Origin of the sequence: Methylobacterium sp. J-088, from assembly GCF_022829295.1 — a bacterium.
GTDB lineage: Bacteria > Pseudomonadota > Alphaproteobacteria > Rhizobiales > Beijerinckiaceae > Methylobacterium.
Map to the genome: position 1 here is coordinate 1 of NZ_JAKSYH010000129.1, position 43,009 is coordinate 43,009.

At 67.6% G+C, this 43,009-nt stretch carries 35 protein-coding genes and 2 pseudogenes; 23 read left to right on the forward strand and 14 right to left on the reverse strand.

Annotated elements, in window-relative coordinates; translation table 11 throughout:
* Positions 1-140, forward strand: a pseudogene (locus MKK63_RS13450) (IS481 family transposase); the annotation flags it as partial.
* Here the strand turns inward: MKK63_RS13450 and MKK63_RS31975 are convergent.
* Positions 102-965, reverse strand: a complete 864-nt coding sequence (locus MKK63_RS31975) for a CHASE3 domain-containing protein (protein WP_313901769.1) — start codon at positions 963-965, stop codon at positions 102-104. The pseudogene MKK63_RS13450 and the gene MKK63_RS31975 overlap by 39 nt on opposite strands.
* A gap of 455 nt (positions 966-1,420) precedes the next feature.
* Complete coding sequence (locus MKK63_RS13465) at positions 1,421-2,368, reverse strand: LysR family transcriptional regulator (protein ID WP_244002476.1); 948 nt, start codon at positions 2,366-2,368, stop codon at positions 1,421-1,423.
* A 143-nt stretch (positions 2,369-2,511) separates the two neighbouring features.
* Between MKK63_RS13465 and dctA the strand changes: the two genes are divergently transcribed.
* Positions 2,512-3,843, forward strand: a complete 1,332-nt coding sequence (dctA, locus tag MKK63_RS13470; RefSeq protein ID WP_244002478.1) for a C4-dicarboxylate transporter DctA — start codon at positions 2,512-2,514, stop codon at positions 3,841-3,843.
* 56 nt (positions 3,844-3,899) lie between these two features.
* Positions 3,900-5,063 (forward strand): mandelate racemase/muconate lactonizing enzyme family protein, encoded by a 1,164-nt coding sequence (locus MKK63_RS13475; protein WP_244002480.1) that lies wholly within the window; start codon positions 3,900-3,902, stop codon positions 5,061-5,063.
* Positions 5,064-5,550: 487 nt separating this feature from the next.
* On the opposite strand, the gene MKK63_RS13480 is transcribed toward MKK63_RS13475, so the two are convergent.
* Together MKK63_RS13480 and MKK63_RS13485 are read right to left on the reverse strand one after the other, a co-directional pair.
* Positions 5,551-7,485: a PAS domain-containing sensor histidine kinase gene (locus MKK63_RS13480; RefSeq protein WP_244002482.1), complete on the reverse strand. Its 1,935-nt coding sequence runs from the start codon at positions 7,483-7,485 to the stop codon at positions 5,551-5,553.
* 157 nt (positions 7,486-7,642) lie between these two features.
* Complete coding sequence (locus tag MKK63_RS13485; RefSeq protein ID WP_244002485.1) at positions 7,643-7,840, reverse strand: type II toxin-antitoxin system ParD family antitoxin; 198 nt, start codon at positions 7,838-7,840, stop codon at positions 7,643-7,645.
* A 557-nt stretch (positions 7,841-8,397) separates the two neighbouring features.
* Between MKK63_RS13485 and MKK63_RS13490 the strand changes: the two genes are divergently transcribed.
* The 4 genes from MKK63_RS13490 to MKK63_RS13505 are packed head-to-tail and all read left to right on the forward strand — an operon-like array spanning position 8,398 to position 12,189.
* Positions 8,398-9,108 carry a TIGR04282 family arsenosugar biosynthesis glycosyltransferase gene (locus tag MKK63_RS13490; RefSeq protein ID WP_244002488.1) on the forward strand — a complete coding sequence of 237 codons (711 nt, stop codon included), beginning with the start codon at positions 8,398-8,400 and terminating at the stop codon, positions 9,106-9,108.
* Positions 9,105-10,400 (forward strand): glycosyltransferase 87 family protein, encoded by a 1,296-nt coding sequence (locus tag MKK63_RS13495; protein WP_244002490.1) that lies wholly within the window; start codon positions 9,105-9,107, stop codon positions 10,398-10,400. The genes MKK63_RS13490 and MKK63_RS13495 overlap by 4 nt, the downstream gene beginning before the upstream one ends.
* Positions 10,397-11,470 carry a radical SAM protein gene (locus tag MKK63_RS13500; protein WP_244002493.1) on the forward strand — a complete coding sequence of 358 codons (1,074 nt, stop codon included), beginning with the start codon at positions 10,397-10,399 and terminating at the stop codon, positions 11,468-11,470. The genes MKK63_RS13495 and MKK63_RS13500 overlap by 4 nt, the downstream gene beginning before the upstream one ends.
* Entirely contained in the window at positions 11,467-12,189 is a 723-nt protein-coding gene (locus tag MKK63_RS13505; RefSeq protein ID WP_244002494.1) for a glycosyltransferase family 2 protein, read from the forward strand. The genes MKK63_RS13500 and MKK63_RS13505 overlap by 4 nt, the downstream gene beginning before the upstream one ends.
* An 11-nt stretch (positions 12,190-12,200) precedes the next feature.
* Here MKK63_RS13505 and MKK63_RS13510 read toward each other — a convergent pair whose 3' ends face one another.
* From MKK63_RS13510 to MKK63_RS13525, 4 genes are read right to left on the reverse strand one after another with little or no spacing between them, the layout of a single operon-like run.
* Entirely contained in the window at positions 12,201-12,863 is a 663-nt protein-coding gene (locus MKK63_RS13510; protein WP_244002496.1) for a DoxX family protein, read from the reverse strand.
* Positions 12,864-12,893: 30 nt separating this feature from the next.
* Entirely contained in the window at positions 12,894-14,453 is a 1,560-nt protein-coding gene (locus MKK63_RS13515) for a PhnE/PtxC family ABC transporter permease (protein WP_244002498.1), read from the reverse strand.
* A complete protein-coding gene (locus MKK63_RS13520) occupies positions 14,450-15,130 on the reverse strand; it encodes an ATP-binding cassette domain-containing protein (RefSeq protein ID WP_244002499.1) in 681 nt (226 codons plus the stop codon). Before MKK63_RS13520 ends, MKK63_RS13515 begins: the two co-directional genes overlap by 4 nt.
* 13 nt (positions 15,131-15,143) lie before the next feature.
* Positions 15,144-16,031: a putative selenate ABC transporter substrate-binding protein gene (locus tag MKK63_RS13525; protein ID WP_244002501.1), complete on the reverse strand. Its 888-nt coding sequence runs from the start codon at positions 16,029-16,031 to the stop codon at positions 15,144-15,146.
* A 387-nt stretch (positions 16,032-16,418) separates the two neighbouring features.
* Between MKK63_RS13525 and MKK63_RS13530 the strand changes: the two genes are divergently transcribed.
* Genes MKK63_RS13530 through MKK63_RS13545 form a run of 4 tightly spaced genes read left to right on the forward strand, consistent with a single transcriptional unit; the run spans position 16,419 to position 20,183 of the window.
* On the forward strand, positions 16,419-17,483 hold the full coding sequence (locus MKK63_RS13530) for a radical SAM/SPASM domain-containing protein (RefSeq protein ID WP_244002503.1): 1,065 nt from the start codon (positions 16,419-16,421) through the stop codon (positions 17,481-17,483).
* Positions 17,476-18,273: a TIGR01459 family HAD-type hydrolase gene (locus MKK63_RS13535; protein ID WP_244002505.1), complete on the forward strand. Its 798-nt coding sequence runs from the start codon at positions 17,476-17,478 to the stop codon at positions 18,271-18,273. The genes MKK63_RS13530 and MKK63_RS13535 overlap by 8 nt, the downstream gene beginning before the upstream one ends.
* A gap of 51 nt (positions 18,274-18,324) precedes the next feature.
* The gene (selD, locus tag MKK63_RS13540; RefSeq protein ID WP_244002507.1) at positions 18,325-19,374 is read left to right on the forward strand and encodes a selenide, water dikinase SelD; all 1,050 of its coding nucleotides are present in this window, start codon (positions 18,325-18,327) and stop codon (positions 19,372-19,374) included.
* Positions 19,375-19,382: 8 nt separating this feature from the next.
* Positions 19,383-20,183, forward strand: coding sequence for a nucleoside phosphorylase (locus MKK63_RS13545; RefSeq protein WP_244002509.1), 801 nt, complete (start codon positions 19,383-19,385; stop codon positions 20,181-20,183).
* Here the strand turns inward: MKK63_RS13545 and senA are convergent.
* Positions 20,180-21,484, reverse strand: coding sequence for a selenoneine synthase SenA (gene senA, locus MKK63_RS13550; protein WP_244002511.1), 1,305 nt, complete (start codon positions 21,482-21,484; stop codon positions 20,180-20,182). The genes MKK63_RS13545 and senA overlap by 4 nt on opposite strands.
* 27 nt (positions 21,485-21,511) lie before the next feature.
* Between senA and senB the strand changes: the two genes are divergently transcribed.
* The gene (gene senB, locus MKK63_RS13555; protein WP_244002513.1) at positions 21,512-22,483 is read left to right on the forward strand and encodes a selenoneine biosynthesis selenosugar synthase SenB; all 972 of its coding nucleotides are present in this window, start codon (positions 21,512-21,514) and stop codon (positions 22,481-22,483) included.
* Positions 22,484-22,683: 200 nt separating this feature from the next.
* Here senB and MKK63_RS13560 read toward each other — a convergent pair whose 3' ends face one another.
* The 4 genes and pseudogenes from MKK63_RS13560 to MKK63_RS13570 all read right to left on the reverse strand — a co-directional run bounded on the left by MKK63_RS13560 (position 22,684) and on the right by MKK63_RS13570 (position 26,675).
* The gene (locus MKK63_RS13560; protein ID WP_244002515.1) at positions 22,684-22,905 is read right to left on the reverse strand and encodes a hypothetical protein; all 222 of its coding nucleotides are present in this window, start codon (positions 22,903-22,905) and stop codon (positions 22,684-22,686) included.
* A gap of 101 nt (positions 22,906-23,006) precedes the next feature.
* Positions 23,007-23,183: pseudogene (locus tag MKK63_RS32230) on the reverse strand (NADPH-dependent oxidoreductase); the annotation flags it as partial.
* 1,083 nt (positions 23,184-24,266) lie between these two features.
* The gene (locus tag MKK63_RS13565) at positions 24,267-25,412 is read right to left on the reverse strand and encodes an MFS transporter (protein WP_244002517.1); all 1,146 of its coding nucleotides are present in this window, start codon (positions 25,410-25,412) and stop codon (positions 24,267-24,269) included.
* A gap of 57 nt (positions 25,413-25,469) precedes the next feature.
* Positions 25,470-26,675, reverse strand: coding sequence for an MFS transporter (locus MKK63_RS13570; RefSeq protein ID WP_244002519.1), 1,206 nt, complete (start codon positions 26,673-26,675; stop codon positions 25,470-25,472).
* Between the two features lie 164 nt (positions 26,676-26,839).
* On the opposite strand from MKK63_RS13570, the gene MKK63_RS13575 reads away from it, so the two are divergent.
* The 5 genes from MKK63_RS13575 to MKK63_RS13595 all read left to right on the forward strand — a co-directional run bounded on the left by MKK63_RS13575 (position 26,840) and on the right by MKK63_RS13595 (position 32,459).
* Complete coding sequence (locus MKK63_RS13575) at positions 26,840-28,003, forward strand: glycosyltransferase (protein ID WP_244002521.1); 1,164 nt, start codon at positions 26,840-26,842, stop codon at positions 28,001-28,003.
* Positions 27,996-28,499 carry a DNA polymerase ligase N-terminal domain-containing protein gene (locus MKK63_RS13580; protein WP_244002523.1) on the forward strand — a complete coding sequence of 168 codons (504 nt, stop codon included), beginning with the start codon at positions 27,996-27,998 and terminating at the stop codon, positions 28,497-28,499. Before MKK63_RS13575 ends, MKK63_RS13580 begins: the two co-directional genes overlap by 8 nt.
* 14 nt (positions 28,500-28,513) lie before the next feature.
* Entirely contained in the window at positions 28,514-29,656 is a 1,143-nt protein-coding gene (locus tag MKK63_RS13585; protein WP_244002525.1) for an acyl-CoA dehydrogenase family protein, read from the forward strand.
* Positions 29,653-30,249, forward strand: a complete 597-nt coding sequence (locus MKK63_RS13590; RefSeq protein ID WP_244002527.1) for a class I SAM-dependent DNA methyltransferase — start codon at positions 29,653-29,655, stop codon at positions 30,247-30,249. The genes MKK63_RS13585 and MKK63_RS13590 overlap by 4 nt, the downstream gene beginning before the upstream one ends.
* Positions 30,250-30,815: 566 nt before the next feature.
* Positions 30,816-32,459 carry an ISL3 family transposase gene (locus tag MKK63_RS13595; RefSeq protein ID WP_244002529.1) on the forward strand — a complete coding sequence of 548 codons (1,644 nt, stop codon included), beginning with the start codon at positions 30,816-30,818 and terminating at the stop codon, positions 32,457-32,459.
* Between the two features lie 339 nt (positions 32,460-32,798).
* Here the strand turns inward: MKK63_RS13595 and MKK63_RS13600 are convergent, their stop codons facing one another.
* Entirely contained in the window at positions 32,799-33,359 is a 561-nt protein-coding gene (locus tag MKK63_RS13600) for a L,D-transpeptidase (RefSeq protein WP_244002531.1), read from the reverse strand.
* Between the two features lie 169 nt (positions 33,360-33,528).
* On the opposite strand from MKK63_RS13600, the gene MKK63_RS13605 reads away from it, so the two are divergent.
* The 6 genes from MKK63_RS13605 to MKK63_RS13630 all read left to right on the forward strand — a co-directional run bounded on the left by MKK63_RS13605 (position 33,529) and on the right by MKK63_RS13630 (position 42,959).
* A complete protein-coding gene (locus MKK63_RS13605) occupies positions 33,529-33,978 on the forward strand; it encodes a hypothetical protein (RefSeq protein ID WP_244002534.1) in 450 nt (149 codons plus the stop codon).
* Positions 33,979-34,132: 154 nt separating this feature from the next.
* A complete protein-coding gene (locus MKK63_RS13610; protein ID WP_244002536.1) occupies positions 34,133-35,401 on the forward strand; it encodes an efflux RND transporter periplasmic adaptor subunit in 1,269 nt (422 codons plus the stop codon).
* A gap of 18 nt (positions 35,402-35,419) precedes the next feature.
* Entirely contained in the window at positions 35,420-38,572 is a 3,153-nt protein-coding gene (locus tag MKK63_RS13615) for a multidrug efflux RND transporter permease subunit (protein ID WP_244002538.1), read from the forward strand.
* A 435-nt stretch (positions 38,573-39,007) separates the two neighbouring features.
* A complete protein-coding gene (locus MKK63_RS13620; RefSeq protein ID WP_244002540.1) occupies positions 39,008-40,621 on the forward strand; it encodes an ABC transporter substrate-binding protein in 1,614 nt (537 codons plus the stop codon).
* Positions 40,622-40,630: 9 nt separating this feature from the next.
* Positions 40,631-41,611: an ABC transporter permease gene (locus tag MKK63_RS13625; protein ID WP_244002542.1), complete on the forward strand. Its 981-nt coding sequence runs from the start codon at positions 40,631-40,633 to the stop codon at positions 41,609-41,611.
* Positions 41,612-41,987: 376 nt separating this feature from the next.
* Positions 41,988-42,959, forward strand: coding sequence for an ABC transporter permease (locus tag MKK63_RS13630; protein ID WP_244002544.1), 972 nt, complete (start codon positions 41,988-41,990; stop codon positions 42,957-42,959).
* The last annotated feature ends 50 nt before the right edge of the window (positions 42,960-43,009 follow it).

Sequence of the window (43,009 nt, forward strand, 5' to 3'; positions counted from 1 at the left end):
TCAGCGCCTACAACTTCGCACGCCGCCTGAAGACCCTGCGGGGTCTCACGCCCTACGAGGCCATCTGCAAAGCATGGTCCGCAGAGCCCGGACGCTTCAGATCAAACCCGCTCCACCAAATGCCGGGACCAAACATCTAGCAGTGCTGCGCCCGCCGTGCGGATACGCTCGGCATGTTGTCGCGCCCGGGGAGCGAGGTTCGGCTCCTCGCAGAGTAAGTCAGCGTAGCCGATCACCCCGTTGAGGGGTGTCCGGATCTCGTGGCTCATCGAGGCCAGGAACTCGGTTTTGGCTGCGCTGGCTTGCTCCGCCCTCTCGCGAGCCACTTGTTCGCGCAACCGTGCAAGCAAAAATACCCCAAGCAGCGTACAGCCAAGCGCGAGGGCCCCCGTAAGAGCCGCGATAATAGTCGCGGCCTTGATCTGCGCCCCATCAGCGGCCCACAAGCCATTAAGCGCCGCGGTGCTGCGCTCAGTGATCGCACGGGCTACAGCCTCGATCTCCTCCATGAGGATCTGGCCGGAGCCATTACGCACGATGCGAAGGGCCTCAGTTCCATTGTCATCCGCCATCATCACGGTCTGAGAAAGCTCTACAAGCTTAGAATCTATAAGCTTGTGCAGCTTCTCGACGAGTACACGGCCATCTGCGCCTCGAACCAAGTCGTCAAGCAGATAGAGGTTGCTCCGGGCTCGAGGGAGGCCGCGTTTGTAAGTGGCGAGGTAGCGCTCTTGCCCGGTCAAGAGATAACCGCGCTGGCCTGTCTCAGCAGCACGCACGCTCTCCAGCGTATCGGAAGTAGCGCGCAGCACGCCCGTCAAACGCGCAACCTCGGTCCGGCTATCCGCGAGATTGGCAACGTTCAGTGCGAGCGTTGCCGCACTTGCGAGGGTCAGTAGTAGTGCGGCCAGCAGCGCGCTGGCCCCGACCCCAGCTGCACCAAGTCTATGAATGCGTAAAAGCAATTAGAACACTCGGCTATCCAGGGGTCCCTGAGGCTCATGGCGTTGTGCCCCCCCCCTTAAGTCCAAAAGGTTACGCTAATTCTTCAAGCCTTAGCCGGCAGCCCCTTATCGGATCCTCCCCCCGGCCAATCGGACGACGCGACGCAGCCGGGGCGATCAGTTCGGTGGTGCGAAGCCCCCCGCTGGATCGGGCGGTGGCGAGGAGGCCGCACCAAAGGATTCGGAGCTACCGTTCGTGGGTATGTCCGCTTCGAGGCATTCGCTGTCCAAAAGCGGACCAGCGGCAATCCACCCTTCCCGGATATTCTGGGATGGGTCCAAGCGTCAGTTCGACCACTGGCGCGCACGATCAATGCGTTTCGACACGGTCTCGGTCGAAGACGGAACGTCGGCTTCGGGGCAAACGCCCGATTGGTCGCGAAATCGATGGTTTGGAGGGGCCGAGGAACGCTCGATCAGGCACCTGAGGCCCGTAAGCCGGCATCCGCTCGATGAATGTCAGATCGGGAACCCCGCTCGAGCAAGTGATCCCACAGCCTGTCGGCGGCCTCGTTCCGGCATTCCAGGGACCGGAACAGCCTGATCTCGATGGTTATGTCGAACCGTTCGGGCCCGGCGCGGACGAGAAGCCCGCGGGCCAGGTCTTCGGCCGCGAGGGTTTGCGGCAGCCACGCGATGCCGTCCCCGTTTCGCGCCATGGTCATGAGCGCCGCCGCGAGGTGGGAGGTGACCGCGGTGGACGTGTGGCTGTGCTGCCGGTCCCGACAGGCCGCGAGGATGCGTCCGAGGCCCGACGCTTGGCTGTAACCCAGATGGGGGACCGGCGCCGCCGCCGTTCCGGGAAGCGACCATGACGGACCGTCGTCGGGCCCCGGCACACAGAGCGGCACCAGGACGTCGTCTCCGACGGGAAGGCTCGGGAATCGGTCGGCCTCGAACCGCGTCCGTGCGTCCGAATGGTAGTGGCAGAGGAGGAAATGTACCTCGCCTGAGAGCAGGATGCCCTCGCAGGCCTCCATGCTGTCCGAGATCAGGTTGAGGGTGCCGAGCGCTTGCCGCTGCATCACCCCCCGGATCCAGTTCGGGAAGAACGTGAACGACAGGGCGTGGGTCGCCGCAATCGACAGCGTCGCCGTATCGCGCAGGTCCACTGCCTGCGCGTCGCGCCGGGCGCGTTCCAGGTCCCGCAACAGCGCGTGGGCCGCCGGCTGGAACTCGGCGCCTGCCGGCGTCAGGGAAGTCCCATGGGCGCCGCGGACGAACAGGGCGGTGCCGACCCAATCCTCCAGGGCGCGGACGCGCCGGCTGAAGGCGGGCTGGGACACGTGCCGAACCTCGGCCGCGCGCGAGAACGACCTCTGTTCCGCCAAGGCCAGGAAGTCCTTGAGCCAATCCAGGTCCATGCCCAATACCATCCACGCATAGCGTATTCCGAACATGGCATTGGCCCCGCGAGGGTGTCCAGGCTTATGCATCCCCCAAAGCCCCCGCCAGAGGGGCTTCGTATTCCGTCGAGCGACCGGCGGCGAAGGGGAGGAGACACGCCATGAAATCATGGTTCGGCCGTCTTTATATCCAGGTCTTCATCGCCATCGTCTTCGGCGCCCTGGTCGGTTATTTCCTGCCGGACGTCGGCATTACGCTGCAGCCCCTCGCCGACGGCTTCATCAAGCTGATCAAGATGCTGCTCGCGCCGGTGATCTTCGGCACCATCGTCGTCGGCATCGCCAAGATGGGCAGCATGAAAGAGGTCGGTCGCATCGGCGTGCGGGCGCTCCTCTACTTCGAGGTCGTCTCGACCCTGGCGCTGGTCATCGGCCTCGTCGTCGTGAACGTGATGCGGCCCGGCGTCGGCATGAACATCGACGCCTCGCACATCAACGGCAGCGCCATCGCGGGCTACGCCAAGACGGCTGAGGCCCAGCCCGGCCTCGTCGGCTTCCTGATGGATATCATCCCGACGACGATGGTGGATGCGTTCGCCAAGGGGGCGATGCTGCAGATCATCCTGGTCTCGGTGCTGCTGGGCCTCGCCCTGGTGCAGGCGGGCGAGCGCGGCAAGCCCGTGGTCGTCGTCGTCGACAGCTTGCTCGACGCCTTGTTCCGCATCGTCGCGATGGTCATGCGGCTCGCACCCGTCGGGGCCGGAGCCGGCGTCGCCTTCACCATAGGCAAGTATGGCCTCGCCACCGTCTGGTCGCTCGCCTACCTCATGCTCGGGGTCTACGTGACCTCGATCCTGTTCATCGGCCTCGTGCTCGGCTCGGTCTGCGCCTGGAACGGGTTCCCGCTCATCAAGGTCCTTGGCTACTTCAAAGACGAGATCCTCATCACCTTTGGCTCCTGCTCCACCGAAGCCGTGTTGCCGCGCATGCTGGCCAAGCTGGAGCGCCTCGGCTGCGAGAAGTCGGTGGTCGGGTTGGTGCTTCCGACCGGCTACACCTTCAACGCCGACGGCACCTGCATTTACCTGACCATGGCGGCGATCTTCGTCGCCCAGGCCACCAACACCCCGCTCGGGATCGGCGACCAGCTCGTGGTGCTCGGCGTGCTGTTGCTGACCTCGAAGGGGTCGGCCGGCGTGGCCGGCGCCGGGTTCGTCACGCTCGCCGCGACGCTGTCGAGCATCCACACCGTCCCGGTCGCCGGCCTCGTCCTCCTGCTCGGCGTCGACCGCTTCATGAACGAGGCGCGGGCGGTGACCAACCTGATCGGCAACGCGGTGGCGACCATCGTCGTCGCGAAGTGGGAGGGTGCCTTCGACTTGGCCAAGGCCGAGGACGCCTATCGCAACCGGGCGGAGGTCGCCGCCGAGGGCCCCGTTCCCGAGACCGAAGCCGGACCCGCCCTGCCCATCCCCGTGCCGGAGGCGTCGTAAGCCCCGGCCGTCCCGAACCCCTTTTTTAACCCGCCCCGAACTTGAGGAGAGCACCCATGCGCATCGTCGACGTCTGCGAGGTCACCAAGCCGATCTCGTCCCCCATCCGCAACGCCTACATCGACTTCACGAAGATGACAGCGAGCCTCGTGGCCGTGGTCACCGACGTCGAGCGAGAGGGGCGCCGGGTGGTCGGCTACGGCTTCAACTCGAACGGTCGCTACGGCCAGGGCGGCCTGATCCGCGAGCGGTTCAAGAACCGCATCCTGGAGGCCGACCCGAAGAGTGTCCTCAATGAGGTCGGCGACAACCTCGACCCGCACAAGCTGTGGGCCGCGATGATGACCAACGAGAAGCCCGGCGGCCACGGCGAGCGCTCGGTGGCGGTGGGCACCCTCGACATGGCGATCTGGGACGCGACCGCGAAGATCGCAGGCAAGCCGCTGTTCCGAATGCTCGCCGAGCAGAAGGGCATCGAGGCCAATCCGCGTGTGTTCGTCTACGCGGCCGGCGGTTACTACTACCCGGGCAAGGATTACGGTGCCCTACGGGCCGAGATGCGCGGCTATCTGGACCGCGGCTACAACGTCGTGAAGATGAAGATCGGCGGCGCGCCCATCGACGAGGACCAGCGCCGCATCGAGGCGGTGCTGAAGGAGATCGAGGGGCAGGCGCAACTCGCGGTGGACGTGAACGGTCGGTTCGACCTGGAGACCGCCATTGCCTACGCCAAGATGCTGCGGGAGTACCCGCTGTTCTGGTACGAGGAGGTCGGGGACCCGCTCGACTATGCCCTGCAGGCGGCGCTGTCGGAGTTCTATCCGGGCCCGATGGCGACCGGCGAGAACCTGTTCTCGCACCAGGACGCCCGCAACCTCCTGCGCTACGGCGGCCTGCGGCCGGATCGCGACTGGCTGCAGTTCGACTGCGCCCTGTCCTACGGTCTCGTCGAGTACCTACGCACCCTCGACGTGCTGCACCAGTTCGGCTGGTCGCCGTCCCGCTGCATTCCGCACGGCGGACACCAGATGTCGCTCAATATCGCGGCGGGTCTCGGGCTCGGCGGCAATGAGAGCTACCCGGACCTGTTCCAGCCCTACGGCGGCTTCCCGGACGGGGTGAAGGTCGAGGACGGGCACATCGTCATGCCCGAGCTTCCCGGCATCGGCTTCGAGGGCAAGTCCGACCTGATCAAGGTCATGCGCGAGCTCGCGGAGTAGGCACTGCAGGCCGGGACGTGTCGAAGGGAGCGGCTCGGCTTGCCGGACGCCAGTGACCAGCGCCATCCCGGCTGACGAGGGCCGAGACGGCGCCCAGCCGCTATCCCAGCACGGACGACGCATCCCTGACGACCTCGACGCGTCCATCCCGGTCATGGCCGCCCACGAGCGACCAGAGGTGCTCCGCGCCCAGGATTTGCCGGGCCCGCGGTAGGTAGAGGCATATCTCGACCGGGATGTCGCCGTTAGGACGGGCGACACGCACCAACCGGCCACTGGCCGCTTCGGAGGCGCCTCACCGGGAAAGCGGACGGTCCGATAACGACCCAACCCAGCCACCCGGACCACCGCCGGCTCTCCTCCAAAGCGGCCGTGCGTCAGACTTCCGGCAACTTCGGCTCGGGGTGGCAACCGGACCCTGACCGTTCGGCCAGAAGCGGACGTTTCGCCCCCGGTCTGACGGGACCACGGTCGACAGCTGATACTACTACTGACCGATGATCCGCTTGCGGCGCTGCCAAGTCGAGACCTTACGCAGAAGGCGCGAAAGCTGCTCGACCGAGTAGGGCTTGTGCAGCAGCTCGAAACCGAAGGTGCCATTCTGCGCCAGGACGTGACTGTATCCTGAGGCGAGGAGGACTGGCAGGTCATGATAAAGGCGACGGATCTCCTGCCCCAGCTCGATGCCATTCATGCCCGGCATCATCACGTCCGAGAACACTACATCGAAGCGATCGGCGTCCTTTGCCAACTCGGCCAACGCCTCCTCAGAGTTGCCTGCCAGCACAGGTACATAGCCGAGATCGCTGAGTGTTTGGACCGCGAAGGTGCCGACCGCAGCATTGTCCTCGACCACCAGGACGCAGGTACCGTGACCATCTACCAGAGCAGGCGGCTCGTGGTCGGTCATAGTTGAGGCAGGGGCGGCCACACGGGGCAAATAGAGCGTGAACGTGGTGCCGTGACCGACCTTGCTATCGACGGTGATCTCGCCGCCTGATTGCTTGGCGAAGCCGAACACCTGGCTCAGGCCGAGCCCCGTGCCCTGCCCGACAGCCTTGGTGGTGAAGAACGGCTCGAAGATCTGCTCCAGATGTTCGGCGGTAATGCCGCAGTCGGTGTCGGTGACCGTGATCGCGACGAAATCGCCATCGACGGCTGCGTGCTGATGAGCCGCTGGCATCCGCTGAACTGCACCAACGCGGATAGTCAACCGACCCTCGCCGCTCATGGCGTCGCGAGCGTTCACGACCATGTTGACCAGTGCGGTATCAAATTGGCTCGGATCGGCATCGACGAAGCAGCTTTGCTCTGGCAACTCGGTCACGATTGCAATCCGTGCTCCAGTAAGCGTCCCCATCATGTCGGAGAGTGCACGCACGCTATCACAGGCGGCGAAAACCTCGGGCTTGAGCGCCTGCCGCCTCGCGAATGCGAGCAGTTGCCCGGTTAGCTTGGCGGCGCGGTCCACGGTGTCGGAGATTGCCGCAACGTACCGTTGCCGGCGAGTATCCGCCAGGTCGGGCCGTTTCAGCAGGTCAGTGGACGATTTGATAACGGTGAGCAGGTTGTTGAAGTCATGGGCGACGCCGCCCGTGAGCTGGCCGATAGCCTCAAGCTTCTGAGACTGACGCAGAGCCTCCTGCGTGGTCGCAAGCGCCTCCTGTGCCCGCACGCGCTCCGACACATCACGGGCGACGTGGAACGCGCCGAAGATCGTCCCCTCCTCATCAATGAGCGGCGAGTAGGTGATCTCCCACGTCGGCTGCTCGTGGTCCGGATCACCGAACACCTCGATCACGGAGAAACTTTCTCCAGCCAGCGCCCGCTCCATGAGCGCCCGCAGGGTCTGCGCCTGATCAGGAGGGAAGAAGTCGGGCAGGAGGTCACCGGATCGCTGGTGCCGCCCCATGACGCGCTGAAAGGCCGTATCATGGGCCTTGTTGAACCCAATCACCCGCAGGTGGTGGTCGTAGGCCAGGATCGGTGCGCGATCGGACTGGACGATGTTGCCGAATAGGCGCAGCGCCTGCGTGCGGTCTTGGACCAACTTTTCAAGCGTTTCGTTTGCCTCACGCAAACGCCGTTCGGTCAGGACCTGAGTGGTGGTTTCCGTGCAAGCGACGAGCACGCCGCCGATGTCGTTGACGGCTCCCTCGGCATCGATCGGGCTGTAGCTGTAGGTCCAGTAGACGTCTTCGTGCCGGCCATCGCGAGTGATTGGGATGAGATGGTTCTCGTTCCAGGTCGCTCCATGCCCGGCCGTGACCTGCTCGATCTGAGGCCCGATGATGTCCCAAATCTCGGCCCACACCTCCCTTGCTGGGCAACCGAGTGATGAGGGATGCCGCTCGTTCCCGATCGATGCTCGGTAGGCATCATTGTAGAAGCACAGGCTGTCCTCCCCCCAGAACACGTACATCGGGTGTCCCGTGTTGAGGATGAGGCGAAGTGCGGTTCGGAGGGCTTGAGGCCACGAGGCGACAGGTCCCAAAGACGTCGATAACCAATCGTGGGCACGGATCAGCGCGCCCATCTCCCCGCCGCCTGCGAGGAATGCGACTTCCCGACCTACCGCTTCAACCACGGTCTGCCTCGCGATGCGCGGTCGTGTTCCTAATTACGGCGAGAGTTGCTGCTTCATCGCGCTCCAGCAGGCGGAGTGCGGAGCGCAAAACCTCACTGATGCTTCGGTAGCGACCGGAAGCCAGGAAGGCGCGCAGCAGCACGTCTTGTTCCGGGGTGATCGAGACGGTGACGGTTCTGCGCACGGACATAAGCGCGCTTTGCCTCTTAAGATTTTTCCTTACAAGCGCATCGTGGTCACAGCAGGGGATTTGATCGCCGTCGAGATCATTGATCGATCTGCCACCCAGAATGGGGGCTCATCACCCATTCCCGCCGTATGTCTCTGCTCATCTGGCTGCTTGCAAGCAGACGTTCCGAGGGTCTGTGAAGGGTCGTGTGCGGGCGCGGTGGTGATGTCCGCTCTTATGCATGGCCGCCCGAAAGCGGACTGGCGGAAATCCACCCAACACAGACGTCCAGGGGCACCGATGAGCGAGACCGGAAGCGGCTTGTCCGCTTCCATGTGTGGCCATGGCAAGAGCGGACGGCCCTTCTCCCGAAGACTCACGCAACAGCATGCTTTCGGTCTGTATGGGATTTGAATGGCCCGATGCAGGCAGCTCGCGGAGCCTCATCAGCAGCGTGAGCCAGATCCGACCTCGTTTTGTGATTTGGCTTTCCAGCAAGGATTTGCTCTGCCTTTGCCGCGGACGCAACGTCCCATCACAGCTTCAGGCACGCGGCGCTGCGCCGACATGGGGGACGCATGACGGCAGCGCTCGGGATCATGTGCAAGGCCCCGCGTCCCGGCCTGACCAAGACGCGCCTTGCCGCACGCCTTGGTCCAGAAAAGGCCGCCCGTCTCTCCGCCTGTTTCCTTGAGGATGTCGCTGCTGTCGTGCTCGCGGTCCCAGAGGCGCTGGGCAGGCAGGGATACGGCATCTATGCACCCGCAGGATCAGAGGCGGAGCTCGCCGCGATCCTGCCGCCCGCCTTTCGCCTGCTGCTGCAGGAGGGATCCGATTTCGGGGTCATCCTCGCAACGGCCGTGCGCCGTCTTTTGACCGAACAGGCGCACGACTGTGTCATGCTGATCAACGCCGACTCGCCGACCCTGCCCGCCGCGCTGCTCACGAAGACAATCGTCTCCCTGCGGCGCCCCGGGGACCGCGTGGTGCTCGGGCCCGCCATCGACGGCGGCTACACGCATATCGGGCTGAAGGCCGACCATCCCGAACTGTTCGTCGGCATCCCGTGGAGCACGGACGCGGTGCTGGCCCGTACGCTGGAGCGGGCTGCCGGCATCAGCTTGGAGGCCGAGGTGCTTCCCCCCTGGTACGACATCGACGATGCGGCGACGTTTCGCCTCCTCCTGGACGAGATCGCGGGCATTCCGCCCGCTTTCGCCGCGGACGGCATCGTCGGGGGTCAGGCGCCCGCGACGCGCGCGCTGCTGACCCAATGGCGGGACGCGTGAGCCCTGTCCGTCGCCTGACGGCCCTCGGGATCGCCGGAACCGTGCTGATCGGGCTCGGCATGCCGCTCCTTCGGGGCTTCGGCGACGATGCGTTCCTGGCGCTCGCCTGCGCCGGCGGCGTGATCGCCGCTTTGGCGGCCGGCACGCAGGACACCGCGGGATCTCGGGCGCTGGCCGTCATCGTCGGGGCCGGCCTCGCCATGCGCCTCCTTGCGCTGTCCGCACCGCCGATCCTGTCGACCGACATCTTCCGCTACGTCTGGGACGGGATGGTGCAGGGCGCCGGGATCAATCCCTACCGCTATGTGCCGGCCGATCCGAGTTTGGCGTTCCTGCGCGATGCGCAGGTCTACCCGTTCATCAACCGCGCCGATTACGCGGTGACCATCTACCCCCCGGTCGCGCAGGCCTTCTTCTTCCTCGTCACCCGCTTCTCGGCGAGCCCGCTCGCGATCAAGGTCGCCCTCGTGGCGTGCGAGGGCGTGACGATCTGCGCCCTGATCGGTCTGCTGCGCCTCACGGGACAGCCGGAAACCCGAGTGGCGGCCTACGCTTGGCATCCACTCCCGGTCTGGGAGATTGCGGGCGAGGGCCATGTCGACGGTTTGATGATCGCCCTGATGATGCTCGGCCTGTGGCTGGCGCTGGCCGTCGGCCGGCGCTACGCGGGTGCGGCCTCCGTCGTGCTGGCGGCGCTGGCCAAGCCGTTCGCCCTGATCGCGCTGCCCGGCCTGTGGCGGCCCTGGGACTGGCGGATGGTCGCCCTCGTGCCGGTCGTCATGGCGCTCGCCTATCTGCCCTACCTGTCCGTCGGAAGCGGCGTGCTTGGCTTCCTCGCCACGGGCTACGCCGACGAGCAGGGCCTGTCGTCGGGCTCGGGTTTCACGCTGCTGCGGCTCTGGCGGCAGTCGGTCGGCGAGTGGCCGCACGACACCCAGGTCTACCTCGCCGTCTGCCTCGTGATCCTGACGGTGCTGGCGCTGCGGACCGGGTTTCGAAGAAGCCGGACGCCGGAGCGGAGCCTGTGCGACATCAATGGTTCGATTGTGATGTTACTCTTCCTGCTCTCGCCCGAATTTCCATGGTATCTCCTGATGGCTGTACCATTTTTAAGTCTTGCCGCCACGCTTCCGGGTTGGGTCCTCACGGTGGGAGGCTTCATGCTCTACGACGTCGTTCCTGGCGATCCGCAGCTCTCCTATGACGCCCGCTCGGCGATCCTCGCTGCCCTGGTGGCGGCTGCGGCGCTGGTGCAGGTCCGAATCCGCCGCCGCCCCGGGCTCACTCGATGACCACGGCCACCCACCCCGTCACGCCGGCCGTCGACCCGCGACGCTACCACGAAGCGGCGCCGCGGACGGTCGAGACCTCCGTCGAGCGCATGCCCGTCTGCCTCTATCTGGAGGTAACGAACCGCTGCAACCTGCTCTGCACCACCTGTCCGCGCACCTATGTCGAGCTCGAGCCGCCGGCCGACATGAGCTGGGACCTGTTCACGCGCATCGTCGATCAGGTGCCGGATCTCAGCCGCGCCGTGCTCCACGGGGTCGGCGAACCGATGCTGGTCAAGGATTTGCCCCGCATGGTCCGCTACCTCAAAGATCGCGGAACCTACGTCCTGTTCAACACCAACGGCACGGTCCTGTCGGAGAAGAACGGGCGGGCCCTGATCGAGGCTGGCCTGGACGAATTGCGCGTCTCGCTCGACGCCTCCACCCGCGCCTCCTACATCGCGGTGCGCGGCAAGGACTATTTCGAGCGGATCCTGAAGAACGTCCGGGCCTTCCGGGCGCTGCAGGAGCGCGAGGGCTATGCGAAGCCACGGGTCTCGGCTTGGCTCACGGGCCTCAAAGAGACCCTGCCGGAGCTGCCCGCCTTCGTGCGGGTTGCGGCCGAGGCCGGCGTGAAGGAGGTCTACCTCCAGCGGTTGGTCTACTTCGCGGACGACGCCCTCGGCATGGCGCGACCGGATCAGGCCCTCTACGAGCGCATGGCGGCGGACGAGTCCCATTACCTCGCCGAGGCAGAGGCGGTCGCGCGCGCCCTCGGGCTCACCTTCTCGGCCTCGGGGGCGGCGAGCGAGCCAGGGATGAGCCTGCGCCGCAACACCGACGGCTCGCCCTGGTCGCTATGCCGCCGGCCCTGGAACGTCATGTACGTCACCGCCAACGGCCGGGCGCTGCCGTGCTGCATCGCGCCGTTCTCGCAGCGCGGCTACGAGAACTACACCCTCGGCGACGCCACGCAGGACACCCTGCGGGCGATCTGGAACGGCCCGGCCTACACGGATTTCCGGGCCGCCCTGCTCTCTGACACGCCGCCGCAGGCCTGCGGCAATTGCGGGCTTCGCTGGAGCCTGTGACCGCAGCAGCCTTCGTCACGGCCGTCGTGCCCTGCCTCGACGAGGAAACCGCGATCGGCGGCGTTGTCGCGGGGCTTCTGGCGAACGGTGCCGACGCGGTCCTCGTCGTCGATGGCGGCTCGCGGGACGCCACCCAGGCGCGGGCGGCCGCAGCGGGCGGGCGCGTGATCCTGGAGCGCCGCCGCGGTTACGGAAGGGCGATCCAGACCGGGATCGCCGCGTTGCCGCCGGAGACCCGCATCATCCTATTCGTCGATGGCGACGGCAGCGACCGGCTCGATCGCGTCCCGGCCCTCCTCGATCCGATCCGCGCGGGCCGGGCGGAATTCGTGCACGGCTCCCGGATCCTTGGTGATCGCGAGCCGGGCGCCATGAGCCCCCAGCAGATCGTCGCCGGCCATCTCGCGGGCTGGCTGCTGCGGCTCACCTACGGCGCGCGCTTCACCGACATGTCCCCCTTCCGAGCGATCCGCCGCGACGCGCTGGAGCGCCTCGGCATGCGGGACGAGACCTACGGCTGGAACTTGGAGATGCTGATGCGCGCCGCCGCGGCGGGCCTGCGCTGCGAGGAGGTCGCCGTCGGGCAGCGCCCGCGGCAGGGCGGCGCCTCGAAGGTTTCGGGGGACTGGCGGGTGGGGATGCGCGCCGCCTGGTCCATCGGCACGACCTTCCTGCGCCTCGCCCGGGCTCTGTCCCGCGAGGGGCGCCGATCCGTCTGACTCGCCGCCCCTCAGGTTGCGACGCGGACGAGGCCGGCGGCCCATCCGAATGTGAGGCCGGGGGGGTACCGGCGGCGCAGCGCGGCGTCGAGGCCCAGGCTCCGGCCCGCCGCGAAGACGCTGAACAGGGCCATAAGACCGCCGAGGAAGACGTAGGTCCACGGCCATTCCTGCGGGTGCAGGTACAGGCCGAGCCACAGCTGGGCGACGAACGCGACACCGATCGCTCCGACGATCCGGACGCCGAGCCCGAGCAGCAGCGACACCGCGAAGGTCAGTTCCGTGAAGAACACCAGCACGTCCAGGACGTAGAAGTTCGGCGTCGGCAGCAGCACAACCTTCACGAATTCCCGGTGGATCGCGAAGGCGGCGTTCGTCACCTCCTCGCCGGTCCAGTAGTACAGCCCGTTCTCGGTGGAGAAGAGCGGCAGCTTCCAGAGCATGCCCTGGAACCACATGCCGCCGATCAGGACGCGCAGCACCCACAGGGTGACGTCGCGGCCGGTCCGCTGGGCCGGGTCCTCGATCCACTCGCGGATCGCAATGACGATGCTGGCCAGGATCAGCAGCGCGAGACCGGCGGCGACCAGCCAGCGCCCCCAACCGAGGGCGACTTCGTCGCTCTGCTGCCCGATCAGGAACAGCCACGTGTCGGTGAAGGGGTCCGTCCGCATCGCATCGATCCTCTCAAGGGCTACGCGCCATCAGGTACAGGCGGCCCGCAGTGGCGGGTCGGCCACGGACCCGGGCAGGGGCTTGGACAGGCGTGTCGGCAGGTCGCTGAGGCGCAACGACCGGCGCAGGGCGCGGGACAGGGCATCGACCAGCGCGGTCAGGAGTGCCGTGGCGACGATCAGCAGCACGGCCACGTCCAGGCGCAGCTCGGAGATCGCGGCGTCGACGTAGAAGCCCAGCGTCGCGACCCCGAGGATGCCGAAGATCGCACTCTCGCGCAGGATCAGCTCCCAGCGATAGAGCAGGTAGGCCAGGAACTGCCCGTAGAGCCGGGGCAGCGTCTCGTAGGCGTAGAGGTTCAGGCCGGTCGGCGCATCGGGGCGGTAGGCGAGATCGTCGGCATGTCGCCCCATCAGGTAGCCGACGATGCCGGCATTGTGGATCGTCAGCGCCAGGATCGCCGGCAGCATCGAGGGCCCGAGCAGCTGCAGCAGCACGTAGGCCAGCATGTATTCCGGGGTCGAGCGCACCACCACCAGCAGGACGCGCCCGAGGGGCTGCCCGATCGGCCCGGCGAAGCGGCGCGAGGCGAGGGGGAACAGGATCAGCGCGCCGAGGCCGGTCGCCACCAGGGCGATCTGCGCCAGCACCAGAGTCTGAAAGGCGCCCGGCAGGATCTGCTCCGTGACGATCGGCCGGAGCCAGAGCCCGAACCGGCTCCAGGTCGCCGGGTCGAGGAGAGCGCCGGACCGGAGCGGGCTCGGGACGATGTCGTGGCCGAGGAAGCGGCCGAGGCTGGTCAGCCAGTCGGTCGTCCCGATGGTCTTGGGCAGGGCGAGAACGCTGCCCACGAGCAGGATCGGCAGGGTCGAAAGCCGCATCCAGAGGCGGCGGGAGCCGATCAGCGCATAGAAGATCAGCAGCAGGGCCCCGGCCTCGGCGTAGCGGCCCTGGCGGAAGGCGGATTCGAGGTAGAAGCCCATGGTGGGCAGGCCGATGAAGCCGAGCACCAGGGTCGAGCGCATGGCGCATTCGAACCGGTAGAGCGTGTAGTGCCGGAACGCCGCGGCGACCTCGGGCAGGTGGGCGTACAGGAAGGCCGAGAGGGCGCCGGTCCCCGCCGGCAGGACCCGTAGGGCGGACAGATCCGCCTCCTCGATGATCTCCGAATAGACTTTGGCGCAGATGCCCGCGTAGGGCAGCGCGATCGCCAGGATGCCGGTGGTCGTCGACAACCCGAACACCTGTGTCAGCAGCAGCGCCCAGAACAGTTCGTGGACCGAGCGCAGGCCGGCACAGGCCAGCCGCACGCTCCGGGATCGGGCGAACGGGATGGCGAGGACGAAGCCGGCCCCGGCCCCGAGCGTCACCCCGAGGATCGCGAAGGCGACGGTGTAGACGACGCTCCAGATCTCCACTGCCGGGAAGTCCGGGTGGATCAGGCCGGCGAGCAGGCGCTGGAGGTCGGCCCAGGGATGGAGGCTGGTGACGGCGAGGTCGGCCAGGAGGAGCGCCGCCGCCGCGCCGCCGACGAACCAGCGGGTCGCCGTGGCGTAGCCCGCGCCGGGCATCAAACGCGCGGCCTTCATGCGGCCTGCCCGTAGAACGGGACGAGGGCCGCCTCGTCCAGGTCGCAGGCGGGCGCGTCGAGGACGATCCGGCCTGCATCGAGGACGACGATCCGGTCCGTGTGCGCCAGCGCCAGCGCGATGTCGTGGAGCGCCAGAACGAGGGTCTGGTGGCGGGAGGCCATCCGCTCCAAGATCAGGCCGCCCTGCCTGCGGTCCAAGGCCGAGACCGGCTCGTCGCCGATCAGGATCGGACGCCCGTTGTAGAGCGCCCGCGCTACCGAGACGCGCTGCTGCTGGCCGCCCGACAGCGCCCCGGCCTTCGCCCGGACCGCGTCGGCGAGCCCGACCTCCCCGAGGATCCCGCTTACCTCCGCGAGATCGGCGGGGGCCGGGAACGCCAGGGTGCGCAGGTTGTGCAGGGTCGAGCGCCGGTCGAGACGGCCCATGTAGACGTTGTGGAAGACCGAGAGCGTCCGCACCAGGGCGGCCGCCTGCGGGATCAGCGCTACGCGGGCGCGCGCTTGGGCGTGGACCAGACCGAGCAGGGTGGATTTCCCCGCCCCCGAGCGCCCCATCAGCGCGACGCGCTCGCCGACCCGGATTGTGAGGTCCACGCCGAACAGGACGGGCTTGCCGTCATAAGCCGCCGTCGCGCCGGATAGGACGACTTCGGCTTCGCCTTGGGACGGGCTCACGGCGGCGCGCCATTCAATCCAGCAGGCCCGTGGATTTCGCCACACGCTCCACCGGCTCGTAGGCGGCATTGCTCACCGGGATGAACTTGGAGCGCGCGAAGGGCGCGAGGATCGCCGGATCGCTGATGTCGATCAGCGCCGCCTTCAACCGATCCGTGAACCCGGCACCGTAGATCGCGTCGACATCGCCGCGCACGGTCCACTGATAATCCGGGAAGGGCGGGCTCTCCCAGATGATGCCGACTTCCTTCTGGTCGATCTTGCCGGCCTTGTTGTCGAGATCCCAGACCGAATAGTCCACCGCCCCGACCTCGAAGGCCCCGGACTGGACGAGCTGGATCGTGCGGCTGTGATCGCCGGAGAAACCGACGCGGGAAAACACCTCCTCGGGCGTCCTGCCCGGGAAAGCCTCGCGGATGAAGTATTCCGGCATCAGCCGGCCCGAGGTCGAGGCGCGGGAGCCGAAGGTGAAGGTCTTGCCGGCTATGGCCTTCGGGAAGTCGGTCGTGCGCGTCAGGCCCGTCTTGGTGTTGGCGATGAGGTAGGTCTTGAATGCCGCGTCCTCGGCGCCCTGCGCGATTGCCTGCGCCCCGGGCACAGCCTTACGCGCCTGCACGCCGGTGAAGCCGCCGAACCATGCGAGCTGGACCTGCCCGTTCGTGAAGGCCGTGACCGCCGCCGGGTAGTTCTTCACCGGGAGGTACTTCACCGGCACGCCGAGCTTGCCCTCGAGGTAGGCGGCGACCTTGCCGAAGCGCTCGACGAGGCGGCTCTCGTCCTGATCGGGAATGCCCGTGAACACGAAGGTCGGCTTGGCGCCGCCCTGCGCGCCGGCGGCCTGGGGCAGCACGAGGCAAGCCAACGCGCCCAGCAACGCCCGGCCCAGTGTCCGTCTCTGCATCGCGTGCTCCTGTTCGGATTCCATCTACGAACGACGCCATGCCGGCATCAATGTCCAATCAACTGACAGCTAGCCCATGTCTAGCGGAGCACCCGTTAAAGCCTGCCGATGGCCCTTCTTCGTGGCTCCGCGCCGTGCGGTTACCAATCGCAGAGCCCCGTCGCTGCGGCAATCGGCCCATCTGGCGCGGTCACGGCCGCGTCCCGTTCGTTTCCAGCCTTGGCGGCTGTTCCGGAGTAGAGGGTATAGTTTGGCCGCGGTGATCAATCTTGCTGAAGATGTGATGTTACCGATGCGGCTTGCCGTGCGAAGGAAGCTGCGACGCCCGAAATCGGGCGCCGGTCGCCCGATGGTGCCTGTCGAGATCAGGCGAGAGGATTTACAGCCATGGACGCCGGGACGCTGCACCCTCCGGAGCCGGACACCGTCGCCCCGACGCCGTCATTCGCCCTGGGTGTCGGGCTCACCAACGAGTGCAATCTCGCCTGTTCCTTCTGCTACCGCGATCCCGATCGCCTCGACCGGCTCGGACCGGAACAGCTGCGGATGGTGCTCGACAGCCTGCCGGTGCGCTCCGTCAATCTGGGGACCGGCGAGAACGGCATGCACCCCCAGTTCCCGCAGCTTCTCGATCTGCTCCGGGCCGAGCCGATCAAACTCACGATCACGTCGAACGGGCACTCGATCGCCGTGATGGATAACGCGGCGGTGCAGGCCTTCGCCGACGTGGAGTTCTCGATCGACTATCCCACCCGGGAGGAGCAGGACGCGCAGCGCGGCGCCGGCAACTGGGACCTTGTGATGGCGCAGGCGGCCCGCTGCCGGGCGCTGGGCGTCGGCGTCACCTTCATCGCCGTGATGATGCGGACCAATTTCGACCGGCTGCACGAGATCGCCGCCCTGGCCCGCGGCTTCGATGCGCCGCTGCGCATCAACGTCTACCAGGCGGTGCGTACGGACGCCTTCGCGCTCACCTACGAGGAATACTGGGGCGGGTTCGCGCGCCTCTTCGCCGAGACCGACGTGATCGCCATCGGCGAGCCGCTCGTCCGGGCTATGGCGGGCCTCCCGGCGCGCCGGGGCGGATGCGGGGTCGGCACGGTGCGCGTCACGCCCCGCGCGACGGTGCAACCCTGCGTGTACTGGGGCGGCACGGGCCAGAGCCTCGAAACCCTACGTCAGGCCGGCAGCCAGATCGTCGCCACGGCCCCCTTCACGGCGGTCCGAGCCCTGCCGGAACCCTGCCGCGGCTGCGCTTACGAGGAATCCTGCCACGGCGGCTGCGCCGGGCGGCGGCGGCTGATGGAGCGGCTCGATCAGGTCGACCCGTACTGCCCGATCGTGCGCGGCGAAGCCCGCCCCCTGTCGATCGTCATGGCGCCGGCCCGCGAGCTGCCGAAGCTCGAGAGCGCCTGCACGACGATCGTCCAGGCGCGGCCCGCCTGTGGCTGATGCGCCCGCGGCGCTCGCCGGTCTGAGCCGGCTCGCGGAGGCCTACGCGGTCATCCTGTGCGACGTCTTCGGCGTGCTCCACGACGCGACGCGGGTGTTCCCCGCCGCCGCCGCCGCGCTGGCCGCCTTCCGGGCCGGCGGCGGCACGGTCGTCTTGATCTCGAACGCAGCTGAGCCCGGGGCGCGTCTATCAGAGTCCCTTCGGGCCCGCGGGATTCGCGATACCTACGACGACCTCGTGACCGCGGCCGACGTCGCCCGGAGCCTCCTCGTCGGAGCCTCTTTCCGGCGCGTCCATCATATCGGGGCAGCGCGCGACCGGGTCCTGTTCGCTGACCTCCCGGTCACACCGGTCCCGGTGGACACCGCCGAGCAGATCGTCTGCACAGGCTATCCGGATTGCGACGACGACCTCGACGCGACACTGGCTGCCGCCGCCCAACGCGGTCTGCATCTGCTCTGCACCAACCCGGATACGTGCCTGACGGTGGGCGCGACGCACCTGCGCTTCGCTGGTCTCGTGGCCGCGCGCTACCGCGCCTTCGGGGGCCACGTCGTTGAGACCGGCAAGCCCGGCGCTCTGATCTATCGCCGTGCCCTGGACAAGGCTGAGCGGTCGCGCGGCCAGCCCGTCGACCCCACCCGGATCCTTGGGATCGGCGACACCGTCGCCCTCGACGTGGTGGGGGCGCTGGGAAACGGCTTCGGAGCGCTCCACATCGGCACTGCGCAGCCCCCGCCGGCGGACGCGTCCACCCGGCTGTATCGGATGCCCGCGCTTGTCTGGTGACAAGGTACCCGGCACGGTCCGCCCCGGATCACGACACGAGAGGATTGATCGATGGATACGCCCCCGGTTCGTCTCACCAGCCTCGCCCATGGCGGCGGGTGCGGCTGCAAGCTCGATCCCGCGGTGCTGCGCACGCTGCTGGCCGACCAACCGGTCGCCGGTCCCTTCGAGCGCCTGCTGGTCGGCAACGAGACCGCCGACGACGCGGCGGTCTGGGCCCTCGATGACGGGACCTGCCTGATCGCCACCACGGACTTCTTCACGCCGATGGTGGACGACCCCCACGATTTCGGCCGGATTGCCGCCACCAACGCCATCTCCGACGTCTACGCGATGGGTGGCAAGCCGATGCTGGCGCTGGCCATCCTAGGCATGCCGGTCGGCAAGATCGCCCCCGCGATCGTCGCCGAGATCCTGAAGGGCGGTGCGGCCACCTGCGCCGAGGCGGGCATCCCCATTGCCGGCGGCCACTCGATCGACACGCCAGAGCCGATCTACGGCCTGGCGGTGATCGGCTCGTGCGACCGTGCGCATCTCCGGCGCAACGCTGACGCCCGCGCCGGTGACGTCGCCATCCTGACCAAGCCGCTCGGCGTCGGGATTTACTCGGCGGCCATCAAGCGGGAGGCCCTCGACGCTTCCGGTTACACGGATTTCGTCGCCACAACGACACGCCTCAACAAGGTCGGGGCGGATCTGGCGCGCGATCCGGAGGTCCACGCCATCACCGACATCACCGGCTTCGGCCTGCTGGGCCATGGCCTCGAACTTGCGCGTGGCGCCGGCCTGACCTTCGTGGTCGCCGGTGACGGCATCCCGCTCCTGCCCCGGGCCGAGGCCCTGGCGCGGGAGGGCTTCGTCACCGGAGCCTCGCACCGGAACTGGGCAAGCTTCGGGGGACAGGTGGTGCTGCCCGAGGGCCTGCCGGACTGGCGTCGGCACATCCTTACCGATCCCCAGACCTCCGGGGGCCTGCTCGTGACCTGCACCCCCGCCCGGGCGGAGGCGATCCTCGCCCAGTGCCGCGCTGCGGGCTTCGCGCAGGCGGCCGTGGTCGGGCGGTTCGAGGCCGGCCCGGCGGCGATCCGCGTCGAGGCCTGAGCGCACTGATGCCGCCCCGCCCGCCGGCGACCGCCCCGATCCTGCACGACAAGGCGCACGGAGAGGTCTCGACATTCACGCCGGAGAACCTGCTCCGCGAGGCGCGCCGGCAACGCGGTCTCGGCGCCGGCCGCGTGCCGGCTCTGTGCGTCCTCGATCCGGACGGCGACATCGTCCGCCACCTCTGCGCGACCGGGCGGGCCCGGCCCGATCCCGACTGGGCCTGCTACCACAGCACCCTACATTGGTTTGAGGAATCCGGGCACGCGATCTGCATCGTCGGTTGCGCGGTCGGCGCACCCTTCGCGGTGCTGGTGGCCGAGCAGCTGTTTGCCTCCGGGTGCGAACTCCTGATCAGCATCACCTCGTCCGGACAGATCACGGTCCTGCGGGCGCCGCCCTACTTCATCCTCATCGAGGCGGCCCTCCGCGACGAGGGCACGAGCTACCATTACCTGCCGCCGGGCGAGTTCGTTGAAGCGCCGCGCGCCCTGGTGGCGTCCGTGGCGCCTGCGCTGACGGGGATCGGTGAGTCCGTCGAACGGGGCGCCACCTGGACGACCGACGCCCCGTACCGCGAAACCGAACGGGCGATCGCGGCGGCCCGGGGGCGGGGCATCCTCGCGGTCGAGATGGAGGCTGCGGCCCTCTACGCGTTCGCGGAGGCGCGCGGCAAGGCCGTCCTGTGCTTCGCCCACGTGACCAACCAGATGGGTCAGGCCGGCGATTTCGAGAAGGGCGAGGCCAACGGCGCGACGACGGCGCTCCGCCTCGTCGCCGCCGTCGCGACCGCTCGATTCCCGATCTAGAGAGCCACCGTCCGGAAGCCGGCGAACACGTCGCGGCGCTCCGGTCCGAAGAAGTTGCGGTAGGCGGTATCGATCATCCGCGCGCGGGTCGCCCAGGCGCCGCCCCGCAGGACCTTGCGCGTCCCAAAGGCGGTCTCCGAATATTCCTTGTAGGCGTCCGGCGCGAAGCCGGGAAACGGGAGGAACGGGCTCGCCGTCCATTCCCAGACGTTGCCGAGCATCTGCCGACAGCCCCAGGCGCTGTCGCCCTGGGGGAAGGCCGCGACGTCGACACAGCCGAGATGACCTCCATCGAGGTTGGCCCGCTCAGGCGTCGGCGTCGAATCCCCCCAGGGATAGATACGCTTGGTGCCGCTCAACGTGCCGTCGGATGCCGGCGTGCCGGCCGCGGCAGCCTCCCATTCGGCCTCGGTGGGCAGCCGTCGACCCGCCCAGCGGCAATACGCGTTGGCCTCGTACCAGTTGACATGGACGACCGGCTGATCGGGCGCCAGCGGCTCGTCTTGGTCAAACCGCCGGCAGGTCCAGTCGCCGCGCCCATGAGGCGTCCAGTAGACCGGGTGCTCGGCACCGCACCCGTCGCGCCACCGCGCCCCCTCGGCGTCCCAGAAGGCGGGATCCCGATAGCCGCCATCCGCCACGAAGGCGGCGAACGCCCCGTTGGTCACCGGCGCGCGGGCAATGCGGAACGCCGCGACGGATACGGGATGCGCCCATTTCTCGTTGTCGAAGACGAAGCCGCCGCCGGGTTCGGCGCCGAGTTGCCAGGTTCCCCCGCCGACCGCGACGTCGCCGGGCCAGGGACCTATCTCCATGTCCCGCGCTGCGGCCGAGGTGGCGAAGAACGGCCTCGGGTAGCCCAAGGTCTGACGCGTGTAGGTGAAGGCCTCGTCGTGCATGTCCTCGTGGAAGGTGACGAGCTGGTAGAGGTCGGCCTCCTGCGCCGTCGGCTCGCGGCCGTCGAGGCGCCGGACGAGCGCCTCCTGCACGCGGGCCATGTAGGCGAGGGTGTCGGGCAAAGCCGGCAGGGGGATCGACCAGCGCGTCGCGTGGGGCACCCGCGCGGAATCGTAGAGCCCATCGGCTGCCGCCAGTTGGGGCGGGGCCCGGTCGAGCCCGCGCAGGATGAAATGTTCGTGAAACCAGGCGAGATGACCGATTTCCCACAGGAGGGGGTTCACGATCTCGCTCGGCGGGCCCATCAGACGCTCCTGATCGAGGCCCGACACCAGTTCGAGCGTCCGCGCTCTGGCATCCCCCAGCATCGCCACGAGACCGGCAGTCGAGACCTGTGCGCTCATCAAACGTCCCGGAATCCTGTTGCAACCATGAGAATCAGCCTGATCACACCGGCGGCGAGAACGTCTCGTGCCGGCAATCGGACCACGGCGATGCGCTGGGCGCGCATCCTCAGCGAACTCGGGCACCAAGTCGACGTGTCAACGTCGTACCCGGACGAGGCCGACGTCGACATGATGCTGGCGCTTCACGCCTGGCGCAGCGCGCCGTCGATTGCGCGCTTCAAGGCGCGGTACCCGGATAGACCGCTCGTCGTCGCCCTGACCGGCACGGATCTCTATCACTATCTGGCGGCCGACCCGGAGCCGACCCTGCGCTCGCTCGATTTGGCGGACGGCCTGATCGGCCTGCACGATGGCGTGCCCGCCGCCCTCCCGGCGCGTCACCGCAGCAAGGTCACAGTGATCTACCAGTCTGCGACGGCGCGGGCGCATCGCTGGCCGGTCTCCGACGATGCGTTCGAGGTTCTCGTCGTCGCGCATCTGCGTTCCGTCAAGGACCCGCTCTGCGCGGCCCGCGCGGCCCGGCGCCTGCCAGACCGATCCCGGATCCGGATCGTACATCTCGGCGGCGCGCAGGATCGGATCTGGGCTGATCAGGCCCGGGACGAGATGGCGCACAACCCGCGTTACCACTGGCTGGGGGACCAGCCCGGCTCCCTGGTTCGGCGCTGGTTGACGCGGGCCAGAGTCATGGTCCTCAGTTCACAGCAGGAAGGCGGCGCGAACGTGGTGTCGGAAGCGGTCGCCGCCGGTTTGCCGATCCTAGCCACCGCAATTCCCGGGACGCGCGGCCTATTGGGCCCGGAGCATCCGGGCTATTTCCCGGTCGGGGACGATGCGGCCTTGGCCGCGCAGCTGCTTCGAGCCGAAGAGGAGCCCTGTTTTCTCGCGCACCTGCACGCGTCTGGTGCAGAGCGGGCAACGCTCTTCACCCCGGCCAGGGAGCGCGAAGGGCTTCGCCGCGTCATTTCGCACTGCCTGGAGGTGCGCCCGACGTGATCGCGCGCCTCAGGGCAGTACAAGCGTCCCGACTCAGACTGGACGAACCATGCCCCCCGAAAGTTCTGCACCGGTCTGAGTCGAAGATACGAGTGAAGGCAGCGGTATGGTCGTGAGTCGAGCGTGCCCCCTAGATCGTCACAGGGGGATCGTTTGCGCCGCCGTCGCGCCGCCGGGGACCTGAGCGACGGATCCTGGGCTCAGTCGAGCCTGAAGCCACGCTGTCTCACGAAGGCGCCGAATTCCGTCCGCTGCGGCTCGGCGTAATGGCGTGCCTTGTCCGCCGACCAGCCGTAGTCGACGGCCTCACCCCATCGGGCCGTGTTGCGCTGCTCGGGGTACGGCTGCTGGGCTCTGCGGCGACGGCCGTAGGCCACGAGATCCGCCGCCAGGGTCGTACAGCCAGACCGGTCCTCGTGCACGGTCGTGGCGAGCGGCCAGCGTAGGCTGATCTGACCCGCATCCGCCTAACATCCTGCGCGTTGTTTCCGATCTCGCTGATTGGGCAGCAGCCGAGCCCCATCGCTTCGGCGGCGCGGATCGCCGTCGCCAGGGCGATCGCCGTGTCGGCGGTGGCGTTGAAGAACCGATCGAGGGGGTCACTCGCGAAGGGCTTTCCGCGCATGCTTGCGATCTCGAGCAGACGCGCACCGTTGGCGCAGAACACGAGGAAAGCCGGAGCTTTGCGGACCCGAGGCATGAGGGGGAGAAACGCGGCGATCCGCTGCCGCAGCGCGGGATCCGCAACCACCACGATATCGCGCTGCTATAGGTCGCTTTTCGAGGGTGCGGAGAGCGCCAGCGCGCAGATCAGCCGGATCAGGTCGGGGTTCGACGGGGCGGTCGCTGTAGCGGTGGTGAATGCGATGGTCTGCGATCTGGATCAACGTGCCCAGGCTCGAGAGGTCTGGCGGAATCGCGACAGTCTCTCCGAACTGCACGTGAAGACTGCACGTGAAGCGCATCCCCCAGCGTTGCTCTGCCCGTCTCAGCCCCCCATCGAAATACTCGCTGTAGCCCTGTCGGCCCGCCTTGGCGGACTCTGTAATGTGGCGCCTGCTTCAGGCAAGCCGACGGTGAGGCCGCTGCGCTTTCGTCGAGGACGCGCCGCGACGCAAAGCCGGTTTTCGGCGGCGTGTCCGTGACAGGCGCCGGGATCGCGGACGGCACCGGTGTCAGAGGTCCGCTTCCGGTACAGGGCGCAGGGCTGCTGGACGACCGGGATGGGCGCGAAGCCGAAGGTCCGCTTCTCAGCTAAAGTTGCGTTCTGCAAGCTGTACACAGCCAGCCACCCTGTGCGTGAACTTCCTCCTGAACCGAAGTTGCTGAGCAGCGAACGAATCAGAGCTTGCCGGAAACGCCAATGGCTCCATCCGCCGTTGGCAAGGGTGGAGAGCAGCCGCTAGCCGCCGGTACCAAGAATCGGATCTATAGCCTGTAGCGATCAATAGTCTCAAATATGCCGATCGAAACCGAAACGATGGGTCAAATATTTCTAGGGACCATGCTCGGAATTATTTCGCTCAACATACGAAGATCGGACTTATCTTAGAAGACAAATTTCCAAAATATATCTATTTTTCGTGTGTCAATAAATTGTCGAATTTGCCCATGGGCAACTGCGATAGGGCGGAACTATTAGAGCGCGCTTGCTTCGAATGGGGTGCTTCGTCAAAAATTTGATGATCTTGATGAACAGAGCAGGGGTCTCAAGCGACGCGAGGGTGCGCGACGGGGAGGTGGAGACGCGCCAGGATGTGCAGATCGAAACCCTGAGCCAAGCTTAAGTCCGGCCGTTCCGCAAGCCGACTGCGAGAGGCAGGGCTAGCGCGCAGAGGCCGGCCATGACCCAGAACGCACCCGCGCCGAGGCGACCGTACAGCAAGCCCCCGAGACTGGTCAGGACAGCCGAGGCCACGCCGAGACCGAGCGTGCCGTAGAGGGTCTGCGCGGTGGCGGCGAGGCGCTCCGGCACGACCGAGGCGATCAGGCGCATGTTGGCGAGATGCAGCAGAGCGAAGGTCAGACCGTGCGTGAGTTGGACGATGGCTAGAACCGGGACCGAGGCCGTCGAGGCGAGAACCGTCCAGCGTAGCGCGCCCACCCCAGCCGCCAGCATCGCGGCCTGGGCGGTGGTGAGGCGCGACAGCAACCACGGACCAGCGAGCACGAAAACGAAGACTTCGGAGGTGACACTCTCCGACCACAGCAGGCTGATCGTGCTCGGACTGATGCCGGCTTCGCGCCAGAGGATTACCGCGAAGCCGTCGTTGAGCGCGTGGCTGCCGATGACCAGCGCCGCCACGACGAGCATCCGGCGGAACGGCCCCAGGGCGAGAAGCGCGCGTATGCCGCCGAGGCCGAGGCTTGCCTGCTGCTCCCGCGGATGGGCAGCCGGAACGCGGCTCGTCGCGACTGCCATAGCGAGGAACAGGACGCCACTGGACACAATAATGCTGGCTAGGCCAGCTCGGGCGACGAGCAAACCTGAGGCCAGGGTTCCGAGCACGAACGCTGCCGAACCGGCACCCCGAACCCAGCCATACGAGAAGGTGCCCTCCCGCTCAGCGGCGGTGAGCGCGAGCGCGTCGGACAGCGGCGCCAGGGCTGCGATGGCGCTCGCATGCAGCACGCTGACCAGCATCAGTGGCCAGAAGCCGTACCCAGCGAGGTAGGCGAAGGAGATCACCCCAGCAGCGGCGGCGGCGAAGCCAAGGACGGCCCTGGTCGCGTCGTAGCGGTCAGCGAGATGACCTGCGACCGGGCCCGCGGCGAGTCGCATGAGCGTCCCCGCGGCGAGCACGGCACCGATCTCGCCCGCGCTCAGGCCTCGCTCGCCGAGGAAGCTCGGCAGGAAAGGTGATTCCGTCCCGTAGGCGGCGTAGAGCGAGCCTTGAAGGAGCACGAAGGCCGGGAAGGAGCCTGTCAAGACGCTGGACCAAAACTTCGCTCCCGTTCGCGCATCCATGTTGCAGCCTCCGAAGCGTCACGCCGGCTTGGCAGACACCTCATCAGTTTGCCCTGAGGGAGCGCTCGTGCCCAGGCGGCGGCCTATCGTCCACACGACCAAGCCGATGCCCGCGACACCGGCCAAGGCGAAGAATGAGGCCGAAAAACCGAGGTACTGAGCGACGAGCCCGGCGAGTAACGGGCTCACGGTTGCGCCCGCACCGTAGGCTGTCATGACGCCGCCGAGCCCGGCTGTAGCGTGACCGGAGCCCTCCATCATCTCGGCCACGAGAGCCGGGATAGCGACGCCGCCCAGGCCCATCGCCAAGCCTTCCAGCACCTGCACCGGGATAACCAGCAGCCAAGAGGTGGCGAACGCCGCGAGGATGCCTCGAACCACGACGAGACCGAGGGCGATGGTGAGTACGTCGGCATGCCCACGCCCCTTCGCGACGCGCGCGGCGAGCAGCGCAGCCCCAACCATCGTGGCCTGCGAGACCACGGTCATCACGCCGGTGGTCAGGCTCGGATCGGCGCCCGCCGCGGTGCGTGCCTGCGCCAAGAACGGCAACATGGCGCCGTTGGCGGTCTGATAGGCGAACACGGTGGCCGCCAGGATCAGGAGCGGCTTCGTCTCGAAAAGCACGCGCAGCGTCGAGCGCTCGTCCTGCTCACCGCCGCGCGCCGTGCCATGATCGATGCTGCTCTCGTCTACGGTCAGCAGCACCCCACACGAGGCGACCGCCATAACCACAATGGCGATGGAGACGTAGCTGAGCCCAAGCGTGTAGCCGAGCACCCCCGACAATGCGGCGTTCGCGGCGTTGCCGGCGTGGTTGTACGCTTCGTTGCGTGAGACCCGGTGGCCGTAGGCTTTCTGTCCGACGATGCCGAGCGTGACCGCCGCGACGAGGGGCGCGATGCTGGTGTCGGCGACGCCGATGACCAACTGCGACAGGCCGATCAGCCATAGGCTGCCAGTGGCGATCAGAGCGACGGCGCCCAGGGCGATGGCGAGGACGGCGACTGCAAGGGCCGCCCGCTTGTACGTGGTCCGATCGATCAGCGCCCCGACCGGCGTCGTTGCGAGTAGGCCCGCGAAGCCGGCGAGACCCATGGCGAAGCCGGTGGCCGCGGGATCGAAGCCCTGCTTCTGCAGATACACTCCAAGGAAGGGGCCGAAGCCCTCTCGTGCGCCGGCCAGGGCGAAGTTCAGAGCACCGAGGCTGAAAGCTGGCTGCATGTGGTCCGTATCAGGTGCGGCAACGTCGCCGGATGAAAACTGGCTCGGCCCCCGAACAGGAGTGCCGCGCGGCAGGTTTGCGTGGTGCCGGTGCATAACCCGGCTTCCCGGAGATATTCGTGCTGACCGAGCAAGAAGTTGTGGCGTCACTTGCCGATCAAGGAATGCCGAACCAGACCCTGCGAGCGGTGGTCGCTGTTCCGGTCTTCAATGAAGCCGAACGCATCGAACATTGCCTGCGTGCGCTCGACAGGCAGGAAGATCTTGGGGGAAGCGGGCTTGGTGTCCTGCTGTTCCTGAACAACTGCACGGATGGCACCGCCCATGTGGTCGCAGCCCTGCGCACGTCTCTGCGTCGCTCGGTTCGGGTGATCGAGCGAGCGTATGCCGAGGCGAACGCGGGATGGGCACGGAGGGAGGCCATGGAGGCCGCAGCCGCGTGGTTGGAGGAGAGCGATACGTCGGACGGCGTCATCCTCACGACCGACGCGGATAGTCGAGTCCCGAACGATTGGGTCGCACGCAACCTCGCCGCCATCACGGAGGGTGTCGATGCGGTGGCCGGCCGGATCGCCCTCGACGAGGCGGATGCCGCGCGCCTGCCCGCATCCTTGCACGCGCGCGGTGCGCTGGAGGGCGCCTACGAGGCGCTGCTCACGGAGCTCGAAGCACGGATCAATCCGGTTGCGCACGATCCCTGGCCGCGGCACTGGACGACCTCGGGGGCGACACTCGCGGTCCGGCTCGCCACCTACCGGCAGGTCGGCGGCATGCCACCGCTCGCGGTCGGCGAGGACAAGGCCTTCGTGTCATCGCTACTGTCGAGCGACGCGCGGGTCCGGCACGACCCGGACATCCTCGTCGTCACCTCCGGCCGGCTCGACGGGCGCGCGCCGGGCGGGGCCGCGGACACGATGAAGCTGCGCTGCCAGGTGCCGGAGAGCCCGTGTGACCCGCGTCTAGAGCCGGTGCCGCGGGCCCTGTTCCGGTTCGCCTTGCGACGGAGGATGAAAGAGTTACAGTCCTCGGGACGCCTCGGTCGCAAGGCGCCCTGGGCTCCGTTGCTGGGCATCGGGACGGAGGCGGCCCGAAGAATAGCGAACCTCCCCACGTTTGGGGCCATGCTCGCCGCGACGGAGGCAGCGAGCCCCATGCTTCGGTATCGCCCGCTGCGGCCTGCCGAACTTCCTCGACAGATCCTACACGCCCGCGCTGCCCTGAGCTTGCTCCGCTTAACGAGCCGGGTCCGCGGCCGCTCCAGTAGGCCTAAAGTCGTTGCGGTGGAGAGTGCCTCGCAAACGTCTGCGGAACAGACCGGCCATGCCTGAGCCCCTGGCCTACCGCGTCCAGAAGCACGCCGCGCGCAGCCTGCACTACGACTTCCGGCTGGAGCTCGGCGGCGTCCTCAAAAGTTGGGCGGTCACGCGTGGTCCGAGCCTCGTCGCGGGCGAGCGCCGCCTGGCCGTCGAGGTCGACGACCACGGCCTGGACTACGCTGATCACGAGGGCGTGATCGCGCCGGGTAGCTACGGGGCGGGCGTCGTGCTGCTTTGGGACCGCGGCACTTGGGAGCCGGACGGCGACCCGGTCCCGGCGCTCGCGGCGGGGTCGCTGGCGTTCACGCTGCTCGGCGAGAAGCTAACGGGGCGGTGGCGCCTCACGCGCATGAAACCGCGACCCCGTGAGCGGCATGTCTCCTGGCTTCTGCTCAAGTCGCGCGACGAGATCGCACGCAAGCCGGGCGAGCCGGACATTTTGGAGGCGCAACCGCGTTCGGTCCTGACAGGCCGCACGGTCGAAGAGATCGCCGCCGCGGCGGCCTGATGGGAGCAAGGCGCATGGACCAGAGGACCCCGCCCGACCTGGCGTACGACGCACTGGCGGCCGCGCGGCAGGCGGCGCTTACGGCCGCTCGCCGTGCCAGCGAACAGGACCGCGACGACGGCTTCCCCGCGGAGGACGTCGCCGACCTCGGCCGCCTCGGCCTGCTCGCTGCGCCCATTCCTGCTGACGAGGGCGGCGTCGGCCTCGGTGAGGAGCCGGATGCGTGCGGCCTCGCGGCGGTGCTGCGCCTCGTCGGGTACGGGAGCCTCGCGCTCGGGCGCATCTACGAAGGCCACGTCAATGCGCTCCAACTCGTCGCCCGGTACGGTACACTCTCGCAGCGGGCGCGCTTGTTCGCGGATGCGCGCGACGGACACCTGTTCGGGGTCTGGAATACCGACCCGCCCGGTGACTGTCTGATGCTCGGGGATGACCGCCGGCTCCGCGGCGTGAAGTCCTTCGCGTCGGGTGCTGGCTTCGTCACGCGGGCCCTGGTGACGGTCAAGCGCGAGCCGGGTGCCGCCCCGCTGATGCTGGTCGTGCCGCTGGAACCTGGCAGCCGCGCCGACCTTTCGGGATGGCGTGCCCACGGTATGCGCGCGTCAGCAACTGGCACCGTCGACTTCGAGGACATCGCCGTCACTGAGGACGAGATCCTGGGCGGATGGGACGACTACCACCGCCAGCCGGTCTTCTCGGGCGGCGCTTGGCGGTTCGCCGCCGTGCAGCTCGGCGGCATTGAGGCCGTGTTCGACGCATGGCGTCACCACCTAGCGCGGCTCGAACGGGGAGCCGACCCTCACCAACTCGCGCGCCTCGGCGAGGGCGCCATCGCGGTCGAGGGCGCCCGGCAGTGGGTCGAGCGTGCCGCCCGAATTGTCGCCGAGGACGATCTCGCCCCCGAACGCATCGTCGCCTTCGTCAACCTGGCTCGACTCGCGGTGGAGAAGGCCGGCCTCGATGTGCTTCAACTCGCTCAGCGTTCCGTCGGCCTGCAGGGCTTCCTGCGCGAACATCCTCTGGAACGGCTCTCGCGGGACCTCGCCACGTACCTACGCCAGCCCGCTCCGGACCGGGCCCTCACCACGGCGGCGGCCGAGATATTGGCCATCGGCGGGTTGGCCGGTGATGTGTTCACACCGGGAGGCATCCTTTGACGCGACATGCCGGCACCTTGCCGCCGAGCTACTTTGACAAGCTCTACGCCGCCGACCTGGACCCCTGGCAGTTCGAGACGAGCGACTACGAGCGCGGGAAGTACGCCGCGACGCTCGCTGCCCTGCCGCGGGTTCGGTACGCCCGCGTCCTCGAGGTGGGCTGCTCCATCGGCGTGCTCACGCGGCAGCTCGCCGAACGCTGCGACGCGCTCGTCAGCCTCGACCTCGCTGAGCGAGCGCTGGATCGGGCACGCGCCCGTTGCCGGGATCTCGCGCATGTCGACCTCAGGCTCGCGCAAGTCCCGAACGATTGGCCCGAGGGCAGCTTCGACCTGATCCTGCTGTCGGAAGTCGTCTACTATCTCGATGCCGATGATGTGGAGCGCCTCGTCGAGCGAGTGCGTGGTGCCCTCGCGGCGAGTGGCGACGTCGGGCTGGTGCACTGGACGGGCGAGACGCATTACCCCCTCACCGGCGACGCAGCGGCCGAGCAGTTCATCGACCGCGGCAGCACGTTCTTGCGCGTCCATAGTCAAGCCCGGACCGACAAGTATCGGCTCGACGTGCTGAGGGCGCGCGAAGCTCAACCATAAGCGACCCGGTGCCGTCGCCGAGATCGTAAGCTTGTGACGCGAAATGGGGCCGCGCCTCGGTATGGGGTTCGACCACCCCGGTTGCACGTCGCCGACCAAGATGCTCCGCTTTGACGGCAGAGCGAGCAACCCGGCGTCGGACCTCAGACGTCAGGCGGCTGGGGATCAGCAGGAGCTTGTTCGCGATTCTTCTGCCCTCCATGTCGGCGTGCGTCGGCGCGGCTTCGACCAGGGGATAGCGGCCCCCGACCGTCACCGGGGCCTTCCTCGTGATCAGCCGGGCAGAACACTTGTGCAGGAGCCGGGGGGTGTAGACGGCTTCGACCTTACGTGCCAAACAGCCGAGCGCTGGCCGCACGTCGCGGTCGTGGTCGCTTCGGGTCAGGTCGAGCACCAACCGGGCGATCGGCCTGGGAGCGCTACGTTCATCGGTAAACCGTTCAGTGCCAAGATCGTCCGGCACTATTTGCGTGAAACGATGCCGGAGATTCATCGCCGAGTTTCGTGGATCAGGCTTTGTGAGAATGCCCTCTGGTCGAAGGTGGGAGTGAATCGCAGATCTTGGCATGAGCCTGTTCTGCGATCTTCCCGGCTGCCGCATGCTCGACGTGACGCGGCTTGACCCCGGTCATCTTTGCATCGTCGCTGAAGGTCGGCGTGATCACGCCTGCAGCCCGACCTGCCGCACGTCCAAGTCCGCTGTCCATAGTCGATACCAGCGACGGCCTGCCGATCTACCGGCAAATGAAAAGATCGTTCGGCTACGGCTCACGATCCGACGCTTCTATTGCCATCACTCTGGCTGTCGACGACTGACCTTCGCCGAGCGGTTTCCGCATCTGCTGCGGCGCTACGCCCATCGCACGCACCGCCTCACAACGGCGCAAGCGCGAACAGGGCATGTGCTTGGTGGACAGCCTGCGGCCAGGCTTTTGTCGCATCTGTCCATGCCGTCGAGTGCCACCACCGTGTTGCGGACCATCCGTGCGTTGCCGTTACCGAGCGGACCTGCACCGCACATTATTGGCGTAGACGATTGGGCGAAGCGTAAGGGCCGGACCTACGGAACGGTCGTGGTGGATCTTGAACGCCGTCGCCCGATCGATTTGCTGCCGGATCGTTCGGCCGGAACGCTTGCCGCATGGCTGCGACGCGAGGCACAGATCCGGGTCGTAGCGCGGGACCGCTCGACCGAGTATGCACGTGGCACCGCGATGGGAGCACCCGATGCCCTTCAGGTTGCCGATCGTTGGCATCTGCTTCTCAACACGTGGCAGATGATCGAACGCTGGCTTGCTCGGGTTCATCCACGCCTCAAGCAACTGCCGTCACCAGCACCGACGGCTGCATCGAGCCGCCGTACCAAGGCGTTTCCGCGAGCGCCTGCCGAGGCGCTCACGCGGGCTGCGGCGTTTGCACGATGGGAGATCCTCTATGACGATGTCCGCCGTCGTTGCGCAGCGGGACACTCACTCTGTCGCATCAATCGCGAAACGGGTCTCGCCCGCGCCACGGTCCGCAAGTACGCCTTCGCCGAACGCTTCCCAAGGCATGGCCTACGAGGACCAGGGTCGAGCATTCTCGATCCACACCTCGATCACCTGAAAGCCCGCTTAAACAAAGGCTGCGAAAACGCCATGCAGCTGTGGCGCGAGCTTCGGGATTTGGGGTTCTCCGGCACCCCGAAACAGGTTTGCCGCTGGCTCCAGGAACGACGCGCGCGTCCGGTGAAAACGACAGCTCGGCAACGGCCGACATCGCCATCCGCGGCGCCGTCGAAAGCGTCCCCACTACCTTCGCCCAAGCACCTGTTGTGGCTGCTCCTGCAGGAACCCCATGCTCTCAACGTCGAGGCAGCCGCGACAGTGACGCGGGTTCTTCAAGACGACGAAGCTGCCAGGGTCGTGGATCTTACTCGCCAGTTCTGCAGCCTTGTCCGCGGCCGATGCGACATCCGACACGCAAGGGCCGAGACTGCAGCCGCCTTCGATCACTGGCTCGATAAGGCGAAGCGATGCGGGACACGCGTCGTCGAGAGTTTTGCCGACAGCCTCGATCAGGATCGCGCCGCGGTTCACGCTGCGTTGCAATCGCCTTGGAGCGGCGGACAAGCTGAAGGGCAGATCAACCGTCTCAAACTGCTGAAACGGTCCATGTATGGTCGAGCAAAGCTCGACCTCCTTCGTCGTCGCTTCTTGATCACAGCCTGATCCACGAAACTCGGCGATGAACCACTGGAATGGTCCGCCCTGAGGTATGGCCTGCGGGCCAGGGTCACGGGAGCCAACGCCCAGATACCTAAAAGCCACGCAAATAGGCTTAGATGCCGTGATCCTCGAACGCCTCGACTCTGGCCGGGTCGTGGAAGGCCGCATGATAGTCGCGCTTGTCCGGCGCGGGCTCAATGCCTCGGGCGCGAAGAAACCCGCTCACGCATTCGGGGCCGGACCTTGATGATCAGGCTGGCCAAGACGCGCGCCGACAAACTTCGCGCGCCCAGGCCGACACATTACCCGCTCCTGCCGACAAACTTCCTGCGCTCGCACAAATCAGTCGCGTACGACCACTTTGGTGCCGACGCGGACCCGGTCATAGAGATCGACCACATCCTTGTTGGTCATACGGATGCAGCCGGAGGAGACCGCTGCGCCCATGGTCTCGGGCTCGTTCGAGCCGTGGATCCGGTAGAGCGAGGAGCCGAGATAGAGGGCGCGGGCGCCCAGCGGGTTGTCCTGGCCGCCGGCCATGTAGCGCGGCAGGTCCGGGCGGCGGGCCAGCATCTGCTGCGGCGGGCGCCAAGCCGGCCATTCCTTCTTCATCGTCACGGTCTTGGTACCGGACCATGAGAAGCCCTGACGGCCCACGCCGACGCCGTAGCGGATCGCCTCGCTGTTGCCGAGGATGTAATAGAGCCGGCGTTGGCGGGTGGAGATCACGATGGTGCCGGGCTTCTCGGTGCTGTTCCAGCCGATCGTCTCGCGCGGGATCGCCTGGCTGCGGAAGACGTTCAAGAAATCCGCGAGCGGCCCGCTGTCCATCGGGCCGGCGGAAGCGGGCGTGCCTCCCAGCAGGGCGCCTGCGAGCGCAAGCATCGCGATCCGTCTCGACATGGTGTCCATCCCTCTGTGATCGCGGCGCAGGCCTTGGCGGCGGCCGCTCGGTCATGCGCTGAACCCGCCTCGACTTCGCGGCAAGGTTGAGGCCGGACCGTCAGAGAGGGCGCTTCCGGGCGTAGCCGTTGCGTTCGCGCAACAGGGGCCGGTCGGCGCGACGCCATGGGTGATTGCACCGAGCGACGGCCATGCTTATCTCAACTTTGTGATCCGATCCGTCGCCCTTCTGGCCCGCCGCGTCGCGGGCTCGCCGGACCGCCTCGCCCGGGGCCTCGCCCTGGTGGCGTTGCTTGTCCTCGCGGCTGCGGCCAGCGTCGCCGCGCCGGCCGAAGCCGCGGCGCATGCCGAAGGTCCGGCCTGCGCCGTCACGGGCGCCCGGATGGCGGTCCTGTCGGGCACACCGGATGCGCAGCCCGAGGCCGAGCACTTGGGGCTGAGCCGCACCGATCTCTGCGCTGCTGACTGCGAGATCATCACCGAGCTGGGGCTGCCGCGACCGCCGGTTGAGGCGCTGTGGCCTCGTCACACTGTCTCCGCATCGTTCGATTACAGGTCCGACGCCGTGCCGGCCTCCGCGCCAGATGGCTCGCTGCACCGGCCCCCACGGCTGGCCTGACGCACGCCCCCGGCCCGACGGCCGATGTGGGTTGTGCCTGTCCTGATCTTCCGGGCCGGCCGCGTGACCGGTCCCGTGATCCGATTCGACGATGCGCGGGCCCATGCTCCGCGCCAGCCTCAGCAGACGCATGCTTTCAGGAGCGTCGGTAACCGTGACCCGCACTTTGTCCGCCAGAACCCTGTCCCCGTTCCGCGCACCGGCTGTCCTGCTGCTGCTCGGCCTCGCGGCCTGCAACCCGAAGCGGGCCGCCGCGCCGACGCCGCCCGTGCCGGAGGTCGGCTTCGTCAAAGTGGAGCCCCAGGCGATTCCCTATCTGCGCGATCTGCCCGGCCGCGTCGCACCGATGCGGATCGCCGAGGTCCGCTCCCGGGTTTCCGGCCTCGTGGTCAAGCGCCTGTTCGAGCAGGGCAGCATGGTCAAGGAAGGCGATATTCTCTACAAGATCGACCCCGCGCCCTACGAGGTCGAGCTTGCCAGCGCCGAGGCGGCGTTGGCCCGCCAGGAGGCCGCCCTGGTGCTCGCCCGCCAGCAGGCCGACCGGCTGGAGCAGCTGCTTTCCCGCGCCACGGCGAGCCAAGCCCAGTACGACGCCGCCTACGCGGGCAAGAAGCAGGCCGAGGCCGAGGTGGCCGGCGCCAAGGCGAGCCGCCAGAAGGCGCAGCTCAACCTCGATTGGACCGACGTGCGCGCGCCGATCACCGGCCGCATCGGGCGGGCGCTGCTCACCGAGGGCACGCTGATCGAGCCCGGCGCCATGGGAGCGCTCGCCACGATCCAGCAGCTCGACCCGATCTACGTCGACATCACCCAATCGGTCGGCGAGTTGAACCGCCTGCGCCGGGACCTCGCCAGCGGCGAACTGGCGCGGCTGGAGGACAACACCGCCAACGTCCACCTGATCATGGACGACAATTCGCTCTACCCGCTGGCCGGCCGCCTGCTGTTCTCGGACGTCACAGCCGATCCGAGCACCGGGCAGGTGACCCTGCGTGTGCAGTTCCCGAACCCGCACGATGAACTCTTCCCCGGCATGTATGTCCGGGCGCGGATCAAGCAGGGCATCGATTCCGACGCCATCGCGGTGCCGCAGCAGGCGATCCAGCGCACCGATGACGGCCGCGCCGAGGTCTGGATCGTGCGTGCCGACGAGACCGTGATGCGCCAGCCCGTCGAAGTCGGGCCGGTGGTCGGCCAGAACTGGCTGATCCGCTCGGGCCTCAAGGCCGGCGAGCGCGTCGTGATCGACGGGTTCCAGAAGATCACCGTGGGCGCCAAGGTGAAGCCCCTCGACCAGAGTCCGGTCCATGGCGAGACCGGCCCGAAGCACGATGCCGACGAGGCACCCGACGCGCAGGGTGACCAGAGTTCTGGCGACAAGGCGGAGGTCACCCCGCGGGCCGCCGCCCAGCAGCGCCACTGAGCCCGGGAGACCCCGACCATGGCCCGCTTCTTCATCGACCGCCCGGTCTTCGCCTGGGTGGTGGCGTTGTTCATCTGCCTCGGCGGCGCGCTCGCCATCCCGAACCTGCCGGTGGCGCAGTATCCGGTGATCGCGCCGCCCTCCATCGCGTTGTCGACGGCCTATCCGGGGGCCTCGGTGGAGAGCCTCTACATCGGCACGACCCGGCTCATCGAGGATGAGCTGAACGGCGCCGCCAACATCATGAACTTCGAGTCGACCACTGATTCGTTCGGCTCGGTCAACATCACCGCCACCTTCCAGCCCGGCACCGACCCGGCGCTCGCCTCCGTGGAGGTCCAGAACCGGCTCAAACGCGTGGAGGCCCGCCTGCCGGCCGAAGTGCGCCAGCAGGGCATCCTGGTGGAGGAGGCCTCGGCCGCCACCCTCAACATCATCACCCTCGTCTCCAAGGACGGGTCGATGGACGAGGTGGGCCTGGGCGACTTCCTGATCCGCAACGTCATCAACGAGATCCGCCGCATCCCCGGCGTCGGGCGCGCGACGCTGTACTCCACCGAGCGGTCGCTGCGGGTCTGGGTCGATCCCGACAAGCTGCGCGGCCTGTCGCTCAACGCCTCCGACGTGACCGACGCGATCCGCAACCAGAACGTCCAGGTCGCCTCCGGCTCGGTCGGCGCGCAGCCGAGCCCGACCCGGCAGGCGCTCACCGTGCCGATCATCGTGAAGGGCCAGCTCGGCACGATCGAGGAGTTCGGCGCCGTGGTGCTGCGGGCCAATTCCGACGGCTCGACCGTGCGCCTGCGCGACGTCGCCCGGATCGAGCTCGGCGGCGACGCCTACCAGTTCTCCACGCGCCTCAACGGCGGCCCGGCCGCCGGCATCTCGGTGACGCTCGCCCCCGACGGCAACGCGCTGGAGACCGCCAGGGCCATCCGCGCCAAGATGGTGGAGCTGTCCCAGTTCTTCCCGCCGGACCTGAAGTGGGACATCCCCTACGACATCACCCCGGCGGTGGAGGCCTCCATCGAGAAGGTGCTGCACACGCTGGTCGAGGCGGTGGTGCTGGTCTTCCTCGTGATGCTCCTGTTCCTGCAGAACATCCGCTACACCCTGATCCCCACCATCGTGGTGCCGATCGCCCTGATGGGCACCGTCACGGTGATGTGGATCTCGGGCTTCTCGGTAAATGTGCTCACCATGTTCGGCATGGTGCTGGCCATCGGCATCCTGGTCGACGACGCCATCGTGGTGGTGGAGAACGTCGAGCGGATCATGAACGAGGAGGGGCTGCCCCCCAAGGAGGCCACCAAGAAGGCCATGGGGCAGATCACCGGCGCGATCATCGGCATCACCCTGGTGCTGGTGGCGGTGTTTATCCCGATGGCGTTCTTCCCCGGCTCGGTGGGCATCATCTACCGGCAGTTCTCGATCGCGATGGTGACCTCCATCGGCTTCTCGGCGCTGCTGGCCCTGTCGCTGACGCCGGCGCTCTGCGCGACCTTCCTGAAGCCTATCGAGAAGGGCCACGGCCACGCCAAGGGCGGCGTGTTCGGGATGTTCAACCGGTTCGTGGACCGGGAGACCGCCCGCTACGGCCGTGGCACCGCGGCGTTCATCCGCAAGTCCGGCCGGGTGATGCTGGTCTACCTCGCGCTGGTGGCCGGCACGGCCTACGCCTTCGTGCAACTGCCGGAGGGTTTTTTGCCGGTTGAGGATCAGGGCTTCTTCACGGTCGACATCCAGACCCCGCCGGGCGCCTCCTACAACCGCACCCAGGTGGCGGTCCGCAAGGTCGAGGAGTACCTGCTGGCGCAGCCGGGCGTCGCCACCGTGACGATGCTCAACGGCTTCTCGTTCTCCGGCCAGGCGCCCAGCACCAGTCAGGCCTTCGTCACCCTCAAGCCCTGGGGCGAGCGCGACGCCAAGAACTCGGCCGCCGCCCTGGTGGCCGCCACCAACACGGCGCTCAGCACCTACCGCGACGCCACCGTGGACGCCCAGGAACCACCGCCGGTGGACAACCTCGGCAACGCGGCGGGCTTCTCGTTCCGCCTTCAGGATCGGGCCAATCGCGGCTACGCGGCTCTGCTGTCGGCCCAGGAGCAACTCCTGAAGCTGGCGACGCAAAGCCCGATCCTCCAGAAGGTCAAGATCGAGGGCCTGCCGCCGACCCCGCAGGCAGAGCTGGTGATCGACCGCGAGAAGGCGGCTGCGCTCGGCGTGAAGTTCGAGGACATCAACGCCACGATCCAGCTCAACCTCGGCTCGGTCTACCCGAACGACTTCCCCAACCGGGGCAAGATGCAGCGGGTCTACGTGCAGGCCGAGCAGCTCCAGCGCATGACCGCGTCGGACATCCTCAACTACGCGGTGAAGAACGCCACGGGGACGATGGTGCCGATGTCGTCCTTCGCGGAGCTGAAATGGGGCATGGGGCCGAGCCAGATCGTCGGCTTCAACGGCTACCAGTCGGTGCGCTTCACCGGCGAGCCGAACCCTGGCTACACCTCGGGCGACGCCATCGCCGAAATGGAGCGGCTGATGCTCCAATTGCCCAAGGGTTTCGGCTACGCCTGGACCGGGCAATCCTATCAGGAGAAGCAGGCCGGCAGCCAGGCAAGCCTGTTGCTGGCGCTGTCGGTGCTGATCGTGTTCCTGTGCCTCGCCGCGCTCTACGAGAGTTGGGCGATCCCGGTCTCGGTGATGCTGGTGATTCCGCTCGGCGTCATCGGCGCGGTGGCGGCCGTGTACCTGCGCGGCATGCCCAACGACGTCTACTTCAAGATCGGGCTGATCACGATCATCGGACTCTCGGCCAAGAACGCGATCCTGATCGTGGAATTCGCGCGTGACCTCTGGAAGCCCGGAACCTCGGTGGTGCGGGCGGCGATCGAGGCGGCGACCCTCCGGTTCCGGCCGATCGTGATGACCTCGCTGGCCTTCATCTTCGGCGTGGTGCCGCTGGCCATCGCCACCGGCGCCGCCTCGAAGAGCCAGCAGGCGATCGGCACCGGCGTGATGGGCGGCATGATCACCGCCACCGTGCTGGCGGTGTTCTTCGTGCCGGTGTTCTTCGTGGTGGTGATGCGCCTGTTCCGGCGGAAGGCCGTGGCGGAAGGGGAGGCGGCGGAGGCGCGGCACGAGCCGGCCCGGGTGGCGGCGGAGTGAGCCGCGGGCGCGCAGCTGGATTCCCCTCGCCCCGCTTGCGGGGAGAGGGCTCCGGCGACCTTGTCGTCGCCGGAGCGAGGCGGCAGCCGAAGGTGAGGGGGCTCGAACGGAGGAGCCTCTTCCAGAACCGCCCCCTCACCTCCGCTCCGGCTTCGCCTCTCGCTTCCCGAACGGACGACGAAGTCCGTGCGGGCCTCGCCCCGCACGCGGGGAGAGGGGGATGCGCTCGACGCTTTGCGCTTGATTCTTCGGCCAAAAATCTCCGCCACGCCTCCGAGACCGCCGAGATTGGTCCCTCAACCAATCCCCCTGGTCCGAACCTTGCTGTGGGCGCAGCGGTCGCGCCGTTTGCCGACGCGCGGTGCCGGGGCTAAGCCTCAGCCACCGCTTCCGCGGAACGGCCTGCGCTCAACTTTCACGGTTCCGGAGATCCGCTTGTCCCGCTCAGCCCTGAAAACCCTCGCCCGCGGCGTGTCCGTGGGTGCGGTAGTGTCCCTGGCGTTCGCGCTGCCCGCGCAGGCCGCCAACGTGTTCCGCTTCGCCTTCCAGGGCGATCTGAAATCGTTGGATCCGTACTCCCTCAAGGAGAGCTTCACGGAAGGGATGCAGCAGGCGGCCTACGAGTCCCTCGTCACCCTCGACAAGAACCTGAAATTCGCCCCCGGCCTGGCCGAATCCTGGGAGACCCCCGAGCCCACCCGCTGGCGCTTCCATCTGCGCAAGAACGTCACGTTCCACGACGGCTCGCCCTTTACCGCCGACGACGTGCTGTTCTCCGCCCAGCGGGTCCGGGCCTCCGGCTCGAACTTCACCACCAACGTTCCAGCCGACGCGGAATTCGTGAAGGTTGACGATTTCACCGTCGACATGGTGCTGAAGAAGCCGAACCCCATCGCCATCGCTCAGTTCCCGACCTGGCTGATCATGTCGAAGGCGTGGTCCGAGAAGAACGGCGTCGTCCAGCCGACGGCACCCAACGCCACCAGCCCGAGCTACGCCACCCTGCACGAGAACGGCACCGGCCCGTTCGTGATCGCCGAGCACCAGCCCGGCGTGAAGACCGTGTTCAAGAAGTTCGATGGCTACTGGGGCAAGGTCGAGTCGAACCTCGACGAGGCGATCCTCACCACCATCGCCAACCCGGCCACCCGCGTCGCTGCGCTGCTCTCCGGCGAAGTCGACTGGATCGATCCCGTGCCGCTGCAGGACCAGCAGCGGGTCAATGCCAGCGGCACCGCCATCGTGATGGCCGGGCCTGAACTGCGCACGATCTTCCTCGGCATGGACCAGGATCGGGACGAGCTGAAGGATTCGAGCGTCAAGGGCAAGAATCCGTTCAAGGACATCAAGGTGCGCGAGGCCTTCTACCTCGCCATCGACGAGGACACGATCGCCAAGCGCGTCATGCGCGGGCAGGCGGTGCCCTCCGCGCTGATGATCGCCCCGAGCCTCTACGACCGCGGCGCCGAGTTCAAGCGCCCGGCCACCGACCTCAAGAAGGCCAAGGCGCTGATGGCTGAAGCCGGCTATCCGGATGGGTTCTCGCTCACCATGGATTGCCCGAACGACCGCTACGTCAACGACGAGGCGATCTGTCAGGCGGTGGTCTCGATGCTGGCCCGCATCAACGTCAAGGTGAACCTCAACGCCCAGCCGAAGGCCAAGTACTTCGCCAAGGTCCTGGCGCCGAACTACGACACCTCGTTCTACCTGCTCGGCTGGACCCCGTCCTCGCTGGACAGCCACAACATCCTCTACGAGATCGTCGGCTGCCGGAAGCCCGGCGACAAGTCCGGCCGCGGCAGCTGGAATCTCGCCGGCTATTGCGACCCGAAGATCGACACCATCGCCGACCAGGTCGAGGCCGAGACCGACAAGACCAAGCGCGACGCGCTGATCAAGGACGGGTTCGATGTCCTCAATACCGATTGGGGCTACATCCCGCTGCACCAGCAGGCACTGGCCTGGGGCGTCTCGAAGAAGGTCCACCTGACCCAGCGTGCCGACAACCTGCTCCTGCTCTACTGGGTCTCGAAGGACCCGCAGTAGGGGCGCGGCGTGCTCGCCTTCCTGCTGCGCCGGGTGATCCAGGCGGCCGCGGTCCTCGCGGTCGTCGGGCTCATCGCCTTCGCGATGTTCCGGTTCGCGGGCGATCCCGTGAACCAGATCGTCGGCCCCGACACCACCGTGGCCGAGCGGGCTCAGATCCGAACGGACCTCGGCCTCGACGATCCGGTGCTGGTCCAGTTCGCCCGCTACGCCGGCAACGTGGTGCGGGGCCGGTTCGGCATCTCGTACCAGTTCCGGCAGCCGGTCTCGCAGCTTTTGGCCGAGCGCATGCCGGCGACGCTGGAGCTCGCCTTCTGCGCCACGGTCTTCGCCCTGGTGGTGGGCATCCTGATGGGCGTGTACTGCGCGCTCTTCCGGGATTCCTGGCTCGCCGGGCTGTTCCAGGCGGTCTCGCTGATCGGGATCAGCCTGCCGACCTTCCTGATCGGCATTCTGCTGATCTACCTGTTCTCGGTGACGCTCGGCTGGCTCCCCTCCTACGGGCGCGGCGACACCGTGCGGCTCGGCTGGTGGACCACCGGCTTCCTCACCGCCTCCGGGCTCAAGGCGCTGATCCTGCCCTCGGTGACGCTCGGCCTGTTTCAGATGACGCTGATCATGCGGCTGGTGCGCGCCGAGATGCTGGAGGTGCTGCGCACCGACTACATCCGCTTCGCCCGCGCCCGGGGGCTCACCACCCGGGCCGTCCACCTGCGCCACGCCCTGAAGAACACGCTGGTGCCGGTGATCACCATCGCGGGGCTGCAGCTCGGCTCGGTCATCGCCTTCTCGATCATCACCGAGACGGTGTTCCAGTGGCCCGGCATGGGCCTGCTCTTCGTCCAGGCCGTGCAGAACGTCGATATCCCGATCATGTCGGCGTATCTGTTGCTGGTCGCGCTGATCTTCGTGACCATCAATCTGGTGGTCGACATCCTCTACACGGTGGTCGACCCGCGCCTGCGGCTCTCGACCGGGCGGGCGGCGTGAGACCGGACATGACGAATTGCTCCGGTTGCCTGACCCGCGCCGTCCCACGGTACACGACAGTGCTGCCATCCTCGCATGAGGCGCGGGTCCCCTCTCCCGTGCGGGAGAGGTCTGCTTTCGCAGAAAGCCGGGTGAGGGATGAGAACTTTCCGAACGCGGCGCGCCGTGTCGGCGCATCGATAGCGCGCTCGATCCTGAACTTTCTCGTCCCTCACCCCAACCCTCTCCCGCACGGGAGAGGGGGCCGGTCGCGCCTGCCAAGCTCGGTGGTGCAAGACTGTCGTGTCCTGTGTTGCCGTCATCGCTTCGCTCCGCTCGCAAGGACGGTGGCTGCCGCCCTGAGTTTCCCGCGCGGACACGACGTGAGGGTCGGCCGATGAGCGGATACGACCTCGACGCGGGCGATGCCCCGCCGGTCCCCCTGGCCGAGGCGGCGCCCTCCCGGCTCGCGCGCTGGCGCGATTCCGACCTACTGGCGAACTTTTTGCGCTCGAAGACCGCCATGGCGGCGCTGATCGTCACGGTGCTGATGGTCGGCCTCGCCTTCGCGTCGCCCTGGATCGCCCCCCAGAACCCCTACGACCCGGCCCAGCTCGACCTGATCAACTCCAACCTGCCGCCGATCTGGCAGGCGGACGGTCAGGCACCCTACTATCTCGGCACCGACGACCAGGGCCGGGACGTGCTCTCGGCGGTGTTGTACGGCCTGCGGCTGTCGCTGATCGTCGGCGTGCTCGGCGTGCTGACCTCCGGGGTGCTCGGCATCGCGCTCGGCCTGATCGCCGGCTACGCGGGCGGGGCCGTCGACACGCTGATCATGCGGATCGCCGACGTGCAGCTCACCTTCCCGGCGATCCTGATCGCCCTGGTGGTGGATGGCGTCGCCAAGGCGAGTTTTGGCAGCGCGCTGGATGTCGGACCGCTGATCGGGCTGATCGTGGTGTCGATCGGCCTGTCCTTCTGGGTGCAGTACGCCCGGACCGTGCGCTCCTCCGTGCTGGTCGAGAAGGGCAAGGATTACGTCCAGGCGGCCCGGCTGATCGGCCTGTCGCCGCCGGTGATCCTGGTGCGCCACGTCCTGCCGAACGTCACCGGGCCGGTTTTCGTGATCGCGACGATCAACCTGGCGCTCGCGATCATCACCGAGGCGACCCTGTCGTTCCTCGGCACCGGCCTGCCCGAGACCATGCCGTCGCTCGGCACGCTGATCCGCACCGGCAACCGGTTCCTGTTCTCCGGCGAGTGGTGGATCGTCGCCTTCCCGGGCGTGGCGCTCGCCGGGCTGGTCATCGCCATCAACCTTCTGGGGGATTGGCTGCGCGACGCGCTCAATCCGAAGCTGCAATGATGGTGGATGTGATCAAGTGCGAGCCGGCCACCGCCGCGTCTCCCTCCCCC

Bases quoted from the DNA above. Each gene is read 5' to 3' on its own strand.
- MKK63_RS13465 (WP_244002476.1), bottom strand. From the start codon at position 2,368: ATGGACCTGGATTGGCTCAAGGACTTCCTGGCCTTGGCGGAACAGAGG.
- dctA (WP_244002478.1), top strand. From the start codon at position 2,512: ATGAAATCATGGTTCGGCCGTCTTTATATCCAGGTCTTCATCGCCATC.
- MKK63_RS13475 (WP_244002480.1), top strand. From the start codon at position 3,900: ATGCGCATCGTCGACGTCTGCGAGGTCACCAAGCCGATCTCGTCCCCC.
- MKK63_RS13480 (WP_244002482.1), bottom strand. From the start codon at position 7,485: ATGTACGTGTTCTGGGGGGAGGACAGCCTGTGCTTCTACAATGATGCC.
- MKK63_RS13485 (WP_244002485.1), bottom strand. From the start codon at position 7,840: ATGTCCGTGCGCAGAACCGTCACCGTCTCGATCACCCCGGAACAAGAC.
- MKK63_RS13490 (WP_244002488.1), top strand. From the start codon at position 8,398: ATGACGGCAGCGCTCGGGATCATGTGCAAGGCCCCGCGTCCCGGCCTG.
- MKK63_RS13500 (WP_244002493.1), top strand. From the start codon at position 10,397: ATGACCACGGCCACCCACCCCGTCACGCCGGCCGTCGACCCGCGACGC.
- MKK63_RS13510 (WP_244002496.1), bottom strand. From the start codon at position 12,863: ATGCGGACGGACCCCTTCACCGACACGTGGCTGTTCCTGATCGGGCAG.
- MKK63_RS13515 (WP_244002498.1), bottom strand. From the start codon at position 14,453: ATGAAGGCCGCGCGTTTGATGCCCGGCGCGGGCTACGCCACGGCGACC.
- MKK63_RS13525 (WP_244002501.1), bottom strand. From the start codon at position 16,031: ATGCAGAGACGGACACTGGGCCGGGCGTTGCTGGGCGCGTTGGCTTGC.
- MKK63_RS13530 (WP_244002503.1), top strand. From the start codon at position 16,419: ATGGACGCCGGGACGCTGCACCCTCCGGAGCCGGACACCGTCGCCCCG.
- selD (WP_244002507.1), top strand. From the start codon at position 18,325: ATGGATACGCCCCCGGTTCGTCTCACCAGCCTCGCCCATGGCGGCGGG.
- MKK63_RS13545 (WP_244002509.1), top strand. From the start codon at position 19,383: ATGCCGCCCCGCCCGCCGGCGACCGCCCCGATCCTGCACGACAAGGCG.
- senA (WP_244002511.1), bottom strand. From the start codon at position 21,484: ATGAGCGCACAGGTCTCGACTGCCGGTCTCGTGGCGATGCTGGGGGAT.
- senB (WP_244002513.1), top strand. From the start codon at position 21,512: ATGAGAATCAGCCTGATCACACCGGCGGCGAGAACGTCTCGTGCCGGC.
- MKK63_RS13570 (WP_244002519.1), bottom strand. From the start codon at position 26,675: ATGCAGCCAGCTTTCAGCCTCGGTGCTCTGAACTTCGCCCTGGCCGGC.
- MKK63_RS13575 (WP_244002521.1), top strand. From the start codon at position 26,840: ATGCCGAACCAGACCCTGCGAGCGGTGGTCGCTGTTCCGGTCTTCAAT.
- MKK63_RS13580 (WP_244002523.1), top strand. From the start codon at position 27,996: ATGCCTGAGCCCCTGGCCTACCGCGTCCAGAAGCACGCCGCGCGCAGC.
- MKK63_RS13585 (WP_244002525.1), top strand. From the start codon at position 28,514: ATGGACCAGAGGACCCCGCCCGACCTGGCGTACGACGCACTGGCGGCC.
- MKK63_RS13595 (WP_244002529.1), top strand. From the start codon at position 30,816: ATGAGCCTGTTCTGCGATCTTCCCGGCTGCCGCATGCTCGACGTGACG.
- MKK63_RS13600 (WP_244002531.1), bottom strand. From the start codon at position 33,359: ATGTCGAGACGGATCGCGATGCTTGCGCTCGCAGGCGCCCTGCTGGGA.
- MKK63_RS13615 (WP_244002538.1), top strand. From the start codon at position 35,420: ATGGCCCGCTTCTTCATCGACCGCCCGGTCTTCGCCTGGGTGGTGGCG.
- MKK63_RS13630 (WP_244002544.1), top strand. From the start codon at position 41,988: ATGAGCGGATACGACCTCGACGCGGGCGATGCCCCGCCGGTCCCCCTG.